This window comes from Massilia aquatica (assembly GCF_011682045.1).
GTDB classification, from domain to species: domain Bacteria; phylum Pseudomonadota; class Gammaproteobacteria; order Burkholderiales; family Burkholderiaceae_D; genus Telluria_A; species Telluria_A aquatica.
Genome location: NZ_VVIW01000001.1, coordinates 632,283 through 678,273, shown reverse-complemented (window position 1 = coordinate 678,273; position 45,991 = coordinate 632,283). Strand labels below are relative to the sequence as shown.

Below are 45,991 nucleotides of genomic sequence, written 5' to 3'. Positions count from 1 at the left end.
TTCTATAACCGCCAGCGGCGCCACTCGCGCCTTGGCAATGTTCCGCCTGCATTGTTCGCTGAAAATTTCAGCAAACAGCGATAGGCGGCTTGAAACAAGAGTGTCCGCTATTGACAGTACACCTCAGTCATATGGCACCTTCCGCTGGATAACCGATTCGGCCAGCGCAAGAGATCGGAAAGTGGCTTCGACAATCGCGATTGCAAAGTTGGGGACTGTTACGTCCAATTCGCAACGAAATGTCATTTTTTCTGACAACACCACCCGAAAGGGAAGTAGCTACTTATTCTACCCTGGCCCCCAAGACGCTCCCGGCGACGGCACTGTTTCTCAACAGTCGGGCGGTGGTCCGCAAGGTAAGGTTAAACGCATTTTCCGTACAGTCGGCTATGATCACCAGCAAAGTTACGGCGACGATCATATGTTAATGCTGGCACATCATCTGATAGTGCGCATCGCACAGGAAGCAAAATAATTTATGCAGCGCAAGGGATATGGGCTTGTTACAGCCATCGTCATCATGAGTGTTGCCGCCATATTGGGCGTGTCTGGGTGGCGGGAAAACCAACACAAAACAGTGGTAAATAAAATGACATCGAAAATCACAACGGTATGCGTCGGAAGATTCCTGATTGATATTCCAGAAGGCGCAAAAATACAGTTTTCCTCTGCTAGAGTTGCCAGCGTTAATATCAATACATGGCAAAATTATACTGAAAAACAACTCCTTGCCCATATCGAAGAGCAATTACATACAGTAGAAGGGAAGCTCAATGAATACGAGCTGCCCAGCCTTGAAAAAAACATTGTCGTCGATGCCGTCAATTTTAAAACGACAATATTATACTATGGGCGCGAAAAGCCTTTTGTTGAAATCGTGAACGGCCAAAAAGTAAACGGCATCGAAGAGGCGATCAATGTCGATGCATGGGGGATAAGCGGCGACAGAGGGTATCGATTCATCGGAAAGTACCTAGCGTCGCCGCGTTCCGAAAATAGCGTTCTCAACGTCGTAAAACGGTTTGAATCACGCAGTAGCATGCAGATTCCTGATGCGCCCGGTTTTTGCACCGAGGAAGGCATGGTCCATGATCCAATCGCTGCGGCCGAGAATGAATCAGTGGCGATGTTTGCTTCCATTGCAGGCCATCCGGACGTTGCAATCAGACTTGATACTTCGGTCAACGTCGACCGCGTGCAAGACTCGGTGCTGGTAAGGGACGCCCAAAATGATATTAAGCGCGAGAATCCCTCAATCTTCAAAGAAATGCGGAAGGGAACGCGCGCCTTCAACGGACTGAAGGGAGAAGAAGTGCTGGATAAAATAAAAAGGCAAAATGGTACCAGCGCACACTTCTTCATGTGGGCCAGCATGGGAAAAATGCACGATGTGCTCTCACCTAAGCTGACACTGGAACTTGAAACAGGCGTTGGCCGGCCGGGGGAGAAAATCAATTCCAGTCTCTCGGATGACGCCGTAGTTGAACTCTGGGACCGCGTTTCGTCCAGCATCCGCTTGCGGCCGGTGTCGGCGACGAAGAAAACCACCCATGCGGCCCCGCCAGCGGACCTGCCACTGGGGGCGCTGGCCGCGACAGACCGGGTTTGTCCGCAATCTGGCTTGTGGGAATGCAATGAGTCCGGCGACATCCAAGGAGGAAAACGGCAGTTTTTCCGGGCGGGGGAATCAATGCCGCATGCGGTGTTGCTAGGCACCTCCAGCATATTGAACAGACTGCGTGGGGAGCAACCATCGCACCGTATTGCCACTGTATGGAAGCTGGTTGCGTACGAATCGTCCTTCGGTGCAGTCGACGGTAAGGCGACGCCTGAACGCAAACCGCTCGACTCCCCCGACCCCGATGATTCCGGTAATCCGTCGACCTGATGCCGCAATCGCTATTTTCAGCATAGCCACAAGAAAGCCATCCATGCCCTATGTAATACGCCTCGGCGACCCGACAGACCATGGTGGCAAGGTTATTGAGGTAACCGCCACGCACTACACCATTGGCGGCATTCCGGTCGCTCGTGTCGGCGACCTGTGCTCGTGCCCAATTCCTGGCCACGATGGTTGCACCGTCGCCGAAGGTAATCCACACCACATCGTCGAGGGCATTCCCGTCGCTTACGAGGGACACAAGACCAGTTGCGGAGCAGCCCTGATTGCGAGTCAGGCAGTCTTCTCCACGCAATAGCACACCCACAACATGCACCCGCAGATCGTTCGACTACGGCAGACCACTTTGAATTCGACTGCACATGTCCTCGGGGCGCACGTGCCTGCGGGCCCGGCAAAGCCGGGAAACGGGCGGCGCACCGGATGCGCCCCGCTATGGCTACAACTTAACGCGACGCCTGGGCGACAGTCGCCTCGGCCGCTTGCTGGTTCCAGCCGCCGCCGAGCGAACGCGCCACCGCCACGCTGGCCAGCAGGCGCTGGGTGCGGATCTGTGCGGCGGCGCGGTCGGCATTGAGTGAACTGCGCTGGGCGTCGGTCACGTCCAGATAGGTCGACAGGCCACGCTCGTAGCGCGCCTGCGCCACCAGGTACGCACGCGCCGCCGCCTGCTGCGACTGGGCCTGCACTTCACCCTGGCGCTGGCGCTGCTGCACGTCCGACAGCGCATCTTCCACTTCGCGCAGGGCGGTCAGCAGCTTCGTCTCATGGTTCGCGCGCGCCTCGGCATAGCGCGCCTGCGACATCGCCAGGTTGGCCTTGTTGCGGCCACCATCGAAGAGCGGCAGCGACAAGGCCAGCGGGCCAATCGAAAACTGGCGCGCACCGCTGTCGGCCAGGTTGCGCAGGCTCTCGGACGCAAAACCAAAATTGCCGGTCAGGGTCAGCGACGGATAAAACGCGCCTTCCGATACCGCCACCTGCGCATTGGCAGCGCGCAGGCCCGCCACGCTCGACGCCAGGTCGGGGCGCTGCGCCAGCAGGGTGGCCGGCAGGCCGACCGGAATGCTTGGTGGCGCCGGCAGCTCCAGCTTGTCCATCGCGGCGATCAGCGGCGCCGACGGCGACACGCCGACCAGGGTGGCCAGGCTGTGTTCGAGCAGGTTGCGCTGGCGCTGCACTTCGTGCAGGTCGGCCTCGGCGTTGCCGCGCTCGATGCGGGCGCGCGAGACATCGAGTTCATTCGTCAAACCGGCGTTAAAGCGCGCTTCCACCAGCTGCTGCGATTCGCCGCGCGTGGCCAGCGCGTTTTTCAGGATCGCCAGTTCGGCATCCATGCCGCGCAACTGCCAGTAGGTGCTGGCCACCTGGGCCGATAGCAGCAAGATCACGCCATCGCGGTCGTCCTGCGCCGCCAGCGCCTGGGCGTCGGCCGCTTCGACCACGCGCTTGACGCGGCCCCACAGGTCCAGTTCATACGAGAGCGAGCCACCGACGAAATAGTTATTCCCTTCGATCGAGCGGTGCCCCAGGGCCAGGCCCTGCGAAGTCTCGGCCGAACTGCGGGAATTCGCAACCGAGGTGCTGACGTTCACACTCGGCGACAGCGCCGCGCGCAGGTTGCCCATCTGTGCCTGGGCTTGGACCAGACGCTGTGCGGAGGCTTTCACGCCCGGGTTGTCGCGCACGGCGCGCTGCTCAAGGTCGTTCAGGGTGGCGTCGCCGAACACGGTCCACCAGCTTGCCGGCAGGCGCGCGGCAGCCTGGTTGCCGGCGCCGGCGTGGCGCCAGGCCGGGTTGGCGACGGCGACAGGTTCGACGAAATCGGCGCCGATGGTGGCGCAGCCGGACAGCGCCAGCAGCGCGCACAGGATCAGTGGTTTCAAGATGATTCTCCCTACTTTTAATGAGCGCCCGCGCCGGGACCGGACGGAGCTTTGACGTTGTCGGCGAACAGCAGCGCGCCGACGCAAGCGAACAGGAATACGGCCATGATGACAAAGCCATCGTTGTAGGCCATGACATAGGCTTCGCGCCGCACCACGCCGCCGACCACGGCCAGCGCCTGGTTGGCGGCGGTGGCCGGGTCGATGCCGTTGGCCACAAAGGCGGCGGTGAGCTGCTCCAGGCGTTCCTGGACCGGGGCCGACATGGCGGTGACCGACTGGCCGATAATCGCCGAGTGAAAGTGCTCGCGGTTGGTCAGGGTGGTGGCCAGCATGGCGATGCCGATCGAGCCGCCCAGGTTGCGCGTCATGTTGAACAGGCTCGATGCCGCCGAGGTGTCTTGCGGCGCAATCTTGTGCATCGCAAAGCTCGACAGGGTCAACATGATGAAAGGCTGGCCCAGGGCGCGTACGACCTGAGACCAGAACAGCTGGTCGTACCCGGTGGTCGCATCCATGTGCGAATTCATCAGGCACGAAATTCCAAACAGGGTCAGGCCGATCGAGCACAAAATGCGGTTGTCGACCTTGGACGAGAGCGCGGCGGCGAACGGCATGATGAACAGTTGCGGCAGGCCGGCCCACATGATGACTTCACCGATCTGCATCGGCGTGTAGCCGGCGATCTGGCCCAGGTACAGCGGCAGCAGGAACGACGATCCATACAAGCCCATGCCGATCACCGCCGACAGGATGGTCGCGACGATGAAGTTGCGCTGCCCGTACAGGCGCAGGTTCACGAAGGGTTCGGGGCGCGTCAGGCTGGTCACGACCCACCCCACCAGGCCAATCAGCGACAAGGTGGCGAAGGTGATGATAAAACTCGACTCGAACCATTCCTTCGAATTGCCTTCTTCCAGGAAAATGGTCAGGCAGCCCAGGCCCATGGCCATCAGGAAGATGCCGAGCCAGTCGGCCTTGAGCAGCAGTTTCAGATTGCTCGGGCCGCGGTCCAGGCCCCACCAGATGCCGCCGATCAGCAGCAGGCCCGGCACCCAGTTGATGTAGAAGATCGACGGCCAGCCGTAGATTTCGGACAGGTAGCCGCCCAGGGTCGGACCCATGGCCGGCGCCAGGGTCGCGGTCAGGCCGAAAATGGCCATGCCGACCGAGCGGCGCGAGGCCGGCAGCTTGGCCATGACCAGGGTCATCGCCATGGGAATCAGGGCGCCGCCGGTAAAGCCTTGCAGCGCGCGGAACACGATCATGCTTTCCAGGTTCCAGGCGGAGCCGCACAGGGTCGAGAACACCAGGAACAGCGCGGTGGTGCCCATCATGTACATGCGCATGCCGAACACGCGCGCCAGCAGGGCCGTCATCGGGATGACCACGATTTCGGCGCACAGGTAGGCGGTGGAGATCCACGAGCCTTCTTCCTGCGTGGCCGACAAGGTGCCCAGGATGTCTTTGAGCGAGGAGTTGGTGATCTGGATATCCAGGATCGCCATGAAGGCGCCCAGCATGCCGGCGGCGACGGCGATCCAGGTGCGCAGGTCGACCTTGTCGGCGATCGGCGGCGCTGCCGCCATGCTGCCGGCGGTCATGGTGTTGGTCGGGCTGCTCATGACGTGTACTTAGTGGGCTGCCGGGGCGGCGACGGGGGCGGTCGCCGTCTTGGTGGCGGGTGCGGCCTGGCCGATGTCGATTTCGGCCAGTGCCGACATGCCCGGCACCAGGCGCCCTTGCAGGGCCTTGACGTCTTCGGCGCGCAGCACGATCTTGACCGGCACGCGCTGGACGATCTTGGTGAAGTTACCGGTGGCGTTATCGGCCGGAAGCAGCGCGAACTGGTTGCCCGAGGCCGGCGAGAAGCTGTCGATGCGGCCGACCAGCGGATGCTTCGGCATGGCGTCGATCACCACGTGCACCGACTGGCCAGGGTGCAGGTCGCCCAACTGGGTTTCCTTGAAATTGGCGGTGATCCAAACGTCGTCCTGGACGATGGCGGCCAGTTGCTGGCCCGGCTGGACGCGCGCGCCCACTTCCACGCTGCGGCGGCCAAGGCGGCCTTCCACCGGCGCGAGGATGCGGTTATAGGCCAGCTGCTGCTGGGCGTCTTTCAACTGGGTTTGCAGCACCTTGATCTGGGCCTTGACGACATCGCGCGCGGCGCCGGCGGCGGTGATCTGGGCCTGGGCCGCGACCACGGTGCCGCGCCGTGCCGACACGTCGGCCACGGCACCGGCGCGGCCGGCGTTGGCGGCATCGAGTTCGGCTTTCGAGACGGCCTTCATCTGCGCGGTATACAACTGGCCGAAACGCTCGGCGTCCTGCTTGGCGCGCAACAGCAGCGCTTCCGATTGCACCACCTGGGCCGAGGCGGCGGCGGCCTGCGCGCGCACCTGTTCGACCTGGGCATCGGCCTGCAGCACCTGCTGCTGGGCGCTGGCGATCTGCGCCTGAATCTGTTCGACCTTGACGCGCTGGTCGGCCGGATCGAGTTCGGCGATCACGTCGCCGGCTTTCACAGTCTGGTTATCTTCCACCAGCACACGGGTCACCACGCCCGAAATGCGCGCCGATACCGGGTGCACGTGGCCGGACACGAAGGCGTTTTCGGTCTCGACGAAATGCGAGCTGCGGTACCACATGCGGCCACCGGTGCCGATCGCCACCACGGCGATCAGGGCCAAAACGCCGCGCACGCGCCAGTTGGGCGGGGTTGCGGCGGGGGCCGCAACGGTTGGAACGGGGGCGAGGTTGTGTGGCTCGGCCTTGGCTGGTGCTTGCGACATGGTACTGCTCCGATAATGAAATGGGGTAAGTGCATTATTCCTCATGCCTTGATGCAAGTCAAGAAATGAAACGGTTGCATTTCATTTTGGATTGAATTAGAGTGAGGCCATGACGACAGCCTCCCCTGCCCCCGTAGTTCCGGCCGCCAAATCGGCGGGCCGGCCGCGCGCCTGCGAGCTCGAAGCGCGCCACAACAACCTGATCGAGACCGCCGGCCAGCTGATGCTCAAGCACGGCTACGGCAAGGTCAGCCTGGAAACCATCGCCCGTGAAGCGCACGTGGCGGTGCGCACGATTTACGTCAAGTTCGGCGGCAAGGCGGGCCTGTTCCAGGCGGTCCTGCTGGCCAACCGCAGCCGCTTCTTCACGGCCAGCGAGGTGGAACAGGATATGCGGCCGCTCAGGCAGGTCATTTCCGAATTCAGCTTGCAGTTCTTCGACATGATCACGGCGCCGGAGGCCTTGAGCATGCAGCGCATGGTGATTGCCGAAGCGGCGTCCAGCCCCGAGTTGTCGGTCTCGTTTTACGAAGCCGGACCACGCCAGACGCGCGACATGCTGACCCGCTATTTTGCGCGACCCGATATCCGGGCGCAGTTGCGCGAGGACCTGGCGCTCGAATTGATTCCGACGTTTCTGCTCAATTGCGTGCAGGGCGAGTACTTCGGGCGGTTCTTGTTCCAGCCGGTTGCGCAGGCGCGGGAAGAAGTGGAAAAGGCGCTGGAGCAGCGGCTCGACCTGTTTTACCGCAGCGTGCTGCGGGCGCCCTGACCCATGCCGGCGACCGAGTGCCCGGGAGAATGTGCGTCATCGCACCGAATTGGTGCGTTTTTTCTGGCACAGTTCACGTCTTTCAAGGAGGATGGTATGAGCAAGTCTGCTCGCTACGAATGGCATGACCAGCAAGCGTCACTGAATGAACGGATGAAGGGTTTTTTAGAGAACCCGAATATGGAACAACTCGAAGCGGTGGTCGCGGAGATGCACGCGTATGCGGCGGCCGCGAGGTCGGGGAGTATTGAGATTCCGACGCGGTGGGTGAGTTTTCACTAGCAGCTTCGGTAGACGTTAGCGCTGAAAGATGCCTCTAGCCTTAAGACCGTCTTTCCCGCGAAGGCGGGAATCCATAGCACCTCTTATCCTGGGTGGTATGGATCCCCGCCTTCGCGGGGAAGATGGTTTTGAGCTTGTTGGCCATCGCAACCGCCAAAAAAAGCCCCGTTGACGCATACGCGCGAACGGGGCTTTTTGTATTCCTGCTCTTGCTTCTTAAAGCTTACTTCTTGCGCACCGGCGGCAAGTCCGTGCAGGTACCTTCATACACTTCCGCCGCCATCCCGATCGACTCGCCCAGGGTCGGATGCGGGTGGATCGTCTTGGCGATATCGATGCCATCGGCACCCATCTCGATCGCCAGCGCGATTTCACCGATCATGTCGCCCGCATGCGTGCCGACGATGCCGCCGCCGACAATGCGGTGCGTCTCGGCGTCGAACAGCAGCTTGGTGAAGCCTTCGTCACGTCCATTGGCAACCGCGCGTCCGCTCGCGGCCCACGGGAAGTGCCCTTTTTCGAGCTTGATGCCCTTCGCTTTCGCCTCGTCTTCGGTAATGCCGACCCATGCCACTTCGGGATCGGTGTAGGCCACCGATGGAATCACCTTGACGTCGAAGAACGCCTTCTCGCCATGCGCCGCTTCAGCCGCCACGTGCGCCTCGTGCACCGCCTTGTGCGCCAGCATCGGCTGGCCCACCAGGTCGCCAATGGCGAAAATGTGCGGCACGTTGGTGCGCATCTGCGCGTCGACCGGAATGAAACCGCGGTCGGTGACCGTCACGCCGGCCTTGTCGGCAGCGATCTTGCCGCCGTTCGGGCTGCGCCCCACGGCCACCAGCACCATGTCGTAGATCTGCGGCTCGGGCGCGGTGGCGCCGGCGTCCGCTGCTTCGAAGGACACTTTGATGCCCTCTTCCAGCGCTTCCACGGCGACCGTTTTGGTCTTGGTCATGACCTTGTCGAAGCGCTTTTCGTTGAACTTCTGCCAGACCTTGACCATGTCGCGGTCGGCGCCCTGCATCAGGCCATCGAGCATTTCCACCACGTCGATGCGGCTACCCAAGGTCGAGTACACGGTCGCCATTTCCAGGCCGATGATGCCGCCGCCGATGACCAGCATGCGTTTCGGGATCTGGCGCAGTTCCAGCGCGCCGGTCGAATCGACGATGCGCGGATCTTTCGGCACGAACGGCAGGTTGACCACGGCCGAACCGGCGGCGATGATCGCCTTCTGGAACTGCACGATCTTCTTGCTGCCGTCGGCGGCAGTCACTTCGATGTGGTTGGCGCTGACGAACTGGCCGACGCCCTGCACCACATTCACCTTGCGCATCTTGGCCATGCCGGCAAGGCCGGTGGTCATCTTGGTGATGACCTTGTCCTTGTAGGCGCGCAGCTGGTCGATGTCGATTTCGGGCTTAGCGAAGCTGATGCCGTGCTTGGACATGGCCTGCGTTTCATCGATCACGGCCGCCACGTGCAGCAGCGCTTTCGATGGAATGCAGCCGACGTTCAGGCACACGCCGCCGAGCGAGGCGTAACGCTCGATCAGCACCGTGTTCATGCCCAGGTCGGCCGAGCGGAATGCCGCCGAGTAGCCGCCAGGGCCTGCGCCCAGCACCATCATCTCGCATTCGATGTCGACCTTGCCGTCGTACTTGGCCATGCTTGGCGCGGGTGCTGCGGCCACCGGAGCGGCTGGCGGCGTCGGATGCGCAGGCGCCTGCGATTCGGCTGGTGCCGCAGCGGCAGTTGCCGCCGGAGCCGCTGCCGGGGCTGCGGCAGCCGGAGCCGCAGCAGCGTCGCCAGCTTCTTCCAGCACCAGCAGCATCGAGCCTTCGGCGATCTTGTCGCCCACCTTGACCTTGATTTCCTTGACCACGCCGGCGTTACTGGCCGGGATTTCCATGCTGGCCTTGTCGGATTCGACGGTGATCAGGGACTGGTCGACCTTGATCGTGTCGCCCACCTTGACCATCACTTCAATGACTTCAACTTCCTTGAAGTCGCCGATATTCGGTACTTTTACCTCGATTGTGCTCATCGCTGTGTCGTCCTTATAACAAGGTCTTGCGCAGATCGGACATGACTTCTGCCAGATAAGCGGTAAAGCGGGCGGCCATGGCGCCGTCGATCACGCGGTGGTCGTACGACAGCGACAGCGGCAGCATCAGGCGTGGCTGGAAGGCCGCGCCGTCCCACACCGGCTTCATGGACGATTTGGACAGGCCAAGGATCGCCACTTCCGGTGCGTTGATGATCGGCGTGAAAGCCGTGCCGCCAATGCCGCCCAGCGACGAGATGGTAAAGGTCGCGCCCTGCATGTTGGCGGGACTGAGCTTGCCGTCGCGCGCCTGGGCCGACAGTTCGCCCATTTCGACGGCGATCTGCGAGATCGATTTCTTGTCGGCGTCCTTGATGACCGGGACCATCAGGCCGTTCGGCGTATCGGCCGCGAAGCCAATGTTGTAGTACTGCTTGAGAATCAGGTTGGCGCCGGTGGCGTCGATCGAGGCGTTGAACGCCGGGTATTTTTTCAGCGCGGCGACGCTGGCCTTGATCACGAAAGCGAGCATGGTCAGCTTGAAGGTCGACTTGGACTTGGCCAGCGCGGCGTTCGAATCGACGCGGAACTGTTCGAGGTCGGTCACGTCGGACTCGTCGAACTGCGTCACGTGCGGGATCATGACCCAGTTGCGGTGCAGGTTCGGGCCGCTGATTTTCTTGATGCGCGACAGCGGCAACAGTTCGGTCGGACCGAATTTGCTGAAGTCGAGCGACGGCCATGGCAGCAGGTCGAGACCGACGCCGGTACCGCCGCCAGAGGCTTTGCTGCCGTTGCCAGGCGACGCGCTCGCGAGCACGCCCTTCACAAAATTCTGCACGTCCTGCTGGGTGATGCGGCCCTTTGGACCGCTGCCGGGCACGCGCAGCAAGTCGACGCCGAGTTCGCGCGCGAACTTGCGGATCGACGGCGAGGCGTGCGCCTTGGCGTTCGATTGCGCTGGTGCGGCGTCGGCGGCGGGTGCTGGTGCCGGTGCCGCAGCTGGTGCCGGTGCCGCGGCTGGTGCCGGAGCTGCGGCGGCTGGCGCCGGAGCGGCTGCGGCGGCTGGCGCTGGCGCAGGTGCTGCTGCGGCGGCAGGTGCGGCATCTGCCGGTGCTGCGGCTGCGTCATCGCTTTCGAGAATCAGCAGCAGTGCGCCTTCGGCGACCTTGTCGCCGACCTTGATTTTGAGTTCCTTGACCACGCCGGCGTGGCTGGACGGGATCTCCATGCTGGCCTTGTCGGATTCGACCGTGATCAGCGACTGGTCGACCTTGATGGTGTCGCCCGGCTTGACCATCAGTTCGATGACTTCGACTTCCTTGAAGTCGCCGATATCCGGGACTTTGACTTCCACAATGCTCATAGCGTTTACTCCGTTCTTATTCGTTTAGTCGCGCGTCCCCCGGCATGCCGCTCGCGCTGCATGCCGGGGGACGCCGGGCAAAGTTACTGGGTCACCGGATTCGGTTTTTCAGGATTGATGCCGTACCTGGCAATCGCATCGGCCACCACGGACGTTGCAATCACGCCTTCGTCGGCCAGCGATTTGAGCGCCGCCACGACGATATAGTAACGGTTCACTTCAAAGAACTCGCGCAGCTTGACGCGGCTGTCGGAGCGGCCAAAACCATCGGTACCAAGCACTTTGTAGGTGCGGCCCTTCGGCATGAACGCGCGGATCTGTTCTGCGAACAGGCGCATGTAGTCGGTCGTGGCGATGATCGGACCGGTGGTCTTTTCCATCAGCTGCGTGACGTACGGCAGGCGTGGCGCATCGGTCGGATGCACCATGCTCCAGCGCTCGGCATCCTGGCCTTCGCGGGCGATCAGGGTCAGCGACGGCGCCGACCACACATCGGCCGCGATGCCGAAGTCGTTTTGCAGCAGTTCGGCAGCAAAAATCGATTCGCGCAGGATGGTGCCCGAACCAATCAGCTGCACGCGCTGCTTGGTAGCCGCGTTGCCCGCTTTCAGCAGGTACATGCCTTTCAGGATGCCTTCTTCCGTGCCGGGGGTCAGGCCTGGCTGCTCGTAGTTCTCGTTCATCAGCGTGATGTAGTAGAACACGTCTTCCTGCTCCGCCACCATGCGGCGCAGGCCGTCCTGGACGATGACCGCGACTTCATGCGCGAAGGTCGGATCGTACGGCAGGCAGTTCGGAATGGTCGCCGCCATCACATGGCTGTGGCCATCTTCGTGCTGCAAGCCTTCGCCGTTGAGGGTCGTGCGGCCCGCGGTGCCGCCCATCAGGAAGCCGCGTGCGCGCATGTCGCCCGCCGCCCACGCCAGGTCGCCGATGCGCTGCATGCCGAACATCGAGTAGAAGGTGTAGAACGGGATCATGATCCGGTTGTTGGTCGAGTACGAGGTCGCCGCGGCGATCCACGAGCTCATGCCGCCCGCTTCGTTGATGCCCTCTTGCAGAATCTGGCCGGCCTTGTCTTCGCGGTAGTACATGACCTGGTCTTTATCGACCGGCTCGTACAACTGGCCCTGTTGATTGAAGATGCCGATCTGGCGGAACAGGCCTTCCATGCCGAAGGTACGCGATTCGTCGACCAGGATCGGCACGATGCGCTGGCCCAGGTTCGGGTCGCGCAGCAGGGTCGAAATGATACGCACGAAGGACTGCGTGGTCGAGATTTCACGGCCTTCGGCGGTCGCGTCCAGCACATTCTGGAATGCCGACAGCGCAGGCACCGGCAGCGATTCGGCAGCTTGCGGACGGCGCTGCGGCAGGTAGCCGCCCAGCAGTTCGCGACGCTTGTGCAGGTACACCATTTCGGGCGCGTCGTCGGCCGGCTTGAAGAACGGGATCTCGGCCAGCTTGTCGTCGGGGATCGGGATCCCAAAGCGGTCGCGCATTTCGCGGATCGCTTCGTCGTCGAGCTTCTTGGTCTGGTGCGCGGTGTTGCGCGCTTCGCCGGACTTGCCCATGCCGAAGCCCTTGACGGTTTTCACCAGCAGGACGGTCGGGGTACCCTTGTTTTCCTGCGCGATCTTGAAGGCGGCGTAGATCTTGTGCGGATCGTGGCCGCCGCGGGTCAGGCGCCAGATGTCGTCGTCGGTCATGTTGGCGACCATTTCGAGCAGCTTCGGATGCTTGCCGAAGAAGTTCTTGCGCACGTAGGCGCCATCCTTGGCCTTGTAGTTCTGGTACTCGCCGTCGACGGTTTCCATCATCACGCGCTGCAGGATGCCTTCTTTGTCCTTGGCCAGCAGGGCGTCCCAGCCCGGGCCCCAGATGACCTTGACCACGTTCCAGCCGGCGCCGCGGAAGTCCGCTTCGAGTTCCTGGATGATCTTGCCGTTGCCGCGCACAGGGCCGTCAAGGCGCTGCAGGTTGCAGTTGACGACCATCACCAGGTTGTCGAGGCGCTCGCGCGCGGCCATGCCGATCGCGCCCATCGATTCCGGCTCGTCCATCTCGCCGTCGCCGCAGAAGACCCAGACCTTGCGGTTGGACGTATCTGCGATCGAACGCGCGTGCAGGTACTTCAAAAAGCGCGCCTGGTAGATCGCCATCAGCGGGCCCAGGCCCATCGAGACGGTCGGGAACTGCCAGAAGGTCGGCATCAGTTTCGGGTGCGGATACGAGGACAGGCCCTTGCCGTCGACTTCGCGGCGGAAATTGAGCATCTGGTCTTCGGACAGGCGCCCTTCCAGGAAGGCGCGCGCGTAAATGCCGGGGGACGAGTGGCCTTGCAGGTACAGCAGATCGCCGCCATGGTCGGCGGTAGGAGCACGCCAGAAATGGTTGAAGCCGATGCCGAGCATGTTCGCCAGCGAGGCGAAGCTCGAAATGTGGCCACCCAGGTCGCCGTCGGCGCGGTTGGCCTTGACCACCATCGCCATCGCGTTCCAGCGCATCCACGAGCGCAGGCGCTCTTCGTACTCCAGGTTGCCGGGGCAGTGTTCTTCGAGGTGGGTGGGGATGGTGTTGACGTAGGCGGTGTTGCTGGAAAACGGGATGTGGGCGCCGCGGCGGCGGGCCAGGTCGACCATGCGTTCCATCAGGTAGTGCGCGCGGTCGGTGCCTTCATTTTCAATGACGGCTTCGAGCGCGTCGAGCCACTCCTTGGTTTCGAGCGTGTCGGGATCGTTGGCGGCTGCTGCCGTCAACTGGTCGAGTTGAGCTGACATTGATGCGTCTCCTTTGTTAGTGCCCTACCCGATCGACATCGACGGCGGACGTTTTGCTGATTATTTACCAATACCCAAATTTAGTGCAGCAATTCTAACAGTAGTTTTCTGCATTTTCAAATTGCGATATATCGTTTCATATTATGGAATTTGGCTTGACGTGAACGTAAAGTTCATCTTTCTTTCGATGCAAGAGTATGGGGAGTTCCGGGGATTCGGGGCACGCGATAGCAGCAGCGGCTTTATAATCTCGCTTTTCCCTCCCTCCGGCTAAAAATCATGTCCGCTCAACTGATCGATGGTGTTCTCCTCTCCCAACAATTACGCGCAGAAATCAAGCAGCGCGCCAGTGTCCTGACCGCCAAAGGCAAGCAGCCCGGGCTGGCCGTGATCCTGGTGGGGGAAGACCCGGCCAGCCACGTGTACGTGCGCAACAAGGTCAAGGCCTGCGCGGATGTGGGTTTTCATTCGATCCTGGAAAAGTACGATGCCGACCTGAGCGAAGCGGCGTTGCTGGAACGCATTGCCGGCCTGAACGCCGATCCGGCCATCCACGGCATCCTGGTGCAGATGCCGCTGCCAAAGCACATCAACCCGAACAAGGTGATCGAGGCGATCTCGACCACCAAAGACGTGGACGGCTACTCGGTGCTGAGCGCCGGCGAACTGATGACCGGCCTGCCGGGTTTCCGCCCGTGCACCCCGTACGGCTGCATGAAACTGATCGAAAGCACCGGAGTCGATCTGCGCGGCAAGCACGCGGTCGTCATCGGGCGCAGCAACACGGTTGGCAAGCCAATGGCGCTGTTGCTCTTGCAAGCGAACGCCACCGTGACCATATGCCATAGTGCGACCCCGGATCTGGCCTACCACACGCGCCAGGCCGATGTGGTGGTGGCCGCCGTCGGCCGCCGCAACACGCTCACGGCCGACATGGTCAAGCCGGGAGCGATCGTCATCGATGTGGGCATGAACCGCGACGATGACGGAAAACTGTGCGGCGATGTGGACACCGCCGGCGTGCGCGAAGTGGCTTCCCACATCACGCCGGTACCGGGCGGCGTGGGTCCGATGACGATTACCATGCTGCTGATGAACACCGTCGAAGCGGCCGAGCGCAACTGATAACAGACGGCTCCGGCGCGCCAGACCATTTATTGAAACCGACTTGAGGAAAAACCCATGACTACCGATACCAGCAATCCCCTGCTCGATTTCAGCGACCTGCCACGTTTTAACGATATCAAGCCGGAGCACGTCACCCCCGCCATCGACCAGCTGATCGCGCACGCGAGCACGGTCGTGACCGAACTCGAAGCCCCGTCCGACGACGTGACCTGGGACAACTTCGTCATTCCGCTCGAAGAAGCGACCGAACAGCTGGGGCGCGCCTGGGGCGTGGTCAGCCACCTCAACAACGTGGTCGATACGCCGGAACTGCGCGCCACCTACAACGACAACCAGCCGAAAGTGACCGAATTCTGGACCGCGCTGGCCCAGAACGAAACCCTGTTCGCCAAATACAAGGCGATCCGCGCCAGCGCTGCGTACGAAACGCTGTCGGCGGCGCGCAAGCGCATCGTCGAAAACGCCCTGCGCGACTTCCGCCTGGGCGGCGCCGAACTGCCCGAGTCCAAAAAGCAGCGCTTCGCCGAGATCCAGGAACAGCATGCCAGCATCTCGACCCGCTTCTCGGAAAACGTGCTCGACGCCACCAACGACTACAAGCTGATGGTCGAGGATGTTGCCGACCTGGCCGGCCTGCCGGACGACGTCAAGCAAGCCGCGCGCGCCGCCGCCGAGAAAGACGGCAAGGCCGGCTACCAGTTCACCCTGCACTTCCCGTCCTACTTCCCGATCCTGCAATTTGCCGACAAGCGCGAGCTGCGCGAAACGATCTACCGCGCCAGCGCCACCAAGGCGTCCGACATGGGCACCGTGTTCAGCGAGCTGGAAAAGTGGGACAACACCAGCAACATCGCCAGTTTGCTCAAGTTGCGCGACGAAGAAGCCAAATTGCTCGACTATCGCAATTTCGCCGAAGTCTCGCTGGTGCCGAAAATGGCCCAGAGCCCCGAACACGTGATCGAATTCCTGGAAGACCTGGCGCGCCGCGCGCGTCCGTTCGCCGAGCAAGACCTGGCCGAACTGCGCGCCTTCGCCAAGGATGAACTCGGCATCGAGCAGGTCGAAGCCTGGGACCTGACCTACGCCTCCGAAAAGCTGCGCGAGCGCCGCTACGCCTTCTCGGCCCAGGAAGTGAAGGAATACTTCCCCGAGCCGAAAGTCGTGGACGGCCTGTTCCGCCTGGTGCAAAGCCTGTTCTCGGTCGAGATCTTGCCCGACACCGCCGCCGTCTGGCATCCGGACGTGCGCTTCTTCCGCATCGAGAAGGGCGGCAAGCTGGTCGGCCAGTTCTACCTCGACCTGTACGCCCGCAGCGGCAAGGGCGGCGGCGCCTGGATGGACGACGCGCGCGGGCGCCGCCTGCAAACCGGCGGCCTGCTGCAAACCCCGGTCGCCTACCTGACCTGCAACTTCACGCCGCCGGCCACCGTCGACGGCCAGGTGCAGCCGTCGCTGTTTACGCACGATGAAGTGACCACCCTGTTCCACGAATTTGGCCACGGTTTGCACCACATGCTCACCCAGGTGGACGAAATCGCCGTTTCCGGCATTTCCGGGGTGGAGTGGGACGCGGTCGAACTGCCATCGCAATTCATGGAGAACTTCTGCTGGGAATGGGACGTGCTGCAGCACATGACCGCCCACGTGAAGACCGGCGAGCCGCTGCCGCGCGCGCTGTACGACAAGATGCTGGCCGCCAAAAACTTCCAGTCCGGCCTGCAAACCCTGCGCCAGGTCGAGTTTTCGCTGGTCGACATGCACCTGCACTACGACTTCGACCCGGCCAGCAAGCAAACGGTGCAGGAACTGATCAACGACGTGCGCCAGAAGTTCTCGGTCATGATGCCGCCCGCATTTAACCGTTTCCAACACTCTTTCGGACATATTTTTGCCGGAGGGTACGCCGCCGGTTACTATAGCTACAAGTGGGCAGAAGTATTGTCCGCCGATGCCTACGCCGCCTTCGAAGAAGCGGTCGAGGCCGGCGGCGGAGCCCTTTCCGAAGAAACCGGCAAACGCTTCCAGCAAGAGATACTGGCCGTCGGCGGTTCGCGCCCCGCGCTCGAATCGTTCAAGGCATTCCGTGGCCGCGAGCCCAGTATCGATGCGCTGTTGCGCCACAGCGGCATGCAGTCCTGAAAGACCATGCCAGCAGGAGAATTGTAATGACAGTAACAAAAAAGATGGCTGGCACGATGATGGCACTGTTGCTGTGCGCGGGTGGCGCCGGCGCGCAGCAGATGTACAAATGGGTCGATGCCTCCGGCAAGGTCACCTTCAGCGACAAGCCGCCGCCGGCCAACGCCAAGCCGGTCGAAATCAAGGCCGGCGCCGGCGGCGCGGCCACCGTGCCGCTGCCGTATGCGCTGGCGCAGGCGGTGCGCGCCCATCCGGTGACGCTGTTTACGCGCACCAAATGCGATTTTTGCGACCAGGCCCGCACCTTCCTCAAGGAGCGCGGCATTCCGTTTGTCGAGAAAACCGTGCAAACGGCCGCCGATGAAGCCAAGATGAAGGAAGCCGGCGGCGACGGCCGCCTGCCATTCATCAAGATCGGCCGCGCCAAGTCGACCGGGTTTGAAGCGGGCGCCTGGAATTCCATGCTGACCGACGCTTCCTATCCGGAAAAGAAGATCCTGCCGGCAGCGTATCAGTATCCGAAGGCCAGTCCGGCCTCGCCGCCGGAACCGGTCGTGCCAAAAGCGGAAGACCAGGCCAAGGCTGACTCGGTCAACCGCAAAGCCGCACCGGCCGCGCCGCCGGCCGACAAGACCGCCCCGCCCGGCTTCGTATTCTGAGCACGCCGATGACCCGCATCGATTTCCATACCAATATCCCGGACAAGCTGATCTACGCCTGCCGGCTGGCGCGCAAAGCGCTTGCCAGCCGCGCCCGCGTGGTGCTGCTGGCCGAGGATGCGGCGCAGGCGCAAGCGCTGGACCAGGCCCTGTGGACCTTGTCGGAAACCGATTTCCTGCCGCATGTGATGGCCGGCGACCCGCTGGCCGCGCACACCCCGATCATCATCGCCCATGATGACGCGGCCGAGCTGCCCCATCATGACATGCTGGTCAACCTGACCCGGGCCACGCCGGCCCAGCTGGCACGTTTCCAGCGGGTGTTCGAGATCATCTCCACCGATGAGAGCGACGCCGCCGCCGGGCGCAAGCGCTACGTCGCCTACAAGCAGCAATCCTATCCATTGACCCATTTCGTCGCAGGCCAGTCATGAGCCAGGCTCGTCCGTTCGACCCGCATATCCCTGTATTGACGGAATTGTTTTCCGATAAAGGCGAGACGCCGGCCGAGAGCGCCGTCGATAGCGCGCCCGCGCTTGACGCCGACCCCGAGTGGGCGGCGCTGGAACGGCGCCTGTCCGAGCGCATCGTGCAGCAACTTCAGGAAGGCGTCGACATCATGCTCGAACAGCGCCTGCGCGAGAGCCTGGAACAGGTGCTGCGGCAAGCCGTCGGCAGCATCACGGCGGAGCTGCGCCGCGGCTTGCAAGAGTCGGTCGACGGCATCGTTGCGCGCGCCGTCGCGCAAGAACTGAGCAGCTTGCAGCAGCGCCAGCCGCCGCCCTGATTCCCCTGCGCGCCGACGCCTGCAACCATGGCCGGCGCCTTTCATTTGCTTACAAAACAGCCTCAATCGGGTGCACGCCGCTGTGCACGGACGGCTGGCGCGCACGTTTACGGTGAGCGGCGTCAAATTGTTGCGAAAATTTTTACAATCGGCTTTGCGTTGCATTTAAATTGTTGTACCTTTTGCCCTACACAAAATTTTCGAAACGGCGCCACGAGCGCTGTCTGTTTTCAATCCAATGGAGAATGCACATGCAGTTCACGACCAAACTCATTCCACTCGCAATCGCCATGGCTTTCGCCACCAGCGCCAGCGCGCAGGACATCGTCAAGATCGGCCACGTCGGCCCGATTTCGGGCGCCACCGCGCACCTGGGCAAGGATAACGAGAACGGCGCCAAGATGGCCGTGGAAGAATTGAACGCCAAAGGCTTCATGATCAATGGCAAAAAGGTCAAGCTGGAACTGGTGCTGGAAGACGACGGCGCCGATCCCAAGCAGGGCACGGCCGTGGCGCAAAAACTGGTCGATGCCAAGGTCAACGGCGTAATCGGCCACCTCAACTCGGGCACCACCGTCCCGGCCTCGCGCATTTACCATAACGCCGGCATTCCGCAGATTTCGCCGTCCTCCACGATTCCCGAATACACCAAGCAAGGCTTCAAGTCGGCCTTCCGCGTGGTCGCCAACGACAACAAGCTCGGCGGTACCTTGGGCCGTTACGCGGTCGACACCCTGAAGGCCACCAATATCGCCGTCATCGACGACCGCTCGGCCTACGGCCAGGGCGTGGCCACCGAATTCATGAAAGGCGCCAAGGCCCAGAATCCGGCGGTCAAGATCGTCGGCAAAGAATTCACCAGCGCCACCGCGACCGACTTCACCGCCATCCTGACCTCGATCAAGAGCAAGAAGCCGGACCTGATCTTCTTCGGCGGCATGGATGCGGTCGGCGGCCCGATGCTCAAGCAAATGAAGGCGCTCGGCATCAACGCCAAATTCATGGGCGGCGACGGCGTCTGCACCGAATCGCTGGCGCGCCTGGCCGGTGACGGCATCGGCGAAGGCATCGTCACCTGCGCCGAAGCGGGCGGCGTGACTGGCGAGCAAGAAAAAGCGTTTGCCGACTTCGTGGCACGCTACAAGAAACGCTTCCCGAACGAAAGCGTGCAGCTGTACTCGCCGTATGTCTACGATGCGGTGATGGTCATGGCGACCGCGATGCAGAACGCCAAGTCGGCCGACCCGGCCAAGTACCTGCCGGAACTGCAGAAGATCAAATACCAAGGCGTGACCGGCCCGATCCAGTTCGACGACAAGGGCGACATCAAGGATGGCGCGCTGACCATGTACACCTACAAGGGTGGCAAGAAGACCAAGATGTCCGTAGTCAAGTAAGCGCCGTCGGGCGCGGGCTGCGGCCTGCGCCTGCGGGCAATAAAAAACGCGCCAGGAGCGCGTTTTTTATTGGGTGCGGCGAGCTTACTTCTGGGTCATGATCCATTTGACCAGGGTGCGCGCTTCGGCGTCGCTGACCTGTGGATTGGCTGGCATCGGTACCGCGCCCCAGGCACCGGCGCCGCCCTTGAGGACTTTGGCAACCAGCTTGGCTTCGGCATCTTTCTGGCCGGCGTATTTAGCTGCGACATCCTTGTAGGCTGGCCCGACCACCTTGTTCGCGACCGCGTGGCAAGCCATGCAATTTTTTGCTTTTGCCAGATCGGCGTTTGCCATGGCGCTCGACGACGCCAGCGCCGACAATACCGTGAACAACATCAGGGACCGTTTCATGTATTTCTCCAGAGTGAACAACTGAATGCAATTTTACCGTGTTTCGGCTAGCCGAATGTGCGGCCACACGCTCTATAACGGGTCAAGCATGTGGTTGGTTGACCCAAATATTTTCCTACCGACACAATTTTACTGCCTCTCTGGAGCAATTGTTTGTAAGATATGCGTATGAAAAGGAGTTTGCCATGCCAGTGATTCTATTAATTGCAGCGCTTGTGGGTCTGCGCTATTTCGAAGTCTGGCGTTTTGCCGAGTTGTCGTGGTGGTGGATCATCGGGCTGATGTTCGCGGCCTTCATCTGGTTCGAGTTTGTCGAGAAGATTTTGGGACTGGACAAGAAGAAAGCGCACAACGTCGATGAAGAGCGCCGCAAGGCACGTATCAAAGAGTCGTTTGACAAGGCGAACAAGCGGTAGAGAAAGCCTGTAACGCAGGATCCGCCGCCCCCGCGCAGGCGCGGGGGCGGCGGTTTACATGCTGGTAGTTTATTCAGATAGCTTTATAGCAATCACCCCGTCACCGCCCCCTTGCTGGCCGACGACGCCAGCGCCGCGAACTTGGCCAGCACCCCGCGCGTGTAGCGCGGCGCCGGCTTGACCCAGTTGGCGCGCCGGCGCGCAATTTCCTCGTCGCTCACGTTCAGCTGGATCAGCTGCTGGTGCGCATCAATGGTGACCGAATCGCCCTCTTCCACCAGTGCAATCGTGCCGCCATCGAAGGCTTCCGGCGCCACGTGCCCGACCACCATGCCCCAGGTCCCGCCCGAAAAACGCCCGTCGGTAATCAGGCCCACCGATTCGCCCAGCCCCTTGCCGATCAAGGCCGCCGTCGGCGCCAGCATTTCGGGCATGCCCGGACCACCCTTCGGCCCCAGGTAACGCATCACCAGCACGTCGCCCGCCTTGATCCCGTCCGCCAAAATTGCATCCATGGCGGAATACTCGTCGTTGAAGACGCGCGCCGGACCGGTGATCACGGGATTTTTCAGGCCGGTGATCTTGGCCACGCAGCCTTCCGGCGACAAGTTGCCCTTGAGAATGGCCAAGTGGCCCTGGCGATACAGCGCCTTGTCGATGGTGCGGATAACATCTTGCTTCGGGTCCGGTACCGACGGGATCTCGGCCAGTTCCTCGGCGATCGTGCGGCCGGTGATGGTGATGCAGTCGCCGTGCAAGAGGCCCGCGTCGAGCAAGAGCTTGAGCACTTGCGGCACGCCGCCGGCCTTGTGCAGGTCGGTCGCCACGTACTGCCCGGAGGGCTTGAGGTTGCAGATAACCGGCACTTTCTGGCGCACGCGTTCAAAATCGTCGATGGTCCATTCGACCTCGGCCGCATGGGCGATCGCCAGGTAGTGCAGCACAGCATTGGTGGATCCGCCCGTGGCCATGATCAGCGAGACCGCGTTCTCGATCGACTTGCGGGTGATGATGTCACGCGGTTTCAAGTCCTTTTTGACCGCCTCGACCAGCACGCGCGCCGATTCGGCGGCCGAGCCGACCTTTTCATCGTCCGGATTGGCCATGGTCGACGAATACAGCAGACCCATGCCCAGCGCCTCGAACGAAGATGACATGGTGTTGGCCGTGTACATGCCGCCGCAGGAACCGGCCGACGGGCAGGCGTTGCGCTCGATGCCGTCGAAGTCTTCCTTGGACATGCGCCCGGCGGTAAATTCGCCCACCGCCTCGAAGGCCGAGACGATGGTCAGGTCCTTGCCTTTCCAGTTGCCCGGCTTGATGGTGCCGCCGTACACATAAATGCCCGGCACATTGGTGCGCGCCAGGGCGATCATTCCGCCCGGCATGTTCTTGTCGCAACCGCCGATCACGACCACGCCATCCATCCACTGGCCGTTGACGGCCGTTTCGATGCAGTCGGCGATCACTTCGCGCGAGATGAGCGAATATTTCATGCCTTCGGTGCCCATCGACATGCCGTCCGAAATGGTCGGCGTGCCGAACACCTGCGGATTGGCGCCGGCCGCCTTGATCGTGGTAATGGCGATGTCGGCCAGCTTTTGCAGGCCCGAGTTGCACGGCGTGATGGTCGAGTGGCCGTTGGCGATGCCGATCATCGGCTTGTCGAAGTCCTCGGTTTCATAGCCCATGGCGTAGTACATCGAGCGGTTCGGGCTGCGCGAGACGCCTTCGGTAATGTTGCGGGAACGACGGTTGTAGCGTGGCTGGTCTGACATGGCTTGCTCCGGATGATTTGATAGCGACAAGAATGCCTTGCAGGCAAGCGCGCGTCAAATATATCATTTGCATCGCTGTGAGTCGCCCGGCATATCACAGTCTGTAATTGACATGGAAGCGCATATCGATGCACCTTGAACTGCGCCAGTTGCGCTATTTTGTCGCCGTCGCCGAAGAACTTCACTTCGGCAAGGCCGCGCTGCGCCTGCACATGACCCAGCCGCCGCTGTCGCAAACCATCCAGGGACTCGAAGAGTTGCTCGGCGCGCCGCTGTTCGCGCGCAGCCGCCGCGCCGTCGAGCTCACGCCGGCCGGCGCCGCCCTGCTGCCGGAAGCGCGCCGCATCCTGGCCGCCAGCAGCTTTCTTCCCACGCTGGTGCAGCGCGCCGCCGCCGGCGAAGCCGGGCGCCTGTCGCTGGCGTTCGTCTCCTCGGCCGATTACAGCGTGCTGCCGCCCTTCCTGCGCCGCTACCGCGCGGCTTTTCCGCAAGTGTGCATCGCGCTGCAGGAAGCGACCTCCGACGTCCAGATCGACCACTTGCTGCATGGGCGCATCGATACGGGCCTCTTGATCGCGCCGCTGCCGGACAAGGCGCGCCTGGAACTCGATTACCTGAAGGTGCTGACCGAGCCGCTGATCGTGGCCCTGCCGGCCGGCGTGAGCACCAGTGCGGCCGGCCAGGCGGTGGCGCTGGCCGCGCTGCCGCCGCTGCCGCTGATCATCTTTCCGCGCCCGATCGCGCCGGCCTTGCACGACGCCATCCTGGCCTGCTTTCGCGCGGCCGGCATCACCCCCGAGATCGGGCAGGAAGCGATCCAGATGCAGACCATCGTCAGCCTCGTGTCGGCCGGCATGGGGATGGCACTTGTGCCACAATCGGTGTCCAAGCTGATGCGGCCCGGCGTAGAATACCGGGCCCTGCGCGATCCTACGCCGCAGGTGGAAACCGGGCTGGCCTGGCGGCGCGACGCCGTCTCGCCGGTCTTGCAGGGCTTTTTGGATTTACTACGAAAGAATACCGATGCTGACCCACCCGATGCCTGACCCCGTCGCCTTTTCGCTCGGCCCGCTGCACGTGCACTGGTACGGCCTGATGTACGTACTGGCGTTCGCCATGTTCCTCGCGCTCGGACGCGTGCGCATCAAGCAGCCGCACATCGCCGCGCGCGGCTGGAAGAAGGAAGACCTGGACGACATGCTGTTCTACGGCATGCTGGGGGTGATCATCGGCGGGCGCCTGGGCGAAGTCTTCTTCTATCAACCGGCGCGCTTCATGGCCGATCCGGTCGCCATCTTCAAGGTCTGGCAGGGCGGCATGTCGTTCCACGGCGGCTTTCTGGGCGTGCTGGTCGGGATGGCGCTGTGGGCCCGCAAGGCGAAGCGCAACCTGCTCGACGTGTATGATTTCATCGCCCCGCTGGTCCCGCTCGGCTATGCCGCCGGGCGCATGGGCAACTTCATCAACGCCGAACTGCCGGGCCGGGTGGCCGACGCCAGCTTGCCATGGGCCATGCTGTGGCCGGGCGTGCAGGGACCGCGCCATCCGTCGCCGCTGTACCAGATGATCGTCGACGGCCTGGTGGTGTTCGTGCTGCTGTGGATCTATGCGCGCAAGCAGCGCCCGCGCCTGGCGGTAGGCGCCATGTTCACCCTGCTGTACGGCTGCGCGCGCTTCTTTACCGAATACTTCCGCGTGCCCGACTGGCAGGTCAGCGTGGCCGGCTTGCCAATTACCTCGGGCCAGATGCTGTCGCTGCCGATGATCGCAGGCGGCGTGGCGATGCTGGTGTGGGCTTACCGCAATGACAAAAGCGGCCTCAGTGAAACGCCTTCCACAGCATATAGCCAGCCAGCGCATACAAAATGAACGCGAAGATGCGTTTTAACTGCTGCACCGGCATGCGGTGCGCCGCGCGCGCGCCGAGCGGTGCGGCCAATACGCTGGCCGTGGCAATCACGGCCAGCGCCGGCAGGTAGATGTAGCCGAGCGAATACGGCGGCAGGCCGGGCTGGTGCCAGCCGAACCAGATGTTCGACAAGGTGCCCGACAGCGCGATCGGAAAACCCAGCGCGGCGCTGGTGGCCACGGCGTTGTGGATCTTGACGTTACACCAGGTCATGAACGGGATCGACATGAAGCCGCCGCCCGCCCCCACCACCCCCGAGACCACGCCGAACACCCCGCCGGCGGCGAACATGCCGGGCGCCCCCGGCAGCTCGCGCGCGCCGGCCGGCTTTTTGCCGCTCAACATCTGGGTGGCCGAAAACGCCACGAATACGGCGAACACCAGCGCCAGCGCGGTGGTGTTGAGCTGCTTGCCCAGCCACGGCCCGATCCAGGAACCGATCACAATGCCAGGCGTGAGCATGCGCACGATCGGCCACAGCACCGCGCCATGCGCATGATGGGCGCGCACCGACGACAGCGAGGTAAACATGATGGTGGCGAGCGAGGTGGCGATCGCCATGTGGACCACCGCCTCGGGTGGAAAATGCTCGGCGGTGTAGATCATGGTGATGAAGGGGACCAGCACCATGCCGCCGCCGATGCCCAGCAGGCCGGCCGCGAAGCCGCCTGCGGTCCCCATCGCCAGCAGGATCAGAATCAGGCCCGGGTCCATCGGCGCCCCCCTTGGGTGGCCGTCATTACAGTTGCAGTCGTCATGGGTGCGTTCGGTAAGGCTTGCGTTGATGGCAAGCCACGCACGGACTCGCCTTGACAAGTATTCTACAACGCAACGTCGGCATTCACCGCCGGGGCCAGAGACAGCTAGCCGGGCACGGCGATCGCCTTACCGTCGAGGGTCTGGCCACCTGTTGCAACTGCGACAGGCGGGTGACGAATTGCTTGCCGCAGCGCGCCGACCGTTTCAGGATAGGCGCAGGCGTTCAGCATCCCCAAGAGGGTGAGGCGCAGGTGGCGCCTGGAGGTGCCCGGCTTGAGCAACACAAGCTCGGCCCGGCGCGCAGTGTCGAGGTCAGGCAGCGCGCCACAGAGCAACAGCACCGGCGGCAGGCTGGCGCCCCCCGCCAGCAGGGCCGGCACGCCGTCGACGGCACTGTCGGCCACGATCAGGCGAGGGGCGCACGCGGCCAGCAAGCCCCCGGCGGCGGCGGCGTTGGCCGCGACCGCGACGCGATGGACGGGCGCGAGCAGCGCCGCCAGCAGCGCAGCGATCTCTTCATCAGGATCGATCAGCAGCACCCACGGCGCGCCGATGCCGGTCACGCGCATCAGAACTGCTCCCAGTTTGCATCATCGGCGCGGCCATTGGCAACCCGCAGCGGCCGGGCGGGCGCCGCGCGGCGCACCGGATGCAGCGTGACCACCCTGGCGCTGCGTGCTGTCGCGCCATGCGACGCGCCAGGCGGCGCGCTATGCGACGCGCTATGCGACGCGCCAGGCGACGCGCTTTGCGACGCGCCGGGCCCGGGCGCGGCCGGGCCGGCCAGCTTGAACACGCCGACCAGGGTCGCCAGACCGGCCGACTGCTCCTGCAATGCTTCGGCGGCCGCTGCGGCTTCCTCGACCAGTGCCGCGTTTTGCTGGGTGACGGTGTCCATTTCGCCGATGGCCTGGTTGATCTGGTCGATGCCCGCTTCCTGTTCAGCGCTGGCGGCGCTGATTTCGCTCATGATGTCGGTCACGCGCTGCACGCTGGCGACGATCTCGGTCATGGTGTTGCCGGCCTCGCCCACCAGTTTGGCGCCGAAGTCGACCTTCTCGACCGAGTCGCCGATCAGCACCTTGATTTCCTTGGCGGCGGCGGCCGAACGCTGCGCCAGGTTGCGCACTTCGGAGGCGACCACGGCAAAGCCGCGCCCCTGCTCGCCGGCCCGTGCCGCTTCGACGGCGGCGTTCAGGGCCAGGATGTTGGTCTGGAACGCGATGCCGTCGATGACCGAGATGATGTCGACGATCTTGCGCGATGCGGCATTAATGTCCCGCATGGTGTCGACCACCTGGGCCACCACCGCGCCGCCCTTGTGCGCCACCGCCGAGGCCGACGCCGCCAGCACATTGGCCTGGCGCGCATTCTCGGCATTCTGGCGCGTGGTCGAGGTCATTTCTTCCATCGACGATGCGGTTTCTTCCAGCGAACTGGCTTGCTGCTCGGTGCGCGAAGACAGGTCCAGGTTGCCGCTGGCGATTTCGGCCGAGGCGGTGGCGATGCTGCCGGTGCCGCCGCGCACCTGGCCGACGATATTGGCCAGGTTGTCGTTCATGTCTTTCAGCGCCAGCATCAGGCGCCCCGTTTCGTCGCCCTCATGGCCGTCGATGGTGCTCGATAGGTCGCCCGCCGCCACCGTCTGCGCCACCCGCACGGCGGCATTGATCGGCACCGTGATGGAGCGCGTCACGCGCCACGCCAGCACGGCGCCGATGGCCAGCGCCAGCGCGCTCAGTCCCAGCATCAGGCTGCGCGCCCGCTCGTAACTGGCACCGGCCGCGGCGGCGGCGTCGGTCACCGTTTTTTGCTGCGCCTCGATCTGGGTAGCCAGCGCATCCTGCCAGTCCTGGGTCGCCGGCGCGGCGCGGGCGATCAGCAGCGTGGTCGCCTCGGCCTGCTTGTTCTCGCGCACCAGGGAAATGACCTGGTTGTTAAGCGGCCTGACCTTGGCCTGCAGTGCGGTCATGCTCGCCACGAACGCCTTGTCGGCGGCGCTGGTGGCGTTACCGGAAAAAGCATTCAGGGCGGCGTCGTAACGTTCGCGCGCCTTGGCGATCTTGACCGATTCGTGTTCCTTCGCCGCGTCGTCGTCCAGCAGGGCCATGGTGCGCGACACGCGGGCGACGATGTGGACCGACTCCGACATCCGGCGCAGCGACTCCATGCGCTGCATGTTGCCTTGCACGATGCCTTCCAGCCGCTCTTCCACCGTGCCGAGCGAGGTGATGCCGATCACGGCCAGCGCCAGCGTCATGGAGAGCAGGACCGCGAATCCGAAGCCGAGGCGGGTACCGATATTGTATTTTGCGTTTTTCATAATAAATCCTTGTGTAGGGTGAGGAAGACGCTGCTCAAGCGGCAATGGCGTCGCTCAGGTGCGGTGCGTCGGCCGCCATCAGGCGCTCGATGTCGATCAGGATCAGCATGCGCGCACCGATCACGCCCAGCCCGGCCACGTAGCCGCTGCCGAAGTCGGCGCCGATCGCCGGCGCGGCCTTGATCTGGGCCGGGTCGAGGGTGCTGACGTCGGATACGCTATCGACCACCAGCCCCATGACGCGCGCGCCGAGGTTGAGGATGATGACCACGGTGAACTGGTCGTAGCGCGGCAGCGCGTTGCCGAACTTGATGCGCAGGTCGACGATCGGCACGATGATCCCGCGCAAATTGATGACGCCCTTGATGTACATTGGCGCGGTGGCGATGCAGGTGACGGCGTCGTAGCCGCGCAATTCCTGCACCTTCTGGATATCGACGCCGTATTCTTCGGCGCCGAGCGTAAAGGCGAGATACTCGGACGCCGGGACGGCGCCGCTGCTGTTGGTGAAGCTGGACATGAGATCGCTTTCGTTCTGGTTACGCAAACCTTGCGTGAAAAAGAACCGGGCGTCGGGTGACAGGGAGGCGGAGAAATGGCGCGCTGGCACGATGGACGAACGGTCGTCGAACGGCGGAGCTGGGCCGGGGATGCTGCGTCGGCTGCCGGAAGGGACAGCCTGGAAAGGCGCCCGTTACCTTGCCCGCAACGGGGAGGGGTCGCGGGGAGATCAGCGCGGGCGCTGGCGTAACGGAGGGAACAGGAACAAGCTTAACCCCATTATTTCCACATGGCAATGTAATTTAAAAAAAATATACTGGCTGTCGCTTATTTGCGCTCGCGCCCGCCGATCAGGTTAAGGGTCTCGGTGGCCTGCAGGATCTCGACGGCGACATCGCCTAGTTTTCTCTGGTGCGAACGGGCGTGTTCGCGCAGCACCCGAAACGCGGTCTCGCGGTCGGTCTTGTTGCGCTCCATCAGGATGCCGACCGCCATGCCGACTTCCCTACCCTGCCCCAGCGCCTGCGTGAGCCGGCTTTCGCTGCCGCGCAGCAGGCGCAATTCGTCGGCCCGCGCCAGGCCCGCCTGCACGCTGGGCACGATGCGGGTGATATCGATCGGCTTGACCAGATAGCCGACGGCGCCGCCGTCGATGGCCGCGCGCACGGTGGCCTGGTCATCCTCGGCCGACAGGAACATGACCGCGATGGCGCTGTCGGCCTGCAGGCGCTGCGCCAGTTCCAGGCCGGACATGCCGGGCATGGACACGTCCAGCAGCGCCAGGTCGGGCGTGAGCGCGCCGTTGGCCAGCAGTTCGAGCGCCATGGCGCCGCTGGTGGCGACCCGCACCTCGTAGCCGCCCAGGGTCAGCACGCGGTTGAGCATGCCGAGAGTGAGGACGTCGTCGTCCACCAGCAGCAGGGAGCGCCTGGCGGCGCCGGGGGCCGCTGGCGTCATGACAGGCTCTCGCGTTCGATTTTAAGGAGGACCTCGGCGATGCGCTGCGCCGAGTACGGTTTGACGACGAAGCCGGCGGCGCCGCCACGGATCGCCGCCATCACGTTCTCGACCGCGCTGTGGGCGCTGACGATGATGCAGGCGCAACCCGGGCGCAGCTGGCGAGCCAGCGCCAGCACCTCAAGGCCGGTAAAGCCGGGCATGTCGATATCGAGGAAGGCCAGGCCGAGCGCGGCGCTGCCGGTGCGGATCAGCTCGACCGCCTGCTGGCCGTCGGCGGCGTAGACGAAATCGCGGTAGCCATGGTCCTTGAGCACCATCGCCAGCAAGCTGCGCATGGTGCCGTCATCGTCGGCGATCATCACCGTCAGCGCTTCTTTATTCATTCATCGTCTCCTTGTGAGGCGGCCGGCACCAGCAGGCGCCGTACTTCATCGAGCTGCTGCAATTGTGCCAGCAAGCGGGCCGCGCAGGCAGCGTCGCCAGCGCGCACTGCACCTTCGAGCGCGCCGGCCAGGCCGGTCACGCGCGGGTAGCCGAAACTGCCGGCGCTGCCCTTGAGCATATGCGCCAGCGCCGCGGCCTGGTCCGCATCGCCGGCGGCCAGGTGCACACCGATGCACTCCAGGCGCGCCGGCAGGCCGGCTTCGAAATGGACCCGGATCTCGTCGAAGGCGGCCTGCTGGGCCGCCGATATGGCCGGCGGCGGCGCCGGCGCGGCCGGCAGCAACTGGCCCAGCAGCAGGCCGAGCGCCGTGAAATCGATGGGCTTGCCCACGCAATGCGAGCAGCCCGCCGCCAGGTAGCGCGCCACGTCTTCGGTCATGATATTGGCGGTCAGCGCCACCACCGGCAGGCGGACGCCGGCCGCGCGCAGCAGTTCGGTGGCCGCCACCCCGTCCATGAGCGGCATCTGGATATCCATCAGGATCAGGTCGAAGTTGCCGGCCAGGGCCATCTCGACCGCGCGCGCACCGTTCTCGGCCATCTCGCAGTGGACGCCCAGGCGGGTCAGGTAGGCGCCGATCAGGGCGCGATTGTCCGGGCCATCCTCGGCCAGCAGCACGCGCCCGCACAAGGCCGGCTGCACCGCGCCGGCCAGCGTGGACGGGGCCGCCGGCGCGGCCCGCTCCAGCCAGGGCGCGCCGGCCTGCACGCAGGCCAGGATGCCGACCTCGAAGGCGGAGCCCTGGCCCGGCGCGCTCGCGACCTCGACCGCGCCGCCCATGCGGGTGGCCAGCTGCTTGACCAGATACAAGCCAAGCCCGGTGCCGCCATATTTGCGCGCGGTGTCGAGGCCGGCTTGCTGGAAGGGCGCGAACAAGGCCGCGCACTGCTCGGGCGACATGCCGATGCCGCTATCGAGCACCTTGCACACCAGCCGCGCCTGGGCCTGCTCGTAGTACAAGTGCAGCTCCACGCCGCCCAGTTCGGTGAACTTGATGGCATTGCTGCACAGATTGAACAGGATCTGCTTCCAGCGCGTCGGGTCGCCCACCACCTGGGCCGGAAACGGATAGCGCACCCGCACACTGAAGCCGATGCCTTTGCTGTGCGCCTGGGCGCCCATCATGGAGTCGAGCTCGGCCACGACATGGACCGGCGAAAACGCCACCTGCTCCAGCCCCAGCCGGCCGGCTTCGATCTTGGCGATATCGAGGATATCGTTGATCAAGGTCAGCAAATGCTGGCCGTTGCGCAGGATCACCTGGCCGGCTGCGCCGCGCACCGCGGGCTCGTCCGCCGTGCCGAGCAGCTCGGCAAAGCCGATGATCGAGGTCAAGGGGGTGCGCACTTCGTGGCTCATCATGGCCAGGAAGTCGGACTTGGCGCGGTTGGCGGCATCGGCCTTGTCCATCAGAAGGCGGGTCAGCGCCAGGTCGCGTTCGCGCCGCTGCAGCAGGCGCAGCAGCACCATGGAGACGCCCACCACCGCCAGGCTGCCGAGCGAGGCCAGCAGGATGCGGATGGTATTGAACTCGCGCCAGCGCGCCAGCATCAGCGTTTCGGTGATGGTGACATTGACGATCAGCGGATAATTATCCACCAGGCGCGGCGCGCCGAGACGGGTGACGGCCTGTTTGTCTTGCGAAAAACGTGGCGCCGAGGTCAGGACCACATCGGCGCTCTGGTGCATTCGCTCGATCACATGGTAGGTCGAGCCGCTCAGGTTGAGCTGGCCCATCAGTGCATCGACATGGGGCCAGCGCGCCAGCAGGGTAAAGTCGCGCCGGTACAGCGAGATGCTGGCGCCCTCGCCGAGCGTGATGCGCTTGTAGAAGTCGCTGAGCGAGGCGCACGAAAAGCCGACCAGCACGACGCCGAGCAATTCGCCCCTGGGGCCATCAAGGCGCCGGCTCAGGTAAAAAGTCCATTGGCCATTGCCCTTGTTGCGCACCGGCTTGCTGAAAAACACGCCCTGGCGCGGATTGCGCACATGCGCCTGGAAATAATCGCGGTCGGCCAGGTTGATGACGGGCGCGGGCCAGGAGCGGGTGAAATTGAGCACATCGCCATTGGCCGCGACGATGGTGACCACGTCGACCTGGGGCAGGCCGCGCGCCTTGTCGCGCATGCTCAGGAACACGGCCTGGCTGCCCATGTGCGCGCGCAGGCTGGCCTCGCTGTCGACCCCCGCGCTGTTGACCGACTCGGCCACGCTGTCGAGCACCAGCGAGGCCGAGGTCACCTGCTGGCCAATGTGTTCGGCCAGCACCAGCGACAGGTTGCTCAGTTGCTTGCGCCATTCGTTGACGGTCTGTTCGCGCGCTGTCCAGCCGGACGCGCCGAGCGAGCCAAGGATGGCGGCTACCAGAAAACCGCCAAACAGCAGAGCGATATGGATGGCACGGAGACGGTAGCGGGGACGCTCGCTGGTATGGGGGAGCATGAATACACCATAGCATCCGCGGACCCTGCGCGGCACATCCTGTTGCCGATAAGGTACAGTTCGCTATTGCTGGCCGAACAAGGCCTCGATGGTACGCCACTCGTGCGGCTCGACCGGCATGACCGACAGGCGGCTGCCCTTGGCCAGCAGGCGCATCCCGGCCAGGGCGGGAATGGTGCGCAACTGTTTCAGGCTCAGCAGCGCAGTCTTGCGCACGGCGCGCACATCCACGCTGATCCAGCGCGGCTGTTCCTGCGTGGCCTTCGGATCGACATAGTGGCTGGCCGGATCGAACTGGCTGGCGTCCGGATAGGCGCCGCTGCATATTTCGACGATGCCGGCGATGCCCGGCTCGGCGCAGCTGGAATGATAAAACAGGGCCAGGTCGCCGGGCCGCATGCCGTCGCGCATGAAATTACGCGCCTGGTAATTGCGCACCCCGAACCAGGCCACCGTTTGTTGCGGCGCGGCCAGCACATCGTCGATACTTACTTCGTCCGGTTCGGACTTCATCAGCCAATAGGCCATGGTAGTTGCTCCATGCGCCGCTCCGCTGCAAAGCGCGCGCCCATAAAAAAACGGTTGCGCACCGAATGCTTGCAACCGCTTTGTGAAATCAGAGCCCCGCATGTGCCGTCTTTACCGGCATCCTGAACCTCATGGTTCAAGGCGGTCGCAGTTAGTTCAATTTCGGGTTCGTCGAACGAGCGACGCTCACTCCCATCAAACAAAATTCCGCAACCTGTGCACATAAATGGTTCAAGGAATATATGGCAATCGCGAACACCGCAGGGTGAGACGGAGTTTACTCCTATGTGGCGTCATGTCAAACGAAATTAAAGTCAGAACAGATTTTCTTGCGGCGTTAAGGCGTTGTCCAGCACCGTGTGCATCTCGCCGAGTTTCTGCTTGACTTCCAACATCGTCATTTCGGCCAGCGGTCCTTGCGGGGTTTTCACCGACAGGAATTCGGCCGCCATATTGAGCGCGGCCATGACGGCGATCCGGTCATTTCCCTTGACCTTGCCCGAATCGCGCAAATGGCACATTTTGCCGTCGAGATAACTGACGGCTTCCTGCAAGGTGCGTTCTTCGCCTTCCTTGCAGACCAGGCGATAGGAACTGCCCATGATCGTCACGTTGAGCTGGATCATTGCGCCTCCTCGGTCTGCGCGGCCGGCACGCTGGCCACCGTGACGCCGTTCGGATCGGGCATCTGGGCCAGCAAGCCTTCGACGCGGCGCTGCACTTCATTCAGGCGCACCATGCAGGCCTCCTTTTCGGCGAACAGCTGCGCATTCGACTGGCGCACCTGTGCATTCCATTGCCGCAACTGAGTATTCTCGGCGCGCAGTGAGAGGGTCAACTCGGCAAGCCGGTCGATTTTTTCGGATAGTTCGATGAATTCAGAAATCATCCCGTAACTATAGGGGTGCGGACGAAAGTCCGTCAACCGAATCAGCAACAGGGGTGGACGATTGATGTAAGGGGATGTAAGAAGCCGGCGCTCGCGCCAGCGCACAGGCGGCGCGCGGCGCCCTTGAGATGGCGCCAATATCAGCCCCTCCGGCACGCCCGCAGTTTGCGCCAGATCAAGCCCATCTGTTAAATAGTCAACAGGACGCCTTGAAAAACACCTTGACCGTCCCTATAATTAGCACTCGTTAGTAGAGAGTGCTAACAACTCTTTCTAGTCTCCGCGGCAACACCGCGAGACATGTTGAAACACCGGGAACGCCCTTGGCGGTCCTGACCAATAGCTACTAAACCACTGAATATTAAGGAGTTTTGCATGAACCTTCGCCCATTGCACGATCGCGTCATCGTCAAGCGTCTCGACCAGGAAACCAAAACCGCATCCGGCCTCATCATTCCTGACGCAGCTGCTGAAAAACCGGATCAAGGCGAAATCTTGGCTGTCGGCAACGGCAAAGTCCAGGATGACGGCAAAGTACGCGCGCTGGAAGTCAAGGTCGGCGACCGCGTCCTGTTCGGCAAATACTCCGGCCAGACCGTCAAGGTCGACGGCGACGAGCTGCTGGTCATGCGCGAAGAAGACATCATGGCTGTCCTGGTCAAGTAATTGCCCAGGTAGTCCGCGCACGACTTTTCATCAAGAATTCCACGCGATAGACATCTACGCACAACGGAGAAAACAACATGGCAGCTAAAGAAGTAGTATTCGGCGACGCAGCGCGCGCCAAAATGGTTGAAGGCGTCAATATCCTCGCCAACGCAGTCAAAGTCACCCTGGGCCCGAAAGGCCGCAACGTGGTGCTCGAGCGCTCGTTCGGCGCGCCGACCGTCACCAAGGACGGTGTGTCGGTTGCTAAGGAAATCGAACTCAAAGACAAGCTCATGAACATGGGCGCGCAAATGGTCAAGGAAGTTGCTTCCCGCACCAGCGACAACGCCGGCGACGGCACCACCACCGCGACCGTGCTGGCACAAGCCATCGTGCGCGAAGGCATGAAGTTCGTTGCCGCCGGCATGAACCCAATGGATCTCAAGCGCGGCATCGACAAGGCAGTTGCTGCCACCGTCGAAGAGCTGGCCAAGATCGCCAAGCCATGCACCACCACCAAAGAAATCGCCCAGGTTGGCGCGATCTCGGCCAACTCCGACTACTCGATTGGCGAGCGTATCGCTGAAGCGATGGAAAAAGTCGGCAAAGAAGGCGTGATCACCGTGGAAGACGGCAAATCGCTGAACGACGAACTCGACATCGTCGAAGGCATGCAGTTCGACCGCGGCTACCTGTCGCCGTACTTCATCAACAACCCGGACAAGCAAGTTGCCATCCAGGACAGCCCGTTCGTCCTGCTGTGCGACAAGAAGATCTCGAACATCCGCGATCTGCTGCCGATCCTGGAACAAGTCGCCAAAGCCGGCCGTCCACTGCTGATCATCGCAGAAGACATCGAAGGCGAAGCACTGGCCACCCTGGTTGTGAACAACATCCGCGGCATCCTGAAAACCTGCGCAGTCAAAGCGCCAGGCTTCGGCGACCGCCGCAAAGCCATGCTGGAAGACATCGCTGTCCTGACCGGCGGCCAGGTCATTGCTGAAGAAGTCGGCCTGACCCTGGAAAAAGTCACCCTGGCAGAACTCGGCCAGGCCAAGCGCGTTGAAGTGGGCAAGGAAAACACCATCATCATCGACGGTGCCGGCCAGGCGGAAGCGATCGAAGCGCGCGTCAAGCAAGTGCGCGTGCAGATCGAAGAAGCGACTTCCGACTACGACCGTGAAAAACTGCAAGAGCGCGTTGCCAAACTGGCAGGCGGCGTTGCAGTGATCAAGGTTGGCGCAGCCACCGAAGTCGAAATGAAAGAAAAGAAAGCCCGCGTTGAAGATGCACTGCACGCAACCCGCGCTGCCGTGGAAGAAGGCATTGTTCCTGGCGGCGGCGTCGCCCTGCTGCGCGCACGTGCCAACATCACGGTCAAAGGCGACAATCCTGACCAGGACGCCGGCATCAAGATCGTCCTGCGCGCCATGGAAGAGCCACTGCGCATGATCGTTCAAAACGCTGGCGAAGAATCGTCGGTGGTTGTTGCAGCAGTCTTGGCCGGCACCGGCAACTACGGCTACAACGCAGCGAACGGCACCTACGGCGACATGGTCGAAATGGGTGTTCTGGATCCAGCAAAAGTCACCCGTTCGGCACTGCAAAACGCAGCCTCGATCGCTGGCCTGATGCTGACCACCGACGCCATGGTCTGCGAACTGGCTGAAGACAAGCCAGCTGGCGGCATGGGCGGCATGGGTGGCATGGGCGGCATGGGCGGTATGGACGGCATGATGTAATTGCTGCGCCGCCATGCGCCGGAAGCGGCTTCGCTTCCGGCGTCACGCGACACCTGAAAAGCCTGCAAGGTTTGCGCCTTGCGGGCTTTTTTACGTCCGGCGCCGGCGCTTACGGTTGCGCTTCGTCCGGGGCGTTTTTTGGCGCCACCAGCTGGACCTCGACCCGGTTATTGCGGGCGCGCCCTTCGCGGGAGTCGTTATCGGCCACCGGCATACGCTTGGCCTTGCCTTCGGTATAGATGCGGATGCGCTCGACGCCCTTGTTGGCCAGGTAGCGTTTGACGGCCTCGGCGCGCTGCACCGACAGCGTCTGGGCGCGGGCGTCGCTGGGCAGCGCATCGGTGTGGCCGATGGCCATGATCAGTTCGGGACCAAGCTCGCGGCTCTTGCCTGCGACCTGGTCCAGGATCGACAGCGCGTCAAGCGACAGGCGCGCGCTGCCGCTGTCGAAAAACACCTCGGTCGCGAACACGATCCTGGCCGGGTCGGCACGGACCACGCCCGGCAGCGCGCACGCCAGGCAAACCGAGAGCGCGGTGAGAATGTGTCGCATGGCGGAACCTTCCGATGTAAGCTGGTAGGGCAACTTTATCCCAATATTGCATAATGACCAAGCAGGCCGTGCGAGGCAAGGAGACTCCATGACGAGCAATGATCCGCAACTCGAATTCTGGTTCGATTTCGGCAGTAATTACAGTTACCTCGCCACCATGCGCATCGAGGCGCTGGCCGCCGCCCACGGCGTGCGCGTACTGTGGAAGCCGTTTTTGCTGGGACCGGTCTTCAAGGCCTTCGGCTGGAACTCGTCACCCTTCGTGCTGCAAAAGGAAAAAGGCGCCTACGTGTGGCGCGACATGCAGCGCCAGTGCGATAAATACGGCTTGCCATGGACCCAGCCGAGCGCCTTTCCCCGGCGCGCGCTGCTGCCCTTGCGCGTGGCCCTGCTGGGCGCCGCCGAACCGTGGATCGGCGCCTTCTGCCAGCGCATCATGCAAGCGAACTTTGTGGACGACCGCGAGATCGACGACCCGCAGCTGGTCGGCGACGTGCTCGCCGCGCTCGGCCTCGATGCCAGCGCCCTGCTGGCCGCCGCCAACACCGAACAGCACAAACTGGCCATGCGCGCCCAGGGCGAGCAAGCCGTGCAACGCGGCATGTTCGGCGCGCCGATGTTCTTCGCCGGCGACGACATGTTCTGGGGAAATGACCGGCTGGAGGATGCCGTGGCGTGGGCCGCTGGCCATGTTGCCGCACGTATAGATTTGGCGTAGTATGGCCGCATCATCCACCTGCTCTGCCGCCTATAAACATGACCGGATCGTCGAAAAAACTCGTGCTGTTGCTTGCCATGGTCGCCTTTGTCTCCGCCGGGGCCGCGCTGTACCACAACCATCACGAAGAGAACCTGGCGCCGGCTGCGCCAAAGGCCACGGCCGCGCCCAAGGCGGCCCAGGCGGCGCGCACCAAAGCGCAGGCGATCGACGCCCTGATGGCGCTGCCGGAGCTCAAGGCCTGGTCGGCGCACATCGACAAGTCCTCGGGCGGCAAGGCGCGCGGCGCGGTGCTCGACGATGAGCAGGAAGGCACCAAGCTGATCGGCGGCAAACACTACTGGAGCCTGTCTTTCGTCGAAAACAGCGACGAGGCGGCGCACCGCTGGGAAACCTTCCTGGTCGCCACCAGCGGCGACGAGATCCTGGTCGACGACACCAACGACGACCGCCAGCTAAGCCTGGCCCAATGGCGCGCCGAAAAACGCCCGCTCGAACGCATCGCCAAAGCAGCCGGCAGCGCCCCGGCCGCAGCCGCCCCGCCGCCACAGTAAGCACCCGCCTTACGCGGGCGACTACCCGCCCAGGTGCGAAATCTGCGTGTGCGCGCTGGCCGCATCGCCCTGGCCATCGGCGCCCAGCGAAATCCCGACCGACAGAATATCGATCAGCAGCAGCTGCATGATGCGCGAGATCATCGACAGGAAGCTGGTGCTGTCCTCGGCATGATCGACCGCCAGGCACACCGTGGCCTTCTTGGCCAGCGGCGTGCCGCTGCCGGTCATCGCAATCACGTCGGCGCCGGCCGCGCGCGCCGCGTCCACCGCCGCCAACAACTCGGGCAAGCGCCCCGAGTTCGAAATCGCAATGACCACGTCGCCCGGCTTGAGCAATTCGGCCGCCAGGGTAAACAGGTGCGAGTCGCCATACGACGCGGTCGGAATCCGGAAGCGGAAAAACTTGTGCTGGCCATCGAGCGCCACCACGCGCGAATTGCCCATCGCGTAAAACTCGACCCGGTGCGCGCGGGTCAGCAGCAAGGTGGCGCGGTCGAGCGCGCGCACGTCGAGCTGGTCGCGAAATTTGAGAATGGCCGAGACGGTATTGTCGATCACCTTGGCCGAGACATCGTGCGTACTGTCGCCGCCGCGCACCTGGCTGTGGCGCACGGGAATAGCGCCGGTCAGGCTGCTGGCAAAGCGCAGCTTGAAGTCGGCCAGGCCCAGGAAGCCGAGCGAGCGGCAGAAGCGGATCACGGTCGGCTGGCTGACTTCGGCCAGGCGCGCGATGTCGGCAATCGGCTCGCCCAGCACCAGGCGCGGCTGCTCCAGCACCAGGCTGGCCACGCGCTGCTCGGCGGGGGTGAGTTCATGCTGCAAATGCTGGACCCGCTCCATCAGGGTATTGGCGCCGCTGCGTCCGCGCAGGTGCTCCGACAGGATCGTCGCCACGCCGTGGAAGGCCGGATTGGGCGTGCTGATGACGTAGGTGGGAATGTCGGCCAGGTAGGTCGAGAAGCGCCCCTTGGCTTCGAAGCGGCTGCGAAAGGGCGACGCGGCAAACAGCGCGCCGATGCGCGGCACGATGCCCCCGCCAATGAAGATGCCGCCGAACGCGCCCAGGGTCACCGCCAGGTTGGCCGCGGCCCCGCCCAGCATGCCGCAGAAGCACTCGATCACTTCCAGGCACAGCGCGTCCTGGTCGTCGAGCGCGGCGGCGATGATCTCGGGCGAGCTGCGTGGCGCGCCGGCCACGCCGTTGCGCTGCGCCAGCGCGCGGTAGATGATTTCCATGCCGGGGCCGGAGATCAGGCGTTCATTCGAGACGTGCGGCCACTCCTTCCAGGCGAACTGCAGGATCGCAAATTCGCGCTCGTCGGCCGGTGCGAAATTGACGTGCCCTCCTTCGCTGCCGAGCGTGACAAAACCATCGAGCGTGGGAATCACGCCCGACACCCCCAGGCCGGTGCCCGGACCGAGCACGCCGATCACCGCGTTGGCGGCGGCCTTGCCGGGGCCGACCTGCATCAGGTCATCGGGCTTAAGGCCCGGCAGCGCCATCGCCAGCGCGGTGAAGTCGTTGACGATGAGGAGCGTGTGCAGCCCCAGTTCGCGCCGCACCGCATCGGTGGAAAACCCCCAGTCGCGGTTGGTCATGCGCACCTGGTCGCCGTTGACCGGATTGGCCAGCGCCAGCGCGGCGTGGTTGAGGGTCATGCCGGCATGGTCGGCCAGGTAGAAACGCAGCAGCGCAACGATGCCTTCGAAGTCGTCGCACTTGAGCACCCGCACCGAGCGGAACACGCCCGGCGCGGTCTGCAGCGCGAAGCGCGCATGCGTGGCGCCGATGTCGGCCAGCAGGCGCGGGCCGTCGGCAAAGGCCGTGCGGCCGGATTTTTCGCTGTCGCGCAGTTCGCTCATCCGTTCTTGGTACCGAACCAGGCGCCGTAGGCCGGCAGGGTCACGACGCCTTCTTCCATGCTGCCATGCAGGCCGTGGCCGATCATCGGCACCGCATCCTCCGCTTCGCCGAGCGCATAGGCGACCGGCTCGGGGCCGAGGTTGAACACCGCCAGCACGCTCGGGTGGCCCGCCAGATCGCGCCGCAGCGCCAGCACCGGTTCGGGCGCATCGAAGAAGACGATGTCGCCGCGCGTGAGCTGCGGCTGCTGGCGGCGCCAGGCGACGATGCGGCGCGCAAAATTGAGCGGGGAATCGGTGTCGGTTTCCTGCGCGCTGGCGGCCGAGGCGATGTGCTCTTCGGCCACCGGCAGCCATGGGGTACCGGTGCTAAAACCGGCATTGGGCAGTTCGGCGGTCCAGGGAATCGGCGTGCGGCAGCCGTCGCGGCCCTTGAACTCGGGCCAGAAGGTGATGCCGTACGGGTCCTGCAGCAGTTCGAACGGCACATCCGCTTCGGTCAGCGCCAGTTCGTCGCCCTGGTACAGGCACGGCGTGCCCTTGAGCGAGAGCTGCATCGCCAGCACCAGCTTGGCCAGCGCGTGGGTCGGCGCGGCGCCGCCCCAGCGCGTCATGACGCGGATGCTGTCGTGGTTCCCGACCGACCAGGAAGCCCAGCCGCCCTTGACGCGCGCTTCGAATTCTTCCACCTGGCGGCGCACATGGGCGGCCGAAAATTCGGGCGTGAGCAGGTTGAAGCTGTACGCCATGTGCAGCTTGTCGCCGTCGGCGGTGTAGTCGGCCATGACGCCGAGCGCATCGTCCGCGCCCACCTCGCCGATGGCGACCGCGCCGAATTCGTCGAGCAGCACGCGGATCTTCTGCAGGAAGGCGATGTTCTCGGGACGGGTCTTGTCGTACACGTGCGCCTGCATGCCGTACGGGTTGACATCGGTGACGGTGGAGGTGTCGCGGCTGGTGGCGGCCGGATTGCTGCGCAGTTCAGGGTCGTGGAAGTGGAAATTGCAGGCGTCCATGCGCACGCCGTCGACGCCGCGCGCCAGCCAGAAACGCAGGTTGTCCAGGTGCGCCTGCTGCACCTCCGGATGGTGGAAGTTCATGTCCGGCTGGCTGACCAGGAAGTTATGCAGGTAGTACTGCTTGCGCCGGCTGTCCCACTGCCACGACGAGCCACCGAATACCGACAGCCAGTTATTCGGCGGATTGCCGTCCGCCAGCGGATCGGCCCACACGTACCAGTCGGCCTTGGGATTGTCGCGGCTCTGGCGGCTCTCGATAAACCACGGGTGGATGTCGGCCGTGTGCGAGAGCACCTGGTCGATCATGATCTTCAATCCCAGGCCGTGGGCCTTGGCGACCAGCGCGTCGAAGTCGGCGAGCGTGCCGAACATGGGATCGACGTCGCAGTAATCGGCCACGTCGTAGCCGAAGTCCTTCATCGGCGAGGTGAAGAACGGCGAGATCCAGACGATGTCGGCGCCGAGCTGCGCGATGTAGTCGAGTTTTTCGGTGATGCCCGGCAGGTCGCCGATTCCGTCGCCGTTCGTATCACGGAAACTGCGTGGATAAACCTGATAAATGATGGCCTCGCGCCACCATGGCGTATTTTGTTCGGAGTGCAGCGAAATATCGTTGTTCATGATGGGCGCCCAGGTTAGATTTTGTACATAATATACATCAATTTAATCCATTTTACAATTTGCCTGCGGATGTTCGAAATAGCCGAAAACCACCTATTTTTCAACCACTTAGCTACCCATTACGGATATTTCTCCCATTGTCATGGTAGTTAAACTACACCGACAATCGCCGGCGTCCCAGCCTGCCCGCACCCCGGCGCCGGCGGCCGCCGTGGCGATGCGGCTTGCCGCGCCCATCCTGAATATACCTATTGCCAGCCCCGGGCCTTGGGCTTAGCATCCCATCTGTTTAAATAGCAGGAGTACCCATGTCGCAGTTGGATAAAGAAAGCGGAAACGGGCCGATGCCCCGGCAGATTCCGTACATCGTGGGCACCGAAGGATGCGAGCGATTCAGTTTTTACGGGATGCGCAACATCCTCACCCCGTTTTTGATCAGCACCCTGCTGCTGTTCATGCCGGTCGCCGACCGCGCCGGCGAAGCCAAGCACATATTCCACACCTTCGTCATCGGCGTCTACTTTTTCCCGCTGCTGGGCGGCTGGCTGGCCGACCGCTTCTTCGGTAAATACGACACCATCTTCTGGCTCAGTCTTGTGTACTGCGCGGGCCACGCCTGCCTGGCCATCTTCGAAGACAGCCTCAAGGGCTTTTACTTCGGCCTGTTTTTGATCGCGCTCGGTTCGGGCGGCATCAAGCCCCTGATCTCCTCGTTCGTGGGCGACCAGTTCGACCAGACCAACAAGAACAAGGCCAAAGTCGTGTACGACGTGTTCTACTGGATGATCAACTTCGGCTCCTTCTTCGCCTCGCTGCTGATGCCTTACTTCCTGGCCAAACACGGACCGGCGATCGCCTTCGGTATTCCGGGCATCCTGATGTTCGTGGCGACCATCGTGTTCTGGCTCGGGCGCAAAAAGTACATCCACGTACCGCCCGCCCCGCCGGACCCGGACTCGTTTACCCGCGTGGCGCGCAGCGCCCTGCTGGCGCACAAACCGGGCCAGGCCCGCACCGGCCTGGCGGTCGCCCTGTTCGGCGTGGCCGGCGCGGTCGCCTCGCTGGCCATGTCGCTGCAATGGGGCTTCGTGATCGCCGCCTGCACCGCGCTGGTCCTGCTGCTCGCTTTTGGGGGCATCGGCACCTCGATGCAGCTCGAACGCGCGCGCGGCCTGCATCCGGATGTGGCGGTCGACGGCGTGCGCGCCGTGCTGCGCATCCTGATCGTGTTCGCGCTGGTGACGCCGTTCCACTCGCTGTTCGACCAGAAGGCGTCGACCTGGATCGTGCAGGCCAATTCGATGGTCGCGCCGACCCTCACTATCTTCGGCAGCGAATTCTCCTTCGTGGCGGCGCAGATGCAGGCCTTGAATCCGCTGCTGGTGATGATCCTGATCCCGTTCAACAACCTGGTGCTGTACCCGGCCCTGCGCAAAATGGGCGTGGAGCCGACGCCGCTGCGCCGCATGACGACCGGGATCGTGTTCTCGGCGCTGTCGTGGATCGTGATCGGCACGTTGCAGGTGCAGATGGATGGCGGCACCCCGACCTCGATGTTGTGGCAGGTCCTGCCGTACGCGCTGCTGACCTTCGGCGAAGTGCTGGTCGCGGCCACCGGGCTCGAATTTGCCTATAGCCAGTCGCCGCCGTCGATGAAGGGCGTGCTCATGGCCTTCTGGTTCCTGTCGATTACCGTGGGCAGCCTGTGGGTCCTGATCGTCAACGCCAGCATCAAGAACGATGCCGTGATCTCGCATATCGCCACCAGCGGCTTTAGCGTGATCGCCTTCCAGATGTACTTCTTCGCCGGCTTTGCGTTCGCTGCCGCCGCCGTCTTCGGCTGGTATGCGACGCGCTACAAGATGATGGATAACTACCGCGTCGACGCCGCACCGGCCAAGGCGTAAATACCTTCCGTACCGGGACGGGGAAGCTGCCGGCTTCTCCGCCCCACCTTCACTGCGCGCGCGGATTTCCGCACGCCGCCAGGTCCCCGATTCCGGTTTTCCGCCAGTTTTCATCCTTCTTTCAGCTCCCGTGCCCCTGCGCGCGGCGCCAGCGGCGCTGGCACGAAAGATGCAATGAGCATGGTGTAGTTAAACCATAACGGAGACCCTCGCATGAAAACCATCCACCACCTCGTCCTGGCGGCTGCCGCCCTGTCCGCGTCCGCCCAGGCGGCCGACAATGTCGTCAGGCTCGGCAACCTCAAATTCGCCCACTACGGCGCCGTCTCGTACATCAAGGAGATCGCGCCCAAGTGCGGCATCAAGGTCGAAGAAAACATGTTCGCCAAAGGCCCGGACGTGATGCAGGCGATCCTGTCGGGCGACCTCGATGTGGGCGCCACCGCATCGGAAGCGGCCATCTCGGGCCGCGCCAACGGTGCGCCGATCTACATCGTGGCCGGTTTCGCCAAGGGTGGCGCGCGTCTGGTCGCGCGCCCCGACGGCGGCATCAAGTCGGTCAAGGACCTCAAGGGCAAGAAGGTCGGCGTGACGCGCGGCGGCATCCATGAAGTGCTGCTGTACGCGCAGCTAGCCAAGCATGGCCTGTCCTGGTCCGATTCGGCCGGCAAGGACGTGCATGTCATCTACCTCGCCTTTGCGGACCTGAACCAGGCGCTGCTCGGCAAGAACCTGGACGCTATCATGCAAAGCGAGCCGCAATCGTCGCAGGCGATCAACAAGGGCTTCGGCATGGAAGTGATGAAGCCCTACGACACGCCGATCGGCGAGCCGGTACGCACCCTGGTCATGAGCGAAAAATTCTACAAGGAGAACCGCGCCACCGCCGCCAAGTTCATGAACTGCTTCGTCCAGGCCACCAAGCTGTTCATCGATAACAAGGCCGCCGGCGAAAAATACGTGCGCGAGTCGATGTTCAAGAACCAGATCACCAAGGACGATTTCGAGGACGCGATCGCCAATTCGCCCTACACCTACGACATCAGCATCGAGCATATTCAGACCACCACCGACGTGATGGCGAAAACCGGCACCGGCAAGATGCGTGTGCCGCCGGTGGCCAAGGACTGGGTCAAGACCGACCTGCTGGAGCAGGCCAAGAAGTCCCTGTCGATTCAATAAGCGGGGGCCTCATGACTCAAGCTAAGTGGCGCGACAGCGCCGTTGGATTCGTCGCGCCGGTCGTCATCATCGCCCTGTGGCAGGCCGGCGCCATGCTCGGATTGATCAATCCGCAGGTACTGCCCTCGCCTTGGGCGGTACTGAAGAAGTGGATCGAATACGCCCTGCCGCTCACCGCTTTTGATGCGGCCGCCGGTTCGCGCCTGGCGTGGATGTTTTCCGGCGAACTGCTGATCGACACCGCCGGCAGCATGTACCGCGTGGTGGTCGGTTTCGTCATCGGCGCCGGCCTGGCCCTGCCGCTTGGCCTTGCCATGGGGTCGAGCCGCACCATGTACAACTGGCTCAATCCCCTGATGCAGGTGCTGCGCCCGATTCCGCCGATCGCCTACATTCCGCTGGCGATCCTGTGGTTCGGCCTTGGCAATGCGCCGGCCGTGTTCCTGATCGCCATCGGCGCGTTCTTCCCGGTGCTGATGAATACCATCGCCGGCGTGCGCCAGGTCGACAGCATCTACATCCGCGCAGCGCGCAACCTCGGCGCCAGCCAGAGCACCATGTTCCTGCGCGTGATGCTGCCGGCCGCCGTGCCGTACATCCTCTCCGGCGTGCGCATCGGGATCGGTACCGCCTTCATTGTCGTCATCGTCTCCGAGATGATCGCGGTGAACAACGGGCTGGGTTTTCGCATCCTGGAAGCGCGCGAATACTTCTGGTCCGACAAAATCGTCGCCGGCATGATCAGCATTGGCCTCCTGGGCCTGGCGATTGACATCGGCATGAATAAACTGAACAACCATTTGCTGCGCTGGCACCGCGGCCTGGAGACCTGAGATGACTTCTTCCCACATCGACGTTGCGAACGTCAGCAAAATCTTCAACGCGGGCGAGCGCGAAGTGACCGCCCTGCGCGACATCAACCTGCATATCCCGGACGGCCAGTTCGTCTGCCTGCTGGGGCCTTCGGGCTGCGGCAAGTCGACCCTGCTCAATGCGATTGCCGGCTTCTCGCTGCCGTCCACCGGCACCATCGAAGCCAATGGCAAGCTGGTGACCGGCCCCGGACCGGACCGCGGCATGGTGTTCCAGGAATACGCGCTGTTCCCCTGGATGACGGTCGAGAAAAACATCGGGTTCGGCCTCGGCATCAAGGGCATGCAAGTGGCGGAGATCGACAAGCGCGTCGGCGCCCTGCTCGAGATGCTCTCGCTGTCGGACTTCCGCCACCGTTTTCCGAAGGATCTGTCGGGCGGCATGCGCCAGCGCGTGGCGATCGCGCGCGTGCTGGCGCTCGACTCGCCCATCATGCTCATGGACGAACCGTTCGGCGCGCTCGACGCGCTCACCCGGCGCAACCTGCAGGACGAACTGCTGCGCATCTGGGCCGAGCTGAAAAAAACCATCGTGTTCGTCACCCACAGCATCGAAGAGGCGATCTACCTGGCCGACCGCATCATCGTCATGACCTACCGGCCCGGCACCGTCAAGCGCGACATCATCGTCGACCTGCCGCGCATGCGCGATCCGTCGTCGGCCGTCTTCAATGAACTCAAGCGCGAGCTGGGGATGCTGGTGATGGAAGAGCAGCAGCGCCACCACAACGACGAAATCCGGATGGCCGCTGTCGATTAAGGGCATACGTGCAGTAGAATCGACGCCACTTCACCGTGGATTGCGCATGCACGTAAAACGACAACTCGCCTGGCTCCTCGCGCTGCTCGCCAGCGCGGGGCTGATTGCGGCCGCCTATCAGGTGGCGTCGCGCCAGGGCGGGGCCGACGAACTCGAACGCGGCGCGCGCCAGTTGCAGCTGATGGCGCCCGAACTGGAGTCGGCGCTCGACAAGTTCGAAACCCTGCCCTACGTCGTCGGGCTGCAGGAGAATGTGGCCGCGCTCCTG

The 45,991-nt window shown here is 63.2% G+C and carries 43 protein-coding genes, 1 other RNA gene and 1 pseudogene (1 of these 45 running past the window's edge); 23 read left to right on the top strand and 22 right to left on the bottom strand.

All coding sequences use genetic code 11. The annotated features are described in order from the left end of the window. The 3 genes and pseudogenes from F1609_RS03015 to F1609_RS03005 form a co-directional block, all read left to right on the top strand. Nucleotides 1–475: pseudogene (locus F1609_RS03015) on the top strand (hypothetical protein); the annotation flags it as partial. A 3-nt stretch (nt 476–478) separates the two neighbouring features. Continuing rightward, entirely contained in the window at nt 479–1,888 is a 1,410-nt protein-coding gene (locus F1609_RS03010) for a T6SS immunity protein Tli4 family protein (RefSeq protein WP_167074467.1), read from the top strand. Nucleotides 1,889–1,931: 43 nt separating this feature from the next. Further along, on the top strand, nt 1,932–2,198 hold the full coding sequence (locus F1609_RS03005) for a PAAR domain-containing protein (protein WP_167074465.1): 267 nt from the start codon (nt 1,932–1,934) through the stop codon (nt 2,196–2,198). A 148-nt stretch (nt 2,199–2,346) separates the two neighbouring features. Here the strand turns inward: F1609_RS03005 and F1609_RS03000 are convergent, their stop codons facing one another. Genes F1609_RS03000 through F1609_RS02990 form a run of 3 tightly spaced genes read right to left on the bottom strand, consistent with a single transcriptional unit; the run spans nt 2,347 to nt 6,581 of the window. Next, entirely contained in the window at nt 2,347–3,786 is a 1,440-nt protein-coding gene (locus tag F1609_RS03000) for an efflux transporter outer membrane subunit (protein ID WP_187362892.1), read from the bottom strand. A gap of 17 nt (nt 3,787–3,803) precedes the next feature. Next, entirely contained in the window at nt 3,804–5,411 is a 1,608-nt protein-coding gene (locus F1609_RS02995) for a DHA2 family efflux MFS transporter permease subunit (RefSeq protein WP_167074463.1), read from the bottom strand. 9 nt (nt 5,412–5,420) lie between these two features. Then, nucleotides 5,421–6,581, bottom strand: a complete 1,161-nt coding sequence (locus tag F1609_RS02990; RefSeq protein WP_167074461.1) for an HlyD family secretion protein — start codon at nt 6,579–6,581, stop codon at nt 5,421–5,423. A gap of 109 nt (nt 6,582–6,690) precedes the next feature. Here F1609_RS02990 and F1609_RS02985 point away from each other — a divergent pair, with 109 nt between their 5' ends. Together F1609_RS02985 and F1609_RS02980 are read left to right on the top strand one after the other, a co-directional pair. Next, the gene (locus tag F1609_RS02985) at nt 6,691–7,353 is read left to right on the top strand and encodes a TetR/AcrR family transcriptional regulator (protein WP_167074459.1); all 663 of its coding nucleotides are present in this window, start codon (nt 6,691–6,693) and stop codon (nt 7,351–7,353) included. A 96-nt stretch (nt 7,354–7,449) separates the two neighbouring features. Beyond that, nucleotides 7,450–7,635: a hypothetical protein gene (locus F1609_RS02980; RefSeq protein ID WP_167073460.1), complete on the top strand. Its 186-nt coding sequence runs from the start codon at nt 7,450–7,452 to the stop codon at nt 7,633–7,635. A 223-nt stretch (nt 7,636–7,858) separates the two neighbouring features. Here F1609_RS02980 and lpdA read toward each other — a convergent pair whose 3' ends face one another. The 3 genes from lpdA to aceE all read right to left on the bottom strand — a co-directional run bounded on the left by lpdA (nt 7,859) and on the right by aceE (nt 13,828). Then, nucleotides 7,859–9,682: a dihydrolipoyl dehydrogenase gene (lpdA, locus tag F1609_RS02975; protein ID WP_167074457.1), complete on the bottom strand. Its 1,824-nt coding sequence runs from the start codon at nt 9,680–9,682 to the stop codon at nt 7,859–7,861. Nucleotides 9,683–9,695: 13 nt separating this feature from the next. Next, nucleotides 9,696–11,048, bottom strand: a complete 1,353-nt coding sequence (aceF, locus tag F1609_RS02970; protein ID WP_167074455.1) for a dihydrolipoyllysine-residue acetyltransferase — start codon at nt 11,046–11,048, stop codon at nt 9,696–9,698. Nucleotides 11,049–11,131: 83 nt separating this feature from the next. Further along, a complete protein-coding gene (gene aceE / locus F1609_RS02965; RefSeq protein WP_167074453.1) occupies nt 11,132–13,828 on the bottom strand; it encodes a pyruvate dehydrogenase (acetyl-transferring), homodimeric type in 2,697 nt (898 codons plus the stop codon). Nucleotides 13,829–14,107: 279 nt separating this feature from the next. Here aceE and folD point away from each other — a divergent pair, with 279 nt between their 5' ends. The 6 genes from folD to F1609_RS02935 all read left to right on the top strand — a co-directional run bounded on the left by folD (nt 14,108) and on the right by F1609_RS02935 (nt 19,938). After that, nucleotides 14,108–14,953 (top strand): bifunctional methylenetetrahydrofolate dehydrogenase/methenyltetrahydrofolate cyclohydrolase FolD, encoded by an 846-nt coding sequence (gene folD, locus F1609_RS02960; protein ID WP_167074451.1) that lies wholly within the window; start codon nt 14,108–14,110, stop codon nt 14,951–14,953. Nucleotides 14,954–15,010: 57 nt separating this feature from the next. After that, a complete protein-coding gene (locus tag F1609_RS02955; protein WP_167074449.1) occupies nt 15,011–17,095 on the top strand; it encodes a M3 family metallopeptidase in 2,085 nt (694 codons plus the stop codon). Between the two features lie 26 nt (nt 17,096–17,121). Continuing rightward, on the top strand, nt 17,122–17,754 hold the full coding sequence (locus F1609_RS02950; protein ID WP_167074447.1) for a glutaredoxin family protein: 633 nt from the start codon (nt 17,122–17,124) through the stop codon (nt 17,752–17,754). Between the two features lie 8 nt (nt 17,755–17,762). Then, a complete protein-coding gene (locus F1609_RS02945) occupies nt 17,763–18,188 on the top strand; it encodes a DNA polymerase III subunit chi (RefSeq protein WP_167074445.1) in 426 nt (141 codons plus the stop codon). Continuing rightward, nucleotides 18,185–18,541 carry a DUF2486 family protein gene (locus F1609_RS02940; protein ID WP_167074443.1) on the top strand — a complete coding sequence of 119 codons (357 nt, stop codon included), beginning with the start codon at nt 18,185–18,187 and terminating at the stop codon, nt 18,539–18,541. The genes F1609_RS02945 and F1609_RS02940 overlap by 4 nt, the downstream gene beginning before the upstream one ends. A gap of 251 nt (nt 18,542–18,792) precedes the next feature. Continuing rightward, entirely contained in the window at nt 18,793–19,938 is a 1,146-nt protein-coding gene (locus F1609_RS02935) for a branched-chain amino acid ABC transporter substrate-binding protein (protein WP_167074441.1), read from the top strand. 84 nt (nt 19,939–20,022) lie between these two features. On the opposite strand, the gene F1609_RS02930 is transcribed toward F1609_RS02935, so the two are convergent. Next, entirely contained in the window at nt 20,023–20,331 is a 309-nt protein-coding gene (locus F1609_RS02930) for a c-type cytochrome (protein ID WP_167074439.1), read from the bottom strand. A 185-nt stretch (nt 20,332–20,516) separates the two neighbouring features. Between F1609_RS02930 and F1609_RS02925 the strand changes: the two genes are divergently transcribed. Further along, nucleotides 20,517–20,747 carry a TIGR04438 family Trp-rich protein gene (locus tag F1609_RS02925; protein ID WP_167074437.1) on the top strand — a complete coding sequence of 77 codons (231 nt, stop codon included), beginning with the start codon at nt 20,517–20,519 and terminating at the stop codon, nt 20,745–20,747. Nucleotides 20,748–20,839: 92 nt separating this feature from the next. On the opposite strand, the gene ilvD is transcribed toward F1609_RS02925, so the two are convergent. Further along, nucleotides 20,840–22,525, bottom strand: coding sequence for a dihydroxy-acid dehydratase (ilvD, locus tag F1609_RS02920; RefSeq protein ID WP_167074435.1), 1,686 nt, complete (start codon nt 22,523–22,525; stop codon nt 20,840–20,842). A 128-nt stretch (nt 22,526–22,653) separates the two neighbouring features. On the opposite strand from ilvD, the gene F1609_RS02915 reads away from it, so the two are divergent. Both F1609_RS02915 and lgt read left to right on the top strand, forming a co-directional pair. Then, the gene (locus tag F1609_RS02915) at nt 22,654–23,571 is read left to right on the top strand and encodes a LysR substrate-binding domain-containing protein (RefSeq protein ID WP_167074433.1); all 918 of its coding nucleotides are present in this window, start codon (nt 22,654–22,656) and stop codon (nt 23,569–23,571) included. Beyond that, entirely contained in the window at nt 23,549–24,394 is an 846-nt protein-coding gene (gene lgt, locus F1609_RS02910) for a prolipoprotein diacylglyceryl transferase (RefSeq protein WP_167074431.1), read from the top strand. Before F1609_RS02915 ends, lgt begins: the two co-directional genes overlap by 23 nt. Here lgt and F1609_RS02905 read toward each other — a convergent pair. The 11 genes from F1609_RS02905 to F1609_RS02855 form a co-directional block, all read right to left on the bottom strand. Next, nucleotides 24,345–25,148: a sulfite exporter TauE/SafE family protein gene (locus F1609_RS02905; protein WP_167074429.1), complete on the bottom strand. Its 804-nt coding sequence runs from the start codon at nt 25,146–25,148 to the stop codon at nt 24,345–24,347. The two genes, lgt and F1609_RS02905, sit on opposite strands and share 50 nt — an antisense overlap. Nucleotides 25,149–25,297: 149 nt before the next feature. Then, the gene (locus tag F1609_RS02900; protein ID WP_167074427.1) at nt 25,298–25,762 is read right to left on the bottom strand and encodes a hypothetical protein; all 465 of its coding nucleotides are present in this window, start codon (nt 25,760–25,762) and stop codon (nt 25,298–25,300) included. Next, the gene (locus F1609_RS02895; protein ID WP_167074425.1) at nt 25,762–27,516 is read right to left on the bottom strand and encodes a methyl-accepting chemotaxis protein; all 1,755 of its coding nucleotides are present in this window, start codon (nt 27,514–27,516) and stop codon (nt 25,762–25,764) included. Before F1609_RS02895 ends, F1609_RS02900 begins: the two co-directional genes overlap by 1 nt. A gap of 34 nt (nt 27,517–27,550) precedes the next feature. Further along, on the bottom strand, nt 27,551–28,036 hold the full coding sequence (locus F1609_RS02890) for a chemotaxis protein CheW (protein ID WP_167074423.1): 486 nt from the start codon (nt 28,034–28,036) through the stop codon (nt 27,551–27,553). A gap of 308 nt (nt 28,037–28,344) precedes the next feature. After that, nucleotides 28,345–28,974, bottom strand: a complete 630-nt coding sequence (locus F1609_RS02885) for an ANTAR domain-containing response regulator (RefSeq protein WP_167074422.1) — start codon at nt 28,972–28,974, stop codon at nt 28,345–28,347. Then, nucleotides 28,971–29,360 carry a response regulator gene (locus tag F1609_RS02880; protein WP_167074421.1) on the bottom strand — a complete coding sequence of 130 codons (390 nt, stop codon included), beginning with the start codon at nt 29,358–29,360 and terminating at the stop codon, nt 28,971–28,973. The genes F1609_RS02885 and F1609_RS02880 overlap by 4 nt, the downstream gene beginning before the upstream one ends. Then, a complete protein-coding gene (locus F1609_RS02875) occupies nt 29,357–31,864 on the bottom strand; it encodes an ATP-binding protein (protein ID WP_167074420.1) in 2,508 nt (835 codons plus the stop codon). The genes F1609_RS02880 and F1609_RS02875 overlap by 4 nt, the downstream gene beginning before the upstream one ends. Nucleotides 31,865–31,927: 63 nt before the next feature. Further along, nucleotides 31,928–32,392: an EVE domain-containing protein gene (locus tag F1609_RS02870; protein ID WP_167074419.1), complete on the bottom strand. Its 465-nt coding sequence runs from the start codon at nt 32,390–32,392 to the stop codon at nt 31,928–31,930. 89 nt (nt 32,393–32,481) lie between these two features. Beyond that, nucleotides 32,482–32,662: non-coding RNA, 6S RNA (gene ssrS, locus F1609_RS02865), on the bottom strand. 44 nt (nt 32,663–32,706) lie between these two features. Then, nucleotides 32,707–33,018 (bottom strand): cell division protein ZapA, encoded by a 312-nt coding sequence (locus F1609_RS02860; protein ID WP_167074417.1) that lies wholly within the window; start codon nt 33,016–33,018, stop codon nt 32,707–32,709. Continuing rightward, nucleotides 33,015–33,281: a cell division protein ZapB gene (locus F1609_RS02855; protein ID WP_167074415.1), complete on the bottom strand. Its 267-nt coding sequence runs from the start codon at nt 33,279–33,281 to the stop codon at nt 33,015–33,017. Before F1609_RS02855 ends, F1609_RS02860 begins: the two co-directional genes overlap by 4 nt. A 375-nt stretch (nt 33,282–33,656) precedes the next feature. Between F1609_RS02855 and groES the strand changes: the two genes are divergently transcribed. Together groES and groL are read left to right on the top strand one after the other, a co-directional pair. Then, nucleotides 33,657–33,947, top strand: a complete 291-nt coding sequence (groES, locus tag F1609_RS02850) for a co-chaperone GroES (protein WP_099916332.1) — start codon at nt 33,657–33,659, stop codon at nt 33,945–33,947. Nucleotides 33,948–34,024: 77 nt separating this feature from the next. Then, on the top strand, nt 34,025–35,671 hold the full coding sequence (gene groL / locus F1609_RS02845) for a chaperonin GroEL (protein ID WP_167074413.1): 1,647 nt from the start codon (nt 34,025–34,027) through the stop codon (nt 35,669–35,671). Between the two features lie 109 nt (nt 35,672–35,780). Here groL and F1609_RS02840 read toward each other — a convergent pair whose 3' ends face one another. Further along, complete coding sequence (locus F1609_RS02840; RefSeq protein ID WP_229421583.1) at nt 35,781–36,224, bottom strand: OmpA family protein; 444 nt, start codon at nt 36,222–36,224, stop codon at nt 35,781–35,783. An 88-nt stretch (nt 36,225–36,312) separates the two neighbouring features. Here F1609_RS02840 and F1609_RS02835 point away from each other — a divergent pair, with 88 nt between their 5' ends. Both F1609_RS02835 and F1609_RS02830 read left to right on the top strand, forming a co-directional pair. Beyond that, a complete protein-coding gene (locus tag F1609_RS02835; protein WP_167074409.1) occupies nt 36,313–36,942 on the top strand; it encodes a 2-hydroxychromene-2-carboxylate isomerase in 630 nt (209 codons plus the stop codon). A 38-nt stretch (nt 36,943–36,980) separates the two neighbouring features. Further along, on the top strand, nt 36,981–37,496 hold the full coding sequence (locus tag F1609_RS02830; RefSeq protein ID WP_229421582.1) for a hypothetical protein: 516 nt from the start codon (nt 36,981–36,983) through the stop codon (nt 37,494–37,496). A 21-nt stretch (nt 37,497–37,517) separates the two neighbouring features. On the opposite strand, the gene F1609_RS02825 is transcribed toward F1609_RS02830, so the two are convergent. Next, complete coding sequence (locus tag F1609_RS02825) at nt 37,518–39,362, bottom strand: glucokinase (protein ID WP_167074407.1); 1,845 nt, start codon at nt 39,360–39,362, stop codon at nt 37,518–37,520. After that, the gene (locus tag F1609_RS02820) at nt 39,359–41,002 is read right to left on the bottom strand and encodes an alpha-amylase family glycosyl hydrolase (RefSeq protein WP_167074405.1); all 1,644 of its coding nucleotides are present in this window, start codon (nt 41,000–41,002) and stop codon (nt 39,359–39,361) included. The genes F1609_RS02825 and F1609_RS02820 overlap by 4 nt, the downstream gene beginning before the upstream one ends. Nucleotides 41,003–41,346: 344 nt before the next feature. Here F1609_RS02820 and F1609_RS02815 point away from each other — a divergent pair, with 344 nt between their 5' ends. The 5 genes from F1609_RS02815 to F1609_RS02795 form a co-directional block, all read left to right on the top strand. Then, the gene (locus F1609_RS02815; RefSeq protein ID WP_167074403.1) at nt 41,347–42,909 is read left to right on the top strand and encodes a POT-type proton-dependent oligopeptide transporter; all 1,563 of its coding nucleotides are present in this window, start codon (nt 41,347–41,349) and stop codon (nt 42,907–42,909) included. A 213-nt stretch (nt 42,910–43,122) separates the two neighbouring features. Next, nucleotides 43,123–44,091: an ABC transporter substrate-binding protein gene (locus F1609_RS02810; protein WP_167074401.1), complete on the top strand. Its 969-nt coding sequence runs from the start codon at nt 43,123–43,125 to the stop codon at nt 44,089–44,091. Nucleotides 44,092–44,102: 11 nt separating this feature from the next. Beyond that, nucleotides 44,103–44,924 carry an ABC transporter permease gene (locus F1609_RS02805; RefSeq protein WP_167074399.1) on the top strand — a complete coding sequence of 274 codons (822 nt, stop codon included), beginning with the start codon at nt 44,103–44,105 and terminating at the stop codon, nt 44,922–44,924. 1 nt (nt 44,925) lies between these two features. Continuing rightward, nucleotides 44,926–45,723: an ABC transporter ATP-binding protein gene (locus F1609_RS02800; RefSeq protein ID WP_167074397.1), complete on the top strand. Its 798-nt coding sequence runs from the start codon at nt 44,926–44,928 to the stop codon at nt 45,721–45,723. A 46-nt stretch (nt 45,724–45,769) separates the two neighbouring features. Further along, a protein-coding gene (locus tag F1609_RS02795; RefSeq protein WP_167074395.1) for a sensor histidine kinase crosses the window boundary here: on the top strand, nt 45,770–45,991 show its start. Its footprint extends 1,560 nt past the window's final position; 222 of the gene's 1,782 nt are visible here — the first part of the coding sequence; its start codon is at nt 45,770–45,772; its stop codon lies beyond the right edge, outside the window.

Coding starts and splice junctions, on each gene's coding strand:
- F1609_RS03010 (WP_167074467.1), top strand. CDS start 479: ATGCAGCGCAAGGGATATGGGCTTGTTACAGCCATCGTCATCATGAGT.
- F1609_RS03005 (WP_167074465.1), top strand. CDS start 1,932: ATGCCCTATGTAATACGCCTCGGCGACCCGACAGACCATGGTGGCAAG.
- F1609_RS02995 (WP_167074463.1), bottom strand. CDS start 5,411: ATGAGCAGCCCGACCAACACCATGACCGCCGGCAGCATGGCGGCAGCG.
- F1609_RS02990 (WP_167074461.1), bottom strand. CDS start 6,581: ATGTCGCAAGCACCAGCCAAGGCCGAGCCACACAACCTCGCCCCCGTT.
- F1609_RS02985 (WP_167074459.1), top strand. CDS start 6,691: ATGACGACAGCCTCCCCTGCCCCCGTAGTTCCGGCCGCCAAATCGGCG.
- F1609_RS02980 (WP_167073460.1), top strand. CDS start 7,450: ATGAGCAAGTCTGCTCGCTACGAATGGCATGACCAGCAAGCGTCACTG.
- lpdA (WP_167074457.1), bottom strand. CDS start 9,682: ATGAGCACAATCGAGGTAAAAGTACCGAATATCGGCGACTTCAAGGAA.
- aceF (WP_167074455.1), bottom strand. CDS start 11,048: ATGAGCATTGTGGAAGTCAAAGTCCCGGATATCGGCGACTTCAAGGAA.
- aceE (WP_167074453.1), bottom strand. CDS start 13,828: ATGTCAGCTCAACTCGACCAGTTGACGGCAGCAGCCGCCAACGATCCC.
- folD (WP_167074451.1), top strand. CDS start 14,108: ATGTCCGCTCAACTGATCGATGGTGTTCTCCTCTCCCAACAATTACGC.
- F1609_RS02955 (WP_167074449.1), top strand. CDS start 15,011: ATGACTACCGATACCAGCAATCCCCTGCTCGATTTCAGCGACCTGCCA.
- F1609_RS02950 (WP_167074447.1), top strand. CDS start 17,122: ATGACAGTAACAAAAAAGATGGCTGGCACGATGATGGCACTGTTGCTG.
- F1609_RS02945 (WP_167074445.1), top strand. CDS start 17,763: ATGACCCGCATCGATTTCCATACCAATATCCCGGACAAGCTGATCTAC.
- F1609_RS02940 (WP_167074443.1), top strand. CDS start 18,185: ATGAGCCAGGCTCGTCCGTTCGACCCGCATATCCCTGTATTGACGGAA.
- F1609_RS02935 (WP_167074441.1), top strand. CDS start 18,793: ATGCAGTTCACGACCAAACTCATTCCACTCGCAATCGCCATGGCTTTC.
- F1609_RS02930 (WP_167074439.1), bottom strand. CDS start 20,331: ATGAAACGGTCCCTGATGTTGTTCACGGTATTGTCGGCGCTGGCGTCG.
- F1609_RS02925 (WP_167074437.1), top strand. CDS start 20,517: ATGCCAGTGATTCTATTAATTGCAGCGCTTGTGGGTCTGCGCTATTTC.
- ilvD (WP_167074435.1), bottom strand. CDS start 22,525: ATGTCAGACCAGCCACGCTACAACCGTCGTTCCCGCAACATTACCGAA.
- F1609_RS02915 (WP_167074433.1), top strand. CDS start 22,654: ATGCACCTTGAACTGCGCCAGTTGCGCTATTTTGTCGCCGTCGCCGAA.
- lgt (WP_167074431.1), top strand. CDS start 23,549: ATGCTGACCCACCCGATGCCTGACCCCGTCGCCTTTTCGCTCGGCCCG.
- F1609_RS02905 (WP_167074429.1), bottom strand. CDS start 25,148: ATGGACCCGGGCCTGATTCTGATCCTGCTGGCGATGGGGACCGCAGGC.
- F1609_RS02900 (WP_167074427.1), bottom strand. CDS start 25,762: ATGCGCGTGACCGGCATCGGCGCGCCGTGGGTGCTGCTGATCGATCCT.
- F1609_RS02895 (WP_167074425.1), bottom strand. CDS start 27,516: ATGAAAAACGCAAAATACAATATCGGTACCCGCCTCGGCTTCGGATTC.
- F1609_RS02890 (WP_167074423.1), bottom strand. CDS start 28,036: ATGTCCAGCTTCACCAACAGCAGCGGCGCCGTCCCGGCGTCCGAGTAT.
- F1609_RS02885 (WP_167074422.1), bottom strand. CDS start 28,974: ATGACGCCAGCGGCCCCCGGCGCCGCCAGGCGCTCCCTGCTGCTGGTG.
- F1609_RS02880 (WP_167074421.1), bottom strand. CDS start 29,360: ATGAATAAAGAAGCGCTGACGGTGATGATCGCCGACGATGACGGCACC.
- F1609_RS02875 (WP_167074420.1), bottom strand. CDS start 31,864: ATGCTCCCCCATACCAGCGAGCGTCCCCGCTACCGTCTCCGTGCCATC.
- F1609_RS02870 (WP_167074419.1), bottom strand. CDS start 32,392: ATGGCCTATTGGCTGATGAAGTCCGAACCGGACGAAGTAAGTATCGAC.
- F1609_RS02860 (WP_167074417.1), bottom strand. CDS start 33,018: ATGATCCAGCTCAACGTGACGATCATGGGCAGTTCCTATCGCCTGGTC.
- F1609_RS02855 (WP_167074415.1), bottom strand. CDS start 33,281: ATGATTTCTGAATTCATCGAACTATCCGAAAAAATCGACCGGCTTGCC.
- groES (WP_099916332.1), top strand. CDS start 33,657: ATGAACCTTCGCCCATTGCACGATCGCGTCATCGTCAAGCGTCTCGAC.
- groL (WP_167074413.1), top strand. CDS start 34,025: ATGGCAGCTAAAGAAGTAGTATTCGGCGACGCAGCGCGCGCCAAAATG.
- F1609_RS02840 (WP_229421583.1), bottom strand. CDS start 36,224: ATGCGACACATTCTCACCGCGCTCTCGGTTTGCCTGGCGTGCGCGCTG.
- F1609_RS02835 (WP_167074409.1), top strand. CDS start 36,313: ATGACGAGCAATGATCCGCAACTCGAATTCTGGTTCGATTTCGGCAGT.
- F1609_RS02830 (WP_229421582.1), top strand. CDS start 36,981: ATGACCGGATCGTCGAAAAAACTCGTGCTGTTGCTTGCCATGGTCGCC.
- F1609_RS02825 (WP_167074407.1), bottom strand. CDS start 39,362: ATGAGCGAACTGCGCGACAGCGAAAAATCCGGCCGCACGGCCTTTGCC.
- F1609_RS02820 (WP_167074405.1), bottom strand. CDS start 41,002: ATGAACAACGATATTTCGCTGCACTCCGAACAAAATACGCCATGGTGG.
- F1609_RS02815 (WP_167074403.1), top strand. CDS start 41,347: ATGCCCCGGCAGATTCCGTACATCGTGGGCACCGAAGGATGCGAGCGA.
- F1609_RS02810 (WP_167074401.1), top strand. CDS start 43,123: ATGAAAACCATCCACCACCTCGTCCTGGCGGCTGCCGCCCTGTCCGCG.
- F1609_RS02805 (WP_167074399.1), top strand. CDS start 44,103: ATGACTCAAGCTAAGTGGCGCGACAGCGCCGTTGGATTCGTCGCGCCG.
- F1609_RS02800 (WP_167074397.1), top strand. CDS start 44,926: ATGACTTCTTCCCACATCGACGTTGCGAACGTCAGCAAAATCTTCAAC.